Origin of the sequence: Methylobacterium sp. XJLW (assembly GCF_003254375.1) — a bacterium.
In the GTDB taxonomy this organism is placed as follows: domain Bacteria; phylum Pseudomonadota; class Alphaproteobacteria; order Rhizobiales; family Beijerinckiaceae; genus Methylobacterium; species Methylobacterium fujisawaense.
Genome location: NZ_CP016429.1, coordinates 3,711,613 through 3,766,510, shown reverse-complemented (window position 1 = coordinate 3,766,510; position 54,898 = coordinate 3,711,613). Strand labels below are relative to the sequence as shown.

Below are 54,898 nucleotides of genomic sequence, written 5' to 3'. Positions count from 1 at the left end.
AGTCGCTCGCGGACCCCCGCGAAGACATCACTGGCGCCGGGCTCCGCCACCCGGCCGCCCATCCGCTTCAGCCGCTCGCCGAACTCGGCCACATGGTCGTCGCCGATGAGGGGCGTGAACAGCGGCACCTCCGGCAGCGGGAAATCGCCGGCTGGCCGGTTCCTGCGGATGCCGTCCAAGATCGCGTCGCGGGCGCTCATCGACGCGTGTCCTTCATGCGGTTCTGCTTGTACCAGGCGTGGAAGGTCTGGCGCGGTGCGTCGGGCATCTCGCGCTTCTTCCCCCAGGTGTTGAGCGGATTGTAGACGGCGAAACGCGGCAGGACCTTCAGGGCGGAGTCCGCCGCGCCGATCGCGGCCCGGTAGGCGGCCGGGCGCGACAGGACCGCGCCGGCGGCCTTCATCATGCCCTGCTTGAGCGCCGGGATCTGGTGCTCCTCGACCAGCACCTTGCGCCACGCGAAAATCTGCTCGTGGATGTTGATCTTCACCGGGCAGACGTTGGTGCACGAGCCGTTCATCGTCGAGGAGAACGGCAGCGTCGAGTATTTGCGCTTGTTGAAGGTCGGATCGATGATCAGCCCGATCGGCCCCGAATAGGTCGCCCCGTAGGAAAGGCCGCCCGAGCGCCGGTAGACCGGGCAGGTGTTCATGCAGGCGCCGCAGCGGATGCATTTCAGGGAGGTCCAGAACTCCTCCATGCCGAGGCGCTCGGAGCGGCCGTTGTCGACCAGCACCATGTGCATCTCGGTGCCCGCCCGCGGCGCGCGGAAATGCGAGGTGTACTGGGTGATCGGCGAGCCGAGCGCCGAGCGCGACAGCAGGCGGATGAAGACGCCGAGATGCTCGACCTTCGGGATGATCTTCTCGATGCCGATGGAGTGGATCTGCAGCGGCGGCACGTTGCCGGAGAGGTCGGCATTGCCCTCGTTGGTGCAGGTGACGACCGAGCCGGTCTCCGCGATCGCGAAGTTGCAGCCGGTCATGCCGGCATCGGCCTTCAAGATATAGGGGCGGGTCGTCTCCCGCTGGCTCTCGGCGAGATAGTGGGCGTCGTCGTTGTTCGGGTCCGTCCCGAGCGTCTTGGCGAAGACCTCGGCCACGTCCATCCGGGTCTTGTGGACCGCCGGCGCGACGACGTGGCTCGGCTCCTCGTTGTCGAGCTGCTGGATCCGCTCGCCGAGGTCGGTCTCGATCACCTCGATCCCGTTCGCCGCCATGTGGTGGCGGAAGCCGCACTCCTCGGTGAGCATCGACTTCGACTTCACCAGCGTCTTGGCGCCGTGGCTCCGCAGGATCTCCAGGACGATCCGGTTGTGATCGGCCCCGTCCTTGGCCCAGTGGACATGGACGCCGTTGGCTTTCGCGGCTGCCTCGAACTGCTCGAGATAGCGGTCGAGATGGCTCAGCGTGTGCGTCTTGATCTGCGAGGCGAGCTCGCGGAGCTCCTCCCATTCGGGAATGCCGTGGGCCGAGACGTCGCGCTTCTTGCGCAGGTCCCACAGCCGCTCGTCGTGGGCAGCCTGGTGCAGCGGCGCGGCGAGGAAGCGCTCGGCGGCCTCGGACTGATTGATCGGACGGTCACCCCGGATCTTCGCGCCGCGGGGCTGCGGCTCACGGACCTGGGGCGCGCGGATCGGCTTCGAGGCCGCCTCGGCGTGCTGGAGGCGCCGTCCGTCCTGCGCGCGTTCACTCTCGTCGTGGCTGGCGCGCACCTCCGGGTGGATGACGCCGTCGCGCTCGCGGGGATTCAGATCCTCGGCGCTCATGCGGTGGCTCCGTTCAGCACCTGGGCGATGTGGATGTACTTGAGGGGCAGGCCCAGGCGCTCGGCGCAGCCCTTCTGGTGCATGAGACAGGAGGAATCCGCCGAGACGACATATTGGGCGCCGGCGCGGTTCTGGTCGGCCACCTTGTCGTAGCCCATCTTGGCCGAGACGGCGGGCTCGAACACCGAGAAGGTCCCGCCGAAGCCGCAGCACTCGTCCGGCCGGGCGAGATCGACGAGCTCGACACCCTTGACGAGGCGCAGCAGGTCGAGGGGCTTCGAATAGTAGGGCTTCACCAACTCGGATGGCCGCGCGTGATGGATGCCGCGCAAGGCGTTGCAGTTGGTGTGATAGGCGACCTTATGAGGGAAGTTCGTCCAGGGCAGGTCCTCGACCTTCAGCACGTCGTGCAGGAATTCCACCAGCTCGTAGGTGCTGGCGCGGACGTGGCGCACCGCGTCGGTCTGGGGGATCGCGGTGAGATGCTCGCGGACTTGGTGGACGCAGGATCCCGATGGCGCGACGACATAGTCGAAGCCGGAAAAGTTCTTCACGAACAGCGCTTCGGTGGCGGCGGCTTCGGCGTGGCAACCGGTATTGGCCATCGGCTGACCACAGCACGTCTGATCGTAAGGGTATTCCACAGTGCAGCCGAGCCGCTCCAGCAGCTCGAGGGTGGCGATCCCCACCTCGGGCTCGAAGGCGTCGACGTAGCACGGCACGAACAGGCCGATCCGCATGGTGCGACAACTCCCTGGAGATCGGCCGCGCGGCGATCTGGAACGGTTCAAGATTGGTGGTGGGTCTACCGGATGTCGCTGATCTTGGCGAGATCGGACACTGCGTCACCGGTCCCGATGTAACGCAGCGCGCCGTTGATGCGGGGTCCGCAGCCCCTCCGTCTTCCAGGCCGTGGATCCGCGGTCAGGGGACGTCATTCCCTGGGCTGGGCGGTCGGCGTCCTCGATCCGGTCGAGGGGTGACGCTCCTCCGTGCGCAGCCGGAGAGTTTCCCGAGGATGCTGGGCCGCGCGCTTGATTTCCGACGCCTCAGAGTCGAATGACGTCTGGAAGCGTTCCGAAGAGATCATCACCATGGAAGAACTGCTCGCCCGCGTCACCACCCGCACCGGGCTCGACGCCGCGACCGCTCAGACCGCCATCGGGCACATCCTGGCCTTCCTGCAGAAGGAAGGGCCGGCGACCGAGGTCGGTCAACTCCTGGCTGCCCTGCCGGGCTCCGAGTCCCTGATCGCCGAGTCGAATGCCGGCGAGAGCGGCGGCGGCGGTCTGATGGGCATGCTCGGCGGCATGATGGGCGGCGGCGGCGTCATGGCTTTGGGTCAGAAACTGATGGCCGCCGGTGTCCCGATGGGTCAGATGCAGCCCCTCGGCCAGGAGCTGTTCGCTTTCGGTCGCGAGAAGGTGGGCGAGGACGCGATGGGCCCGATCATCGGCTCGATCCCCGGCTTGAACCAATTCGTCTGACGCCCATCGATGTGCGCGGTCGCACTGCATTCGGGTGCCGCCTGGACGAAGGTAAAAAAGAGGTTTCGAGGCGAAAGCTTGACGGAACCTGTCCACGCGATCCCCGTTATTAGGGATGCGGGCTGGATCGACGCCTTTGGCAGTGTCCAGTTCCGCTCTCAAGCAGGCCGGCCATGCCCGTCTTCGAAGCCAAAAACCTGGACAGCGAGTTTGAAGGGCAGACCCTGCTCGCTGCCATCCTGCATCCGACCCGCGCGGCGCAGACCCGCGCTCTGAGGCACGGGCGCCAACGGGCGGAGCGCGCGGCGGCCTTGGCCGATCCGATGACGATCGAGCCGCGTTTCCCGATTGCGCCCGGCGAACTGGCCCCGACCGGCTGTCCCAGCCGCTGAGGCTGTTCGGATTCGGTCAGCCTACCAGGGCTGCGACGTGACGAGACCCTGGCGCGTCACGACCACCCATTCCCGTCCATGTCGCTCGACGCCTTCCACGCGACCGACGCCCGGAAGGATGTCGCCGGGCGAGACCTCGACCAGGCGGCGACGGCGATTCTCCAAAACCGCCGTGCCCTCGTAGACGTCCCGCAGAGCCCAACCTTCGATCACCGGGGGCCTGTCGAAGGCCGCCGGTTTCGGCTTGGTCTCGCCAATCTTGGCCTCGCCAGTCTTAGCCTCGCCTGCCTTGGCCTCGCCTGCCTTGGCGTCCGCCACCTTGACCTCGGGCTTCCCCTCGCTGGCGCGGGCGGGCTCGCCGATGCTTCCCGTCTGGGTCGGCTCTGCCTTCGCGGCGACCGGTGTCGCGGCTGTCCGGCGCTCAAGCTGCGCGGCAAGGCCGGTGAGCCGGGCGGTGTGCTCGCGCTCGACCTGCTCGAGGCGCTCGCCGAGAGCCGCGACCTTGGCATTGAGACTCTTGTCCACCTGCGCCAGACGCTCGCCGAGGGCGCTGCTGCGGTTCGCGGCCTCTTTCCGCGCGGCGTCGGTTGAGGCGCGAAGGTCGGCGAGGACGGTGTGGAGCTGCGCGATGTCGCCGGCCAGCCGAACGGTTTCGGTCCGGCCGGCATCGAGCGTGGTTTCGAGAGCCGCAATCGCATCGGGCCGAACGGCTGCCGGGCGGGAGAGCACCATCACGCTCCCGCCCAGAATTGCGCCGACGGCCAAAGCCGCGCCCGGGAGCGCGAGCCGCTTATGATCGAGGCGCGACAGGAACGGACGAGCGAAGCCCTTGCCCGCGGGAGGCTCCACGGACGCGGTCGCCGCCGAGGCAACTTCCGCCTTTCCGGTCACCACAGCTTTGAGCAGATCCGCCGGCGAGATGCCCTCGGAAACGGCCTGCTTGGCTTGGATCTTCGTCATCGCCCCGAACTCCGCACGCGGCCTCGCGCTGCAAGCGTTCGTTAAGGACGTTTGTTTACGAAACCCTTACCGCGGGCGCGCGGCTCAGGCCGCCAGCCCGCGCTTCTTCAACAGCGGCTCGATGCTGGGCATCCGCCCGCGGAAGGCCGTGTAGGCCTCGCGCGGATCGCGCAGATTGCCGGCACCGTACACGAAGGTCCGCAGCCGCTTGGCCGTCTCCGGATCGAAGATGTCGCCCGCTTCGCGGAACGCGTCGAACGCGTCCGCATCGAGCACCTCCGACCAGAGATAGCTGTAGTACCCGGCCGCGTAGCCGTCCCCCGAGAAGATGTGGGCGAAGTGCGGTGTCCGGTGCCGCATGCTGATCTCGGCGGGCATGCTGATTCGCCGCAACGCTTCGGACTCGAACACGGGGACGTCGAGCCCGGCCTCGCCCTCCGCCGAGAGATGCAGCGTCATGTCGACGATGGCCGAGGCGGTGTACTCCACCGTGGCGAAACCCTGGTTGAAGGTCCGTGCCGCCAGCAGCTTCTGCAGCAGGGCGTCGGGCATGGGCTCGCCGGTCCGATGATGCCGCGCGTGGGCGCGCAGGACCTCCGGCTGCTCCAGCCAATGCTCGTAGAGCTGCGAGGGCAGTTCGACGAAGTCCCGCGACACGGCCGTTCCGGACAGGAGCGGGTAGGTCACGTCCGATAGCAGACCGTGCAGGGCGTGGCCGAATTCGTGAAACAGGGTGCGTGCGTCGTCGAAGGACAGCAGCGTGCTCTCGCCGTCCGGCGCCTTGGCGAAATTCATCACGTTGACGATGATCGGCGTGATCGGGCCGTTCAGGCGCTCCTGCGAGCGGAAGGCGCTCATCCAGGCGCCGGACCGCTTCGAGGCCCGGGCGAAATAATCGCCGAGGAAGAGGCCCACCTCGGACCCGTCGGGATTGCCGACCCGCCAGACCCGGACATCGGGATGATACCGGGGGACGTCGGAGAGTTCCGTGAAGGTCAGGCCGAACAGCCGGGAGGCCGTGTCGAACGCCGCCTCAATCATCCGCTCCAAGGGCAGGTAGGCCTTGATCTCACTCTCGTCGAGGTCGTGCTCGGCGCGACGCACCTTCTCGGCGTAGTGCCGCCAATCGTGCGCCTGGAGCGCGAAGTTGTGGCCTTCGGCCTGGATCGTCGCCTGGAGGCGGTCCCGCTCTTCGGCCGCCCGCGCCCGGGCGGGCGTCCAGACGTCGCGCAAGAGCCCGGTCGCCGCTTCGGGACTCGCCGCCATCGTGTCGTCGAGGGCGAAATGGGCGAAGCTCGCGAACCCGAGAAGCCGCGCCCGCTCCGCGCGCAACCGGATGATCTCGGCGAGGATCGCACGGTTGTCGGTCTCGCCGCCGTTCTCGCCGCGCCGGGTCCAGGCCGCATAGGCGCGCTCGCGCAGGTCGCGCCGGGTCGAGAAGACCAGGAAGGGCTCGATCAGCGAGCGCGACAGAGTGATGACGTGCCCGTCGAGGCCGCGCTCCTTGGCGGCGCTCTCGGCGGCGGCCCGCAGGAACGGCGGCAGGCCGGCCAGATCCTCCTCGCCCCGAAGCGGCAGGATGAAGCTGCTCTCGTCGGCCAGGAGATTCTGGCTGAACCGCGTGCCGAGTTCCGACAGGCGTGCCGCGATCTCCGCCATGCGGGCCTTGTCCTCGGGCGCGAGATCGGCCCCCGACCGCCGGAAGCGGATCCGGTATCGGTCGAGGACCCGGCGCTCCTCCGGCTCCAGGCCCTCGGGCGCGATCGCCGAGATCCGGGCCCAGAGCTCGGGATTCAGGTAGATGGCGCTTCCATGCCGGGCGAGCTTGGGGCCGATCTCGCGCTCAATGGCCTGAAGCTCCGGGTTCGTATGGCTGCCGGTCAGATTGTAGAAGACGCCGGCGACGCGCTCGAGGGCGAGGCCGGCCCGCTCCATGGCCTCCACGGTGTTGCCGAAGGTGGCCGGAGCGTCCTGGCTCGCGATCACGCGGATCTCGGAAGCGTGGGCCTCTAGCGCCGCTGCGAAGGCCGGCCCGTAGTGCTCCGGTCGGATCCGCTCGAACGGCGGAAGGCCGTGCGGGGTGCTCCAATGCGCCTCGCGGAAGGGATTGTCCTGCGGCAGGCTCGGGAGCCCGGCATCAGCTGCGTCCGACATGCGGTCCTCAACGATACGTCCACGCGACGCCGCGTCTGTCCGCGCCGCCGGTGCGCCGACATGGGGTCTGCCGGCGCGATCGGAAAGACAGTGGCCCGTTCGACGGGTCCGTCAACCACATGGGCGCGATCCGAATGGCGTCTCGTCCGTTGTAGAGGCCAACGCCCACGCTTCGAGGCCCCATGCCGGGACGCACTCTGTCGATCCGCCCTCCGTCCGTCATGCGCGCCGGGGTGGCCCTTGCATTGGCGCTCGGCCTGCTCGCCGCCGATCCGGTCGGGGCTGCCGAAACGCCCGCCGCCTCGGTGCCGACGCCCCCGCCCCTGCCGCCCGAACGCCCTGAGACGCTGAAGCCACCCGTTGCGGAGCCGGCACCCCCGACCCCGCCGGCCCGGCCTCCGGAACTCAAGCCTGCCGTCGCGGAGCCGGCGAAGGAGCCGGTCAAGGATCCCGGCCGGGAAAAGGCCTCCGAATCCGCGAAGGAAGGCTCGAAGGAATCCGCGAAGGAGGCGTCCAAACCCGAGATCCCGACGCCGCCACCCGCGCCGCCCGAGCGCCCGCCGGAACTGTCCGGCGGGGCGGCCCTGGCCCTTAAGGTCTCGCCGCCGGACGATACGGCCTGCCGGACGCGCCTGAAGCGACTCGGCGTCGATTTCGAGCCGCTGGCGCCCATCGCGGAAGGGCAATGCACCGCTCCGCTGCCGCTCAAGGTGACGAAATTCGCCGACGGCGTGGCGCTGCCGCAGGGCGCGACCTTGACCTGCCGGGCCGCCGAAGCCCTGGCGCGCTGGGTCACCGAGGTGCAGGTCGAGGCCGAGCGGACGTTGAAGCATCCCCTGACCGCCCTTGAACTGGGCGGCTCCTATGTCTGCCGAGGCCAGAATCACGACATCGATGCCAAGCTGAGCGAACATGCCTTCGCCAATGCCGCCGACATCATGGGCTTCGCCTTCGCCGGACGCGCAAGCATCTCCGTGAAGGCAATGCCGGACGGCTCCGAGGAGGCGCAGTTCCTGGGCGCGGTGCGCACGAAGGCCTGCGGCTTCTTCCGCACGGTCCTGGGGCCGGGTTCGAACGCCGCCCACGCCAACCATCTTCATGTGGACCAGCGGGAGCGCAATGCCGGCCACCGGCTGTGCGAGTAGCCTCGCGTGGAACGTTCCGGCCGGCTCGGCGCTTTTTGGCACGGGAGCGCCTCCGCTCTCCGGAATTGCGACGTCGATGATCCCAAAATCCTGGCGGCCCGTTGGCGCGGCTCTCGTGGCGAGCTGTCTCGTCGTGCAAGGCGCGGCGGCCAAGCCCGAGAAAGACCGGAAGACCGAAGCGGCGCAGCCGCCGGCGCTCACCGCCGACACCGTGAACGCCGCCGCCCTGGCGCCCCCGGAAGCGGGCAAGGATCGGGATGCCAAGCCGAACACGAAGGCGCGCCGGGCCGCTGCGTCCGCGGAGAAGCCCGACCCGCTGGTCGTCAAGGCGCAGGTGCTGCTCGACCGGGCGCATTTCTATCCCGGCGCGATCGACGGCCGGACCGGCGAAAATTATAAACGCGCGCTCTCCGCCTTCGCTGTGGCGCAGGGGCTTCCGGCGACGCAGAGCCTGAATCCTGAGGTTTGGGACAAGCTCCAGGCGACGAGCGATAAGCCCGTCGTCACGGACTATACGATCACCGAATCCGACGCCTCGGGGCCCTATGTCGAGCGGATCCCGCCCAAGATGGAGCAGCAGGCCGATCTCAAGACGTTGGGGTACACCAATGCCCGGGAGATGCTCGCAGAGCGCTTCCACATGGGCCGTGACCTCGTCAGCGCGCTCAATCCCGGCAAGTCCCTGGACAAGGCCGGCACGGTCATCGCCGTGGCGGCCGTGGAGCCGATGGGGACCGACAAGCCGAAGGCCAAGGACCTCCCCGAAAGTCCGAAGGTCGAGCGCATCGAGGTCGGCAAGGCGAGCCGCGACGTCCGGGCCTTCGGCGCCGACGGAAAGCTGCTGGCCTACTACCCCGCCTCGATCGGCAGCTCCGAGAAGCCAGCGCCGAGCGGCGACACCAAGGTGAAGGGCGTCGCGTTCGATCCCGACTACACGTACAATCCGAAATACGCATTCAAGGGCGTGAAAGCGCAGCACAAGTTCACCATCCAATCCGGTCCCAACAACCCGGTCGGTCTGGTCTGGATCGATCTGGCGATCCCGAGCTACGGCATCCACGGAACGCCTGAGCCCGAGAAGGTCGGCAAGACCGAATCCCATGGGTGCATCCGGCTGACCAATTGGAATGCCCGCGACCTTGCCGCGCATGTCACGCGCGGTGCTGAGGTCGTCTTCAAGGAAGACTGATCACCCGGCTTCGATCCGCCCGGCTGCCGGGCGGACAAAAATGTATCAGGCGTTAACATAGCGCGCGGTCGTGCCATCGGAACGGGCCGGGAACGCTTGACACGTTGCGGAATACGGGCGACGCCACAGGTTGTCTCGCGGGCCATCCTTCGGGCCGTGCTCGTTCATACGAGCGCTGCTGTCGCGGTGCGCGGGGCTCGACCGACCGCACGGCATAATCCCCGGAAACGGGGCGTTCGAAGGGAAGACGGCCCGGCGTGATTGCTGACTCCAACGACGACGTTCTCAACGGTGTCCGCGTTCTCGTCGTCGAGGACGAGGCCGCGATCTCCATGCTTCTGGAGGACATGCTCCTCGATTTCGGCTGTGCCGTAGTCGGGCCGGCCGCACGGCTCTCCTCCGCGCTGGAAATGGCGTCGCAGGAAGCGTTCGAGGTCGCCATCCTCGACGTGAATGTGGCGGGCGAGCCGATCTATCCCGTGGCCGAGGCCATCGCCAAGCGCGACCTGCCGCTGGTCTTCTCCACCGGGTACGGCGGCGCGGGCATCCGCGAGCCGTTCCGCGACCGGCCCGTCGTTCAGAAGCCCTTCAGCCAGGCCGATCTCAAGCGCACGCTGATCGGCGCGATCCGGGCCGCCCGCGCCTGACGCACGCCGGGTAACCGGCACGTCCCCAGCACGGCGGCTGTCGGGTGAGGCGAGACGCCGCGGTTCCTGGCCGCGGCTTCAGAGCCCTTCGATCATGAAGACCTGCTCGACATGGGCCGGCCACCCGCGGGCCCCGACGAAAACGGCGTCGGCACGGAACGTCGCACCTGCACACCACGCGTTGCGCCCGATCCACGCCCTGACCGCGCGGGAGAAGCGCCGCCGCTTGGCGGCATCGATCGCTTCCCGCGCGTCGTCACGCTTGGCACGCGCCTTCACCTCCACGAACACGATGGTGTTCCAGCGCTGGACGACGAGGTCGATTTCGCCCCCGGCCATGCTCACGCGCCGGCCGATCGGCCAGTAGCCCTTGAGCATCAGTGCGGCCAGCGCCAGCCATTCGGCGTGGTGGCCGCGCCGATAGGCGGCGCGGCGCCGGCCGGTCCGGTCCGGCACAGCCCCGTTCATCCCTGGCCCCGCGCCAAAGCCAGCGCCCGCGAATAGACCTGACGCCGCGGCTGTCCGGTCTCGTCAGCGACGAGGCTGGCGGCATCCTTGATGGAGTGCCGCTCCAGCGCCGACAGGATCAGCGCGTCGAGGGCGGCATCCGCATCAATCGTTCGCTCCGGCGTCGTCGCCGCGCCGATGATCACCACGATCTCACCCTTGGGCGGCCCTTCCTGGGCGAAGCGCTCGCTCAGGCTGCCCAAAGTATCGCGCCGGATGGTTTCGTAGAGCTTGGTCAATTCCCGGGTCACGGCGGCCGGGCGCTCCGGGCCGAGCACCGCAGCGGCATCCGCCAGCATATCGGGCAGGCGATGCGGCGATTCGAACAGGACCAGCGTGCCGGGAACTTGGACCAGTGCCTCCAGGCGGTTGCGCCGGGCGCCGGCCTTCTGCGGGAGGAAGCCCTCGAAGAAGAAACGATCGGTCGGCAGACCCGCCGCGACCAAGGCCGTCATCACCGCCGACGGGCCCGGAACCGGCGTGATGGCGATCCCCGCCTCGATCGCGGCCTGGACCAACTTGTAGCCGGGATCCGAGACCAGCGGCGTCCCGGCATCCGAGACGAGAGCCAGGGCTTCGCCGGCGCGCAGCCGCGCGATCATCCGTTCCCGCACGGCATCGTTGGAATGCTCGTGATAGGCGAGCAGCGGTGTCGTGATCCCGTAATGCGCCAGCAGGTTCCGGGTGACGCGGGTATCCTCGGCCAGGACCGCATCCGCGGCCGCCAGGGTGGACAGGGCCCGGATGGTGATGTCGCGCAGGTTCCCGATGGGCGTCGCCACGATGTGCAGGCCCGGCGACAGGGGTTCGGTCTCGCTCGCCAGACCGAAGGCCGTGAAGGTGGTGTTGCGCGGCCGATCGGGGGCGAGCTTCGGGGACGGAGCTCGGGTCGGGGCGGCGGGCCCCGGGGCATCGAATCGGCGTGTCATCATCGGTGATCTTGCCACACCGGCCGTCTCCCGTCGCGGTGAAGGCGTCTGACCGGGGGCAACTCTGCCGCTCCGCGTTTACAATTCGGATTCCGATCGTCAGGCTGCGGTGCCTGCCGAGAGGAGTCCGCGCGATGGCGCGCCCGACGAGCATGCGGGACCGTCTCGTGCGCGTCACCGCCCCGACCGCTGCGCTGTGCGCCGTCCTGCTGTCATTGGGCGGCTGCCTCGGCACCGACATCGCCCGGCGCGCGACGGCGCCACAGGCCGAGCTGACGCCGCCGGCGGCCGTTCCCGGGGCACCGCTGCCCGCACCCGCAGCGCCGCCGATGCCGGCGGCGGGTGGCATCGGGCGCATCGGCTCCGGAGCCGTCAAGGTTGCCCTGGTGCTGCCGCTGACCGGCCAGGGGGCAACGGTGGGCGCCGCCATGCGCAACGCGGCTCAACTCGCCTACGACGAGGCACAGCAACCCGACCTGACGCTCCTGGTGGAAGATGACCGAGGCAGCCCGGACGGCGCCCGGGAGGCGACGCAGGAGGCGCTGCGCCAGGGTGCCGAGATCGTGCTCGGTCCGCTCTTCGCCGGCAATGTTCAAACGGCGGCGGCCGCGGCCAGAGCGGCGGGCAAGCCGGTGGTCGGCTTCTCGACCGACGTGACCGTGGCCAGCCGGGGCGTCTACCTCCTGAGCTTCCTGCCGCAGCCGGAGGTGGACCGCGTGGTCGAGGATTCCGTCGCCGGCGGAAAACGCTCCTTCGCGGCTCTGATCCCCGAGACGGCCTACGGCAATGCCGTGGAGGCGGAGTTCCGGGAGGCCGTTGCCCGGAAGGGCGCGCGGGTCGCCGCCGTCGAACGCTACCCGGCCGGCGCGCCGGGTCCGGCGGTGGAACGGCTGACCCGGGTCATCGCAGGGCCGGGTGCCACCGCCGACGCGCTGTTCATCCCCGAAACCGCCGACGCGCTGCCGGGCGTGGCCGCGGCGCTGACCAAGGCGGGCTTCTCGCCCGCCCGGATACGCCCCATCGGCACCGCCCTCTGGAACGAGCCGTCGCTCTTCGCCCTTCCCGCCCTGCAGGGCGGCCGCTTCGCCTCGCCGGACCGCACCGGGTTCTCGAATTTCAGCGGCCGCTACCAAGCCCGGTTCGGCGCCGTTCCGCCGCGCGTCGCATCCCTGGCCTATGATGCGGTAATGCTCGCGGCCGCCCTGTCCCGACGCTACGGCTCGCAGCGCTTCGCGGAGTCGACCCTGACGAACGGCTCCGGCTTCGCCGGCATCGACGGGACCTTCCGCTTCCGGCCGGACGGGCAGAGCGAGCGGTCCCTGGCGGTCTATGAGATCCGCAACAATGCCGCGATACCCGTCAGCCCCGCGCCGCGGGTGCTGGCAAAGCCCGGGATCTGATCAGGCCGCAAGTTCGGCAACCAGGGCATTGAGCACCGGCGCCCCCTTGGCGGTCGCGGCGATGCGGCCGCCGGGAAGCCGCTCCAGCATGCCATCGCCGATCAGCATGCCGATGCGGTTGCCGTTCAGCGGCCGGCCCTTGAGGGCAGCGTAGCGATCCGGATCGATGCCCTCGCGAAGGCGAAGCCCCATCACCAGGAACTCGTCGGCCTGGTCGGCGGCCGTGAGCGTTTCGGTCTCGACGACGGCATGTCCGTCGCGCTCGACCCGGGCCAGCCAGGATTCCGGCGACCGCTCGGTGACGGTCCCGATCCGTCCCCCCGCCGTCACGAGCCGCCCGTGCGCGCCGGGACCGATGCCGGCATACTCGCCGTAGCGCCAATAGAGCAGGTTGTGCCGCGACTCCGCCCCGGGCCGGGCGTGGTTCGAGATTTCATAAGCCGGCAGGCCGGCCTCTGCACAAAGTTCCTGGGTGACGTCGTAGAGGGCGCGTCCGACCTCGTCGTCCGGCGTCACCAGTTTGCCGGCGGCGGCGAGGCCGTAGAACGGCGTCCCCGGCTCGATGGTGAGCTGGTAGAGCGAGAGGTGCTCTGCGGCCCGCGCCAGCGCCGCTTTCAGCTCCGCCCGCCACAGCGCCGGAGTCTGTCCGGGCCGGGCATAGATCAGGTCGAAGGAGGTCCGCTCGAAGGCCGACTGCGCCAGCGTGATCGCCTCCAGGGCCTGTGCGGCGTCGTGGAGGCGCCCGAGGGTCCGGAGCGACGCGTCGTCGAGGGCCTGGATGCCGAGGGAAACCCGGTTGACCCCGGCGGCGCGGTAGCCCCGGAAGCGCCCGGCCTCGACGCTCGACGGATTGGCCTCGAGGGTGACCTCGGCGCCTTGAGCCACCGGCCAGTGTTCCGCGACGGCGTCGAGCAGGCCCGCCACGGTCGCGGGCTGCATCAGCGAGGGTGTCCCGCCGCCGAGGAAGATGCTGGTGACGGTCCGCCCCGGGGTGCGGGCGGCCGTGTGGGCGATCTCGGCCCGGAATGCCGCGAGGAAGCGCGGCTCGTCCACGCCCGCGTGGCGGACGTGGCTGTTGAAGTCGCAATACGGGCACTTCGCCGCGCAGAAGGGCCAGTGCAGGTAGATTCCGAAACCCACGTCGCGGGTCGGATGGTCCGGGCCGGTCGATACCATGATGACCGGGATGTGAGCGCGACCGCGCCGTTTGGCAATCAGGAACCGGAGGCCAGACAGGCCCGGCTCAACGCCACGAAGGCCCGGGCCCGGTGCGAGAGCCCCTGACCCTTCTGCCAGTCGACGCCGTGCTTCTCCTCGGCGCTCATCTCGCCGAAGGTGCGCGCGTGCCCGTCCGGCCGAAAGATCGGGTCGTAACCGAAGCCGGCGGTCCCCCGCGCCGCCACGAGGTCGCCGAACACCCGCCCTTCGAACAGCTCGGTGTGGCCGTCCGGCCAAGCCAGGACCAGGGCCGAGACGAAATGGGCCCGGCGGTCGGCCGCGCCACGGTCGTCGAGCTCCGCGAAGATCCGCGCCATCGCGGCCGCGAAATCCTTGTTCGGACCAGCCCAGCGGGCCGAGAAGATGCCCGGCGCTCCGTCGAGGGCGTCGACGCACAGGCCGGAATCGTCCGCGAAAGCGGGCAGTCCGGTGGCGTCGGCCGCCGCCTTCGCCTTGATGGCGGCATTCTCGGCGAACATCGTGCCGGTCTCCTCGGGCTCGGGCAGCCCGAGTTCGCCGGCCGACACCGCCTCGACCCCGAACGGCGCGAGCAGCTCGCGCATCTCGGTGAGCTTGCCGGCATTGTGCGTGGCGATGACCACCTTCCCGGTCAGGCGGCGGCTCACGCGATGGCCTCCTTCTGCAGGGCGACCAGCCGCTCGGTGCCGGCGCGGGCGAGGCCGAGAAGTTCGAGAAGCTGCTCCTGGGTGAACGGCTCCATCTCGGCGGTGCCCTGCACCTCCACAATGCCGCCGCGCCCGGTCAGCACGAAATTGGCGTCGGTCTCGGCGGCGGAATCCTCGGCGTAATCGAGATCGAGGACCGGCATGCCCTTGTACAGGCCGCACGAGACGGCAGCGACATGGTCGCGCAGGGGATCGACCGAGATGATCGAGCGCGTCCGCATCCAGGCGAAGCAATCGTGCAGCGCCACCCAGGCGCCGGTGATGGCTGCCGTCCGGGTGCCGCCATCGGCCTGGATGACGTCGCAATCGATCGTCACCTGACGCTCGCCCATGGCCGGCAGGTTCGTGACGGCCCGGAGGGACCGGCCGATCAGCCGCTGGATTTCCTGCGTTCGACCCGACGGCTTCCCGGAACCAACCTCGCGGCGGGTGCGTTCGTGCGTCGCACGCGGGAGCATGGCGTACTCCGCCGTGACCCAGCCCTTGCCCGATCCGCGCAGCCACGGGGGCGAACGCTCTTCGAGCGACGCGGTGCAGAGCACCCGGGTATTTCCGAAGCTGACGAGGCACGAGCCTTCTGCGTAGCGCGAAACCGCGCGCTCCAGGCTCACGGGCCGCAACTCGTCGGCGGCACGCTTGGAAGGCCGCATCGCGGGCCCCTTCTGTCGAGAGTGTCGAGGGCCGGGCTCTTAGGCCGCCGCGACATCACGGGCAAGCATCGCCGTACGGATTGATCCGCGCGGGTCGGTTGCGCATGATCGGACTACAGGATGACCGCGTGACACACCCCAGTCCCAACTTTGCCAACGGCCAATCCATGCAGGCCCTCGCCGCCCTCAATGAGCGCGCCCGCGAGATCTTCCGGCAGATCGTCGAGAGCTATCTCACGACCGGCGAGCCGGTGGGCTCCCGGAATCTCGCTCGGATCCTCCCGATGGCGCTGTCGCCGGCCTCGATCCGGAACGTGATGGCGGATCTGGAGCATTCCGGCCTGATCTTCGCGCCGCATACCTCGGCCGGACGCCTCCCGACCGAACTCGGGCTGCGTTTCTTCGTCGACGCGATGCTGGAACTCGGCGACGTCAGCCAGGACGAGCAGGCGCGCATCGAGGCACAGATGCGGGCCGCAGCCTCGGGCCACACGTTCGATTCCGCCTTGGCCGAGGCCTCGACCATGCTGTCGGGCGTCTCGCGGGGGGCCGGCGTGGTGCTGACCACCAAGGCCAACGTCAATCTGAAGCACATCGAGTTCGTGCGGCTCGATCCGGCCCGCGCCCTCGTCATCCTCGTCTCGGATGACGGCTCCGTCGAGAACCGCATCGTCGATCTGCCGCCCGGACTTCCGGCGGGTGCGCTTCAGGAGGCCACGAACTTCCTCAACGCGCGCCTGCAGGGCCGCACCCTGGGGTCGCTGCGCGCCGAGATCGAGGCCGGCCGCAAGGCCATGAAGCGCGAGCTCGACGCGATCACCGAACGCCTCGTCGATGCGGGGCTCGCCACGCCGGTGGGGCCGACGGAAGCGCGCCAATTGATCGTTCGCGGCCAGGCCAACCTGCTCGACGACCTGCGCGCGGTCGAGGATCTCGAGCGGATCCGCCTGCTGTTCAACGACCTGGAGACCCAGAAGGACGTCATCGACCTGCTGGCCCGTGCCGAGGGCGGCGAGGGCGTGCGTATCTTCATCGGCTCCGAGAACAAGCTGTTCTCCCTCTCGGGGTCATCGCTGATCGCGGCGCCGTTCCGCGACGGATCGCAGAAGATCGTCGGCGTGGTCGGGGTCATCGGTCCGACCCGCCTCAACTACGCGCGCATCGTGCCGATGGTGGATTATACGGCGCGGGTGGTGTCGAAGCTTCTGGACGGCGGCCGGTAGGTCCTGTCGGGCCTCAGGCCGCCCGAACCGAATCCAGGAATCGTGCGACCTCGACACCGAGGCGCGCGGAGTGCTGCGACAGATCCGATGCGGAGCCCAGGACCTGTCGCGCGGCCTCGCCCGTTTGCGCGGCGGCTCCGGCCACCCCGGCGATATTCACCGTCACGTCCGCGGTCCCGTCTGACGCCTGGGTCACGTTGCGGACGATCTCCTGCGTGGCCGCCCCCTGCTCCTCGACTGAGGCGGCGACGGCCGCGGCGACCGCGTTGATGTCCCGGATCCGCGTGACGATACCGTCGAGTGCCCGGGTGGCTTCGCCGGTGGAGCCCTGGACGCGCGCGATATGATCGTTGATCTCCTCGGTGGCGCGGGCGGTCTGCGCAGCCAGATCCTTCACTTCGGCCGCCACCACGGCGAAGCCGAGCCCGGCCTCGCCGGCCCGCGCGGCCTCGATGGTGGCGTTGAGGGCCAGCAGGTTGGTCTGCGCGGCGATCGAGGCGATCAGCCCGGCTGCGTCGCTGATCCGGGATACCGCCTCCGACAGCGCCTGCACGCGGTGTCCCGTCTCGTCGGCCTCGTCCACGGCCGTTCGGGCGAGGCGTGACGAGCCTGCGACCTGCCCGGCGATCTCGCGCACGCTCGCGCCGAGTTCTTCGGCCGCAACCGCGACGGTGCGGACGCTGGTCGAGGCTTGGTCGGCGGCCGCAGCGACGCTGCTGGATCGTGCCGCGGCCTGCGTGGCGGTGTTTGTCAGGGCTTGGGCGGTGGCGTGAAGCTCGGACGCCGCCGACGACACCGAACCGACGATCGTGCCCACGGCCTCTTCGAAACCATCGGCGAGCGCCGCCATGGCCCGCTTGCGCTCCGCTGCGGCCGACGCCTCGGCCGAGCGCCGAGTCTCTTCCTGCTCACGTGCCTTCTGCGCCACAACGGCCTTGATACCCTCGACCGCCCGCCCGACCATCCCGATCTCGTCTCGGCGCCTGGCCTCGGCGATCTCGGTATCGAGGTCGCCGAGGCTCATGCGCTGAAGGACTTCCACAAGTCGGTCTAGGGGATGTGCGACAGTCGCGGCCATCATCCGGCTGACGGTGACGGCCAGCAGAAGCAGCGTGATCGCGGTTGCGATGGCCAAGTTCTGCGCGAGATGCGTGATGGGTGCGAACGCGGTGGCGTGGTCGACCGAAAGCGCGATGTACCAGTCGAGCGCCGGCGGCAGGTTTGGGACGCGCGCGAAGACCGTGCGGACGGACCGTCCCGCCTCGCGCGTGTCCACCGCCCGACCGGCGGCGATGCCGGGAACCGGACCGTCGATCAGCTCCGACAGGGGCTTGCCGATGAACGCGGCCCGCGGGTGGATCAGGATCGTGCCCGCGCCCGACACCAGATAGGCATAACCGCCGTCACCCGGCGCGACCTCGGTGATCATCCGGGCAAGAACCGAGACGTCGAAATCGCTTCCGACCACGCCGCCGAGACCGTGCGCCGCATCCTTCACCGGCGCCGCCGCCGTGATGATGAAGGTGCCGCGACTGGCGGAGATGTACGGCTCGGTCAGGATCGGGCCGTCCGTCGCGGCGGCCTCCTTGTACCACGGACGCTGACGCGGATCGTAACCCGGCGGAATCTCGGCCTTGGGCATCTTGGTGTAGAACCCGTCCGGACGCCCGAAGAAGCTGACGTAGAACGAGTCGCGGATGATGGGCGCGTCGAGCACCCGATCCGTGTCCGACTCACGGCCGCCAGCGGTGATCTGCTGAGCCATCATCTGCGTCAGATCGAGCTTGCCGCGCAGCCAGTTGCCGACGCTGCGGGCGGCAGATCCGCTCAGGCTCGACATGCTGGCGTCGACGTCGCCCTGCAGGGTGCTGGACTGGGACAGGTACAGATAGGACGAACAGGCGACGAGGGCCGCCGATACGATCGCGAGAATCAGGAGTGTCGCGCGACCCGATATCCCGACGCGTACCTGGCGTGCCGCTCCAGAAAAGCCACCGATTTCAATCGACATGCACACCCCGATCTTCAGGAGTCGCGCCTGACGAGGCCAAATTCAAACCTAAACCGCGACCTGTGGCGTCTGTGTTCTTTTTATCAGATCGTGGATGGCATGGATCAGGACGTCGATCGGGCGTGACACCATTCCCCGCGCAAAGCCGGTCCGCGCCTTGTCGGGCGCGGACCGGATCGACGGTGATGATCGTGTGCTTTGCTTGCGCCGGTGTGTCGGCGGCCGGAAGAGCCGTTTCGACCGACGCGCGGCCAGGCGTTAGGCCGGGATCACGTCCACGATCTCGTAGGTGTCGGGGTCGATGATCACGATGTCGTCGCGCACGAGGATGAACTCGTAGCCCTCGTATTCCGGCACGATCGAGATGATCGCCGGCGGCAGCCGGTGCAGGGTCACCGACCGCGGGATCGCGGTGCCGACCGCGAGACCGAAGGCCACGTCCCGGAGCGGCGACACGCCCAGGCGGGTGATCGAGCTGCGGAACTCGGTCCGCTGCCGGGTATCGAGGCGGCCGACCGCACCGCGAACGGCGCCGCCCTCGCGGGCGCCGGCACGTCCGCCCCGCTCGCCAGCCGGACCGCGGCCGCCCCGATCGGGGCCGGCTGCGTCGCGATTGCCGCGCTCGCCGCCGGCACCGGGTTCACGGGCACCGCGCTCGCCCCGGTCACCGCGATCACCGCGATCACCGGCATCGGGCTTCGCGGCCGGGCCGGCCCGACCGGACGATCCGTCGCGCTCGGCGGCGCCATCCGGGCGGCCCGGTCCCTCGGCACCACGACCCGCCGGTCCACCCGGCTCGGCGCCGCGCGGACCGCCCTCGGCACCGCCAGGCCCGCGCATCGCGCCGCCGTCCGCGCCGCCGGCACCGCCCCGCATCCCGCCGCCAGCGCCGCCGCCAGCGCCGCCGCCACCGGCCGGACCGGCGCCTGCGCCGGCAGCTCCACCGGGACCGCCGGGTCCGCCGCCGCCGGGGCCGCCCCGCCGCCTGGGCCGCCCTGCGCGAATGCCGTTGCCGCTCCGGCCACGACGATGGCCGCCGCAACCGTGTCTCTCAGAATGCGCTTCATGGCCTCTCCTCCTGCGGCCGTCGGACAATCCCCGACGCCCATGCCGGCCCGCAACGGGCCTCGGGGCGAACCGTTCCGTCCCGCGGCGTCGTGGCCATGCGGCCGGTGACACCCGCGCTCGCTGTCCTCGGCTAAGTCCGCTCACGGTCTTGCGATCAGGCCCGTCACCTGTAACGTCGCGCCGCACCAAGTAGAGACCGGCCCAGGCCGGCATCGAGATTGATCGACGGAGACGCCATGTCCGCCTCGCGCGACGATACGATCGGTATCGCACCGAGCGCCCACGATGACGCCGCAGACCGCAAGCGCCGCATCTGGGCCATCGTCGGATCGTCCTCGGGCAATCTCGTCGAATGGTACGATTTTTACTGTTACGCGTTCTTCGCCCTCTACTTCGCGCCAGCCTTCTTTCCGAAGGGCGATTCCACCAGCCAGCTCCTCCAGACCGCGGGCATCTTCGCGGTCGGCTTCTTCATGCGACCGGTCGGCGGCTGGCTGTTCGGGCGCATCGCCGATCGTGTCGGACGCCGGACCTCGATGGTCGTCTCGGTGCTGCTGATGTGCTTCGGCTCGCTGCTGATCGGCATCCTGCCGACCTACGAGCATGTCGGTACCCTGGCCCCGGTGCTGCTGCTCCTCGCCCGCATGCTCCAAGGCCTGTCCGTCGGCGGCGAATACGGCACCTCTGCAACCTACATGAGCGAAGTCGCGATCAAGGGCCGGCGCGGTTTCTTCGCCTCCTTCCAGTACGTCACGCTGATCGGTGGCCAGCTCCTGGCCTCGCTGGTCCTGGTCCTGCTCCAGGCGGTGATGACCGGCCCGGAACTGACCGCCTGGGGCTGGCGCATCCCGTTCTTCATCGGCGCCGGGCTGGCGGTCGTCGCACTCTATCTGCGACGCTCCTTGGCCGAGACCAAGGACAGCAGTGACAAGGAGACTGCCGGCACCTTCGCCGAGCTGTCGAAGCACTGGCGGGCGTTCCTGGTCGTCGTGGCCTACACGGCGGGCGGCTCCCTGAGCTTCTACACCTTCACGACGTATATGCAGAAGTATCTCGTCAACACCGCCGGCATGCCGAAGACTTCGGCTTCGCAGACGATGACGGTGGTGCTGTTCGTCTACATGATCATCCAGCCGATCTTCGGCGCGCTGTCCGACAAGATCGGCCGCAAGGCGAACATGCTGCTCTACAGCGGCCTCGGCACACTCATGGTGGTGCCGCTGATGACGGCGCTCGGCACCAACAAGGATCCCTATCTGGCCTTCGCGCTGATCACCCTCGGGCTCGCGGTCGTCTCGTTCTACACGGGCATCAGCGGCATCGTGAAAGCGGAGCTGTTCCCGACCAACATCCGCGCCCTCGGGGTCGGCCTCTCCTACGCGGTGGCCAACGCCACCTTCGGCGGCACCGCCGAGTTCGTCGCCCTGTGGTTCAAGGACAACGGGATGGAGAGCACGTTCTTCTGGTACGTCACCGTCCTGATGGCGATCGCTTTCGTGGCCTCGCTGATCATGCCGAACCCCAAGGTCCACGGCTATCTCGACGGCGCCGGCACCGTCGAGGAGGCGCTGGGGAAGAAGCGCGGCCTCGCACACGCCTGATCGGTGGGCCGTCCGGCTGGACCGGGCCCGACTTTCACGCTGATATGCCTCCCGCCGGACGCGCCAAACGTCCGCGGGAGGACGCCATGCTCAGGAAGGCCGCCGCCGGGGCACTGACTCTGCTCTGCCTCGCAACCGCTTCGGCATCCGAGGCCACCGAGGGGGGCTCCGGCGACACGCCGTTCAAGCCGAAACAGCCCGCGGGCTATTTCTTCGTCGGCGGCCGCTCCGCGACGGCGGCAGGCAAGACCACGGCCTCCGGGCAGATGTTCGTGGAGTATCGCGCACCGGCGCGGGTGACGCAGCCCTATCCGATCGTCCTGGTGCACGGCACCGCCCAGACCGGGATCAACTTCCTCGGCACGCCGGACGGACGGCCTGGCTGGGCTGACCGCTTCGCCGCCAAGGGTTTCACGGTCTACATCGTGGATCAGGTCGGGCGTGGCCGCTCGGGCGGCGATCCGGAGACCTACGGACCCTATGCCCGCCTGCCCGTCGAGGATCTGGAGACGGTGTTCACCGGGCAGGAACGCGTCCCGCTCTACCCGCAGGCGAAGCTGCACAGCCAGTGGCCGGGCGGCCCGGGGGTGCGCGGCAACGCCGCCTTCGACCAGTTCTACCTGTCCCAGGTGCCCTATATCGCCAGCGCGCTGAAGAGCGAGGAACTGGTCGATCCGGCCCTGATCGCCCTTCTGGAGAAGATCGGCCCCGCGATCCTGCTGACCCATTCGCAGGCCGGCGTCTTCGGCTGGGCGGTTTCCGATCAGCGCCCCGACCTCGTGAAGGCGCATGTCGCCGTCGAGCCCAACGGGCCGACCTTCTTCGACATCCGCTTCAAGGGCGGCGCCGATTGGTACGAGCGCGTCGGGGAGGCGCGGGCCCGGCCCTATGGCATCACCCGGGTGCCGCTGCATTTCGAGCCCCCCGTCAGCAGCCCGGCCGATTTGACGGTCGTTCAGGACGACCGCGCCGCCGCACCCGACAAGATCCGCTGCTGGCTTCAGGCCGAGCCCGCTCGCACGCTGCCGAACCTCGCCCGCGTGCCCGCCGTGCTCGTCACCGCCGAAGCCTCGTTCCGCGCCACCATGGATGATTGCACGGCTGCATTCCTGGCCCAGGCGGGCTCGAAACTGGACCGGCTGGCGCTCGCCGAGCACGGCATCCACGGCAACGGTCACATGATGATGCTGGAATCGAACAGCGATGCGGTGGCGGATGCGATCGTCGGCTGGATCGAGAGCCGGGTCCACGCGCCGGGCCGTCCTTAACCGGTCGCTTACCCTGTCCCGGCGAGGGTGCCGCCGTCATCCGACGAGGGAATGCATGACCGACATGACCGACACCGTGGGCGTCGCGGGCGACCGCATCCGCTCGATCATCGAGCGCGTGGAACGGCTGGAGGAGGAGATCAAGGACCTGATGGAGGCCAAGAAGGAGGTCTTCGCCGAGGCCAAGGGCGAGGGTCTCGACGTCAAGGTGCTCAAGGAGATCCTGAAGATCCGCAAGCAGGACAAGGATGAGCGCGACGAGCAGGAGACGCTCCTCGACGTCTACCTGCGCGCCATGGATGCGCCCTCGCCGGCCCCGATCGCGGCCGCGGCCTGATCCTCTCGACGGAGTGCGGCGCGGCGCGCGCCGCCCTCCCCTCAGGACTGCGGGGAGCCCGCGAGATAGGCGGCGATGTTGCGCCGGATGCGCTCCAAGGGCTCCTCGCTCGGATCCGGCAGGACGAAGCGCGCCCCCGTGATCGTCTCGTAGGCGCGGATGTAGACCGCGGCCGTCTCCAGGACGACCTCCGCGGGAATCTCCGGAATCGGGTCCTTGTACGGATCGCAGCGGGCGACGACCCAATTGCGCACGAAATCCTTGTCGAAGCTCTCCGGCGCGGAACCCGCGGCGAAGCGCTCCAGATAGCTCTGCGCGAACCAGTATCGGCTACTGTCGGGCGTATGGATCTCGTCGGCGAGGACGATCCGGCCTTCGGGATCGGTGCCGAACTCGTATTTCGTGTCGGCCAGGATGAGACCGCGCTCGGCCGCCAGCGCCGTGCCGCGGGCGAACAGCGCCAGCGCCGCGTCGGACACGGTGCGCCACTGCTCGGACGTGAGCAGCCCGCGTTCCAGAATCTCGGTCTCGGTCAGCGGTTCGTCGTGGCCACCGTCGAACGCCTTGGTGGTCGGCGTGATGATCGCCACCGGCAGGCGCTCGTTCGGCCGCATGCCATCCGGGAAACGGTGGCCGTACATGTCCCGCTCCCCGGCGCGGTAGCGCGTCAGGACCGACGTGGAGGTGGTGCCGGCGAGGTAGCCCCGAACCACCACCTCCACCGGCAGGATCTCCAGACGCCGGCCCACGACCACGTTCGGGTCGGGATAGGCGATGATGTGGTTCGGGCAGATGTCGGCCGTCCGCTCGAACCAGTAGCGCGCGGTCTGGGTCAGGACCTGGCCCTTGAAGGGGATCGCCGCGAGCGCCCGGTCGAAGGCGCTGATCCGGTCCGAGGTGATGAGGATGCGCCGGCCGTCGGGCAGGTCGTAATTGTCCCGGACCTTGCCGCGATAATGGTTCGGCAGCTCGGGCAGGGTCGCGTCGCGCAGGACCTGGTGCGCGTGCGGGGCGAGATCTGCCGTCTTCATCGGGATTTCCGTCAGGCTGTGCGGCGACTGCGCCGCCTGATCTCTGTGCGCGGATGGGGCGGAGAATTCCAGTCCCGGGTTTCACCGAGGCCCGGCGCGCAGCCCCGGCCGCCACCCCGACCCCCGCGGCAGTGGGCGAGCGGCCCTGCCGCTCTGGCCGGGCCCGGCCGTCGGCCCTATCCTTGCCGTGGATGGCAGACGGTGAATTGCCGACTGCGAAATGCCGGCCGGTGCCGCCGGACGGCCGAGGCGCAATGTTCGAGACACCGCACCAAGCAAGCCGACAACCTTTCCTGCGCCGGATCGAGACCGTCGCCCTGTTCACGCTCAGCGATGCGGAGCGGGCCGCCCTCGTCGCGCTGCCGATGCAGGTGGCGCAGTTCGAGCCCAATCAGGACATCGTTCGGGAGGGCGACCGCCCGACCCGAAGCTTCACCCTGCTCAGCGGGATCGCCTGCACTTACAAGTCGACGCTGGCCGGCAAGCGGCAGGTGATGACCTACCACGTCCCGGGCGATGTGCCCGATTTCCAGAGCCTGTATCTGGAGGTCCTCGACATCAACATCGCCACGGTCAGCGCCTGCAGGCTCGGCTTCGTTTCGCATGAGGCGGTCCGCGGGCTGATGCGTGCGCATCCGCGCCTCACCGAGGTCTTCTGGCGCGCCACCCTCATCGACGCCGCTCTGGTCCGCGAGTGGATGCTCAACACCGGTCGCCGCGACGCCTACGCGCGGATGGCCCACCTGTTCTGCGAACTCGTGACCCGCCTCGGCGCGGTCGGGCTTGCACCGGATCGGACCTGCGAGCTGCCCATGACGCAGCCCGAACTCGCAGACGCCCTCGGCATAACGTCCGTTCACGTCAACCGCACGATCCGGGATCTCAAATCGGCCGGGCTGATCACGCTGCGCGACCGCCGCCTGACCGTCCACGACTGGCCGGGACTGCAGGCCGCGGCCGGGTTCGATCCGGCCTATCTGCATCTGCGGGATGCGGAGACTCGCTGAACCGGGCGGGAGAGCGCAGGCTTTCGAGCCGACGAGGGCGCGTTGTCGCCCTGCCCGACGTATCGCCGGCCGTCGAAAGCCAAAGCCAAGCCGTCGCGGGACTGCAATCTGGATCTATCGGTATGAAGATAACGCGGCGCCGTTTTCGCTAACCGTTGCCGGAGCGGGCACTCAGCGGGAAGATGGTGCCCAGGGGCGGAATCGAACCACCGACACTGCGATTTTCAGTCGCATGCTCTACCAACTGAGCTACCTGGGCGTCGTCCGCGCCGGTGTCGGCCTCGGACGCCGCGGGGTATAGTCAGTGCTTCGCGGCCTGTCCAGCCTTGCCGTGACGTCGACACGACGGAAATGCCGGAAAAATTCATCGCTCCGGATCGGGCTCGGGCGGAACCTCGTCGGAATCGAGGTCCTCGGGGATCGCGTAGCGCTCGTTGAGCCACCGTCCGAGATCGACGTCGGCACACCGCTGAGAACAGAACGGCTGGAATTCCGGTGTGGACGGTTGCCGACAGATCGGACAGGGCGGCCGGCGCTCGCTTCTCATGCCAGGGCGCCCCAGCCGGCCCGCACGGGATACCCCTCCCCGTCGAGGAGGCTCAGGGTCTCGTAGAGGGGCAGCCCGACCACGGCGCTGTAGGAGCCGACCAGTTTGACGACGAACGCCCCCGCCAGGCCCTGGATCGCGTAGCCGCCGGCTTTCCCGCGCCATTCGCCCGACGCCACGTAGCCCTGGATATCGCGGCCCGAGAGCCGCTTGAATCGGACGCGGGTCTCCACGATCCGCTCCCTGCGCCCGCGGGGCGAGAGGACGCACACCGCCGTGTAGACGCGATGCTGACGTCCGGAGAGCAGGCGCAGGCAATCCGCGGCCTCGTCGGGGATCTCGGCCTTCGGCAGGACTCGACGCCCGACCGCCACAACCGTATCGGCCGACAGAAGCCAAGTGGGCGTGGTGGTGTCCTGGAGGTGCAGCGCCGCCTCGGCCGTCGCGAGCTTCGTCCGGGCGAGGCGGCGTGCCAGTTCGCGGGGCGGCTCGGCCTTGCGGGGCGTCTCGTCGATCTCGGCCGGCAGGAGAGACGCCGGTTCGATGCCGATCTGCTGCAGCAGCGCGAGGCGGCGCGGCGAAGCGGAGGCGAGCACAAGTCGCGCCGTCGGCCCCTGCGTCGCGCCGATCGCTTCAGGTTTGGCGTCCATGATGTTCCGTTCGCACAATCGACCGGAGCCGTGCGCGCCCTGCGCGGCGGCCCTTCGTCGGCCGGGACAGGCTCGATCCACCCGCCTGATAAGGGATGGGGTCGGGCTTGTGAACTCGGAGGGGCTTCTGCAGATCTCCCAGACCCCGGCCGGCCCGGGTCATGATCCGGGATACCCCCGCCCGCCGGCAAGAGTAGGCCGACCGAGCGCCGCGGCCGGCACTGTGATCGCGGCGCGGCAAGCCAGACTAGAGGTGCGGCCCGGCGATCTGGCAAGCTTAGAGCAAGACGTCGTCCGCGATCGTAACCGACCGTTAACTGCGTGCGGCTGAGAGTGTTGTCCTCCGAAGGGGATCGACATCGATGCTGAACGCTGATCCGCTCCTGCAGCGCCCGACGCTGGTAACCACGGCCCTGCTCGCCCGTGCCCTCGACGGGCTCCGGCCGCAGGTCACGTCGCCGGTCGAGATGTGGCAGCGTCTCACCGAGCACTACGTCGTCGATCTCGACGCCGTCGCGGCCCTCCTGCCCGCCGACGAACCGGAAACGCACTGGCTGTCGTCCCGCGACTGAGGGCGCGCAGATCAAGTCTTCGGCCGTCCACCCAACTGGCACACGACGTGCTTGAAGGGTCCGGCAACCGGGAGGAAGCACTCAGGCAACGACAACGCGGCGGCTCGCACGCCAGAGCACCCCGCGGACCTTTCGATCGCTCGAAGCTGAGGTCCGTCATGTCGGAACTGCTCTCTGTTGCCTTGGTCTGTGCCGGTACGCTTCTGGCTCAGGATTGCTCCCGCGACACCGCCCTGGACGTCATCATCGCTCCGGCGCATACGCCGATGGAGTGCCTGATGCACGCCCAGACGATGGCAGCCCAGGCCGGGTTGCCGGGGGGCAGCGACCGGTATCTCAAGATCGCCTGCGAGCATCGCCGGACCGAAGGCGAACCCCGCACGGTCGTCCGGCGCGCGTCCTGACGCGGCCCGGCGCGTCGGCGGTGTCCGTGCCGTCGCGCCCGGCCGCGATTTGGTCTGGTGCATCAAAGCCACGTCACGATTTTTCTTGTTCGCATCCGCCGTTCGGACAGTTGCCGCCTCCGGGAACGGGACCCATCCTGCACGGCCACGCTGATGCAATTCAAACCCCGGCATCCGCCACCTTTGCCGCCCCGATGGCCCGCGTGCCGGGCAGGGCTCCAGCGAGTGCCTGCCCGATGCTGTACGACGCGTTCGACCTGCAGACCGACATCGCCGCCCAGACCCGGGCATGGGGCCGGCTGCTGAACGACATCTGGTCGCCCTGGTTCGGGTTGGGCGAGCCGGTCACCTGGATGTCCGCCGGCGCCCGGATGATGATGCGCGCCGGTCTGACCTTCGCGCGGCCGCCCTACGGCATCGAGACGGTCAACGTCGGGAACCGGAGCGTCCCGGTCTCAGAGGAGCCGGTCGAGGTCACGCCGTTCGGGACGCTGCTGCACTTCAAGAAGGACATTCACACCGAGCAGCCCAAGGTGCTGATGGTCGCGCCGATGTCGGGCCATTTCGCCACGCTGCTCCGCGCCACCGTGCGCACCATGCTGCCCGACCACGACGTCTACATCACCGACTGGCACAATGCCCGCGACGTGCCGCTGTCGGAAGGCCAGTTCGGTTTCGACGACTACGTGGGCCACCTGATCCACTTCCTGCAGACGATGGGTGAAGGCGCCCACATGGTGGCGGTCTGCCAGCCCGCCGTTCAGGCCCTCGTGGCGGCAGCCGCGATGGCGCAGGCGAAGGATCCCGCCGCCCCGCGCAGCATGACCCTGATGGCCGGCCCGGTGGATTGCCGCATCAACCCGACGGGCGTGAATGCACTCGCGACCTCCAAGCCCATCGACTGGTTCGAGAAGAACCTGATCGCGACGGTCCCGACGCGCCACAAGGGCGCCGGCCGCAAGGTGTATCCGGGCTTCATGCAGGTCTCGGCCTTCATGGCGATGAACGCCAAGCGCCATATCCAGGGTCACGCCGATCTCTTCTGGCACATGGCCAACGGCGAGCGCGAGAAAGCCGAGGCGATCGAGACCTTCTACGACGAGTATTTCGCCGTGCTCGATCTTGCGGCCGAATTCTACCTGGAAACGGTCAAGACCGTGTTCCAGGATCACGCCCTGGCTCGGAATGCGGTGAGCTATCGGGGGGAGCCGATCGACCTGCGGGCGATCCGCCGCACCGCCCTGATGACCGTCGAGGGCGAGCGCGACGACATCTGCGCGGTCGGCCAGACCATGGCGGCCCATGATCTGTGCTCGGACCTCGCCCCCTACATGCGGACCCATCACCTCCAGGCGGGCGTCGGCCATTACGGGGTCTTCGCCGGGCGGCGCTGGGAGTCGCAGATCTACCCGCAGGTGCGCAACTTCATCCAGGCGCACAACTGACCGCGCGACCGGGGACGCGTCGCGCCGATTTGACCCGCCGACCCGCGCGGCCCACCATGCTACCGTCTTCTGATGGGAGCCCGGTTCGCGTGGTTCCTGGGGCCACTCCTGCGGCGTGAGGCGGAACGGTCGGCGTGATCGGCACCGAGAACAAGACCAGCGCGGACGGCCCGACAACGGTCTCCGCACGGCTCGACCGGCTGGTGGCTCGCGCCCGGGCGGCAGCCCTCTGGGAGCAAGCCTGGCCTGTCCTCTGGCGGGGGATCGGGGTCGGACTGATCTTCCTCATGCTGTCCTGGTCGGGGCTGTGGCTCGATCTCACGCCGATCTGGCGCCAGATCGGTCTGGGCATCCTGGGCCTCCTCCTCGTCGCCGCGCTCGTACCGCTGATCCATATCGCCCGGCCCGATCGGCGCGTCGCCCTGGCACGGCTCGATCGCGAGGCGGCGGCCCGCGATCCGGCCCTGCGACACGGACCGGCCTCCGCGGCGCAGGACAGCCTCGCCGTGGGTGCCGCCGATCCGGGAAGCCGGACGCTCTGGGACCTCCATCAACAGCGGGCCGCGCAGGCGGTCTCGGCCCTGCGGGTCGGTTTGCCGAGGCCCGGCATGGTCCGGCACGATCCGTTCGCCCTTCGCGCCGGCCTCGTGGTCGCCGCCATCGCCAGCCTGTTTGTCGCAGGGCCCGAGTGGCGTCAGCGCCTTGGCGCGGCGTTCGACTGGCAGGAGCCTGCGGCGCAAAGCCCCAATTTCCGCGTGGACGGCTGGATCGACCCGCCGCTCTACACGCGGCTTCCGCCCCTCCTGATCGCCATGGACGGAAGCGATCAGCGCCTGCGCGCCCCCGTCAACGCGCAGCTGATCGTGCGGATCGCCGGTCAGGGTAAGGCCGCGTCCGAGACGACGCTGACACCCAATGCCGGCCTGGTCCCCGTCCCGGGCCAGGAGGCGCGGCCCGACCTGCGCGAGGAGCGCTATCGCATCGTTGGCGGCGCCGAACTGACGATCGTGACTCCCGCAGGCCGGCAACGCCTCACCGTGGACGCGATCCCCGACCGGCCGCCGGAGGTGACGGCCGTCGGCGGCCCCGAAGTGAACGGCCGCGGTACCTTCAACCTGACCTACCGCGCGAAGGACGATTACGGGCTCAGTTCGGCGGAGGCCGTGATCGAGCCGCTGAAATCGGCCCGTGCTCTGGTCCCGGTTCCCCACATCAATCTGGCATTGCCCGGGGACGCCAACGGCGAGTCCGACACCAAGACCCTGGTCGACCTCACCGACAGCCCATGGTCCGGAGCGCGGGTCCGCTATCACATCGTCGTCAAGGACGAGGCCGGTCAGGAAGGTCGGACGCCGGATGCCGAGATCGTCCTGCCGGCGCGCCCGTTCCGCGAGCCGCTGGCGCGGGCGCTCGCCGAGGAACGTCGCCGCCTCGTGACGGCACCCGATACGGACCGCCGGTGGGTTCAGGGGGCCCTGGACGCCCTCCTGGTCGCGCCCGACACGTACACGCCGCAGCCTGCCATCTTCCTGGGCCTGCGGACGGCCACCGAGCGGCTGCGCCGCGCCCGGACGGACGCCGATCTCATCGCGGTGGCCGGTCTCCTGTGGGAGATGGCCCTGAAGATCGAGGACGGTGACCTTTCGGATGCCGAGAAGCAGCTCCGCCAAGCCCAGGATCGCTTGAAGGAGGCGATGGAGCGCAACGCGCCCGACGACGAAATCAAGCGCCTGACCCAGGATCTGAAGCAGGCGCTCGACAAGTTCCTGTCGGAGATGGCGCAGAAGCAGGGCCGCGAGCCTCGCGAGCAGAGCGATCGCGGGCAGAACAATGCTCAGTCGAAGACCGTCACGCCCGAGGATCTCGATAAGATGATCCAGGACATGGCGGAGGCGATGAAGCGCGGCGACACCGCCGAGGCACAGCGCCTGATGGAACAGCTGCGCAACATCCTGGAGAACCTGCAGACGGCCGAACGCGGAAGCCGGTCGGATCAGGCGTCCCGCGAGATGCAGAAGCAGATGCGCGATCTCGACGCCATGTCCCGCGAGCAGCAGGGCCTGCGCGACGAGACCTTCAAGGACGGCGAAGAGCCGCGCGGCGGCCAGCGCCAGCAGAATCGCGGGCAGCCGCAGCAAGGCCAGCGCGGACAGCAGGGCCAGAGACAGCCGGGTCAGCAAGGCCAAGGACAACAGGGCCAGGGACAGCAGGGTCAAGGACAGCAGGGCCAGGGGCAGCAGGGCCAAGGGCAGCAGGGCCAGAAGGGCGATGTCGGAGAGCGGCAGCAGGCGCTTCGGCAGCGGCTGGAGGATCTCCAGCAGCGCATGAAGGAGAACGGCATGCGCGGCGAGCAAGGCCTCGCCGATGCCGAGGAAGCCATGCGCGAGGCCGAGAACGCCCTGAAGGACGGCGATTCGAGCGGGGCGGTCGACGCGCAGGGGCGCGCCCTCGACGGCCTGAAGCGCGGCGCCGACGGCATGGCGCAGCAGATGCAGGACATGGCCGAGGGCCAGGGCGAAGGCCAGCAGGACGGCGGTCAGCAGCCGGGGCAGCAGGGCCAGGCCGGGGCACGGGACGACGATCCCCTCGGACGTCCGACGCGCGGCCGCGATATGAGCGACGGACGTGTCCGCGTGCCGACAGCCGATGAATCAGCGGTCCAGCGTGCCCGGCGCATCATGGAAGAGCTGCGGCGCAAGCTCGGCGACCCGACCCGCCCCCGCGAGGAACTCGATTATTTCGAGCGCCTGCTCCGCCGCAACTGAGCGTCCGCACCCTCACGACGCGCCGAGCCGGATGACGGCTCCGGCCCCACCCGGATCCCCACCCGCATGTCGTCGAATACCCTCGTCCTGATCGCCTGCCTTGCCGTCGCCGCCGTCCTGCTCCTGGGCTTGGCCAACATGATGCGCGGCGGCAGCGCCAGTCTCTCGCAGAGGCTGATGCGCCTGCGCGTGCTCCTGCAATTCGTGGCGATCGTGATCATCATGGGCGTCGTCTGGTGGCGCTCGGCCTGAATTCCGCCGGGACGGGTGTGACCGCGCCGCCGCACCGAACACCTTTCCGCCCGGTAACGGATGAATTGGCCGCCGCATATCGCGGGCCTCTGCTACGCTCGGTAGAAGCAAATCGCTGCGCCTAACCGGCCGAGCCCGCATGACTGCCCCTTCCCGCCTCTGTCTGTTCGGCATCCTGACCGGGGCGGCGATCATGCCGGCTTCGGCCGCGGACGCGCCAGCGCCGCCGCCTGCCGCCTACCTGGCCCCCGTCCAGCCGCTCAGCATCGTGTCCGAGATCCGGATCGGCGGCGCGGTGCAGGACCCGGGCAGCGCAGAGGGCAAGCTCCCCGGGTTCAGCAAGGCGAACGTCAACGGCGAGATCCTCTTCGCCAAGCCGATCCTCAGCGCCGATCCGTTCTGGCAGGCTTTCGTGCCGCGGCCGACCGTCGGCGGCAGCTACAACACCGGCGGCCGGACCAGCTACGCCTATCTCGGCGCGACCTGGACCCTCGAAGTCTTTCCTGAGACCTTCAGCCGCCGCGTCTTCCTCGACGGGTTCTTCGGCGGCGTGGCCCATAACGGCTGGACCGGCCCGAAGGCGGAGACGCCCTACGGCTTCAACACGCTCGGGTGCTCACCCATGTTCCGCGAGGCGGCGGCTCTCGGCTTCCGTATCACGGAACATTGGAGCATTATGGCGACGATCGAGCACATGTCGAATGCCGGGCTCTGCGCGAATAATCGCGGCCTGACGAATTACGGCGGCAAGATCGGCTACACGTTCTGAGGCACCAAACCCTTTGGTCAAGCTCAACCGCATCTACACGAGGACCGGCGACAAGGGCACGACCGCCCTGGCGGACGGACAGCGTCGCTCGAAGGCGGATCTGCGGGTCGAGACCTACGGGACCGTCGACGAGACCAATGCCTGCATCGGACTCGCGCGCCTGCACACGCAGGGGCCGCTCGACCAGATGCTCGGGGCGATCCAGAACGACCTGTTCGACCTCGGGGCCGACCTCGCGACGCCGCCGAGCCCGGAGCCCCTCCCCTACGAGCCGCTGCGGATCGTCGCGAGCCAGGTCGAGCGGCTGGAGCGCGACATCGACGGCCTGAATGAGGCGATCCCACCACTGAAATCCTTCGTGCTCCCCGGTGGATCGCCGGCCGCGGCGGCCCTGCACCTCGCCCGAACCGTCTGCCGCCGCGCCGAGCGCCTGGCGGTCAGCCTCGCCGCCCGGGAGGACGAGACGGTGTCGCCGGAGGCGCTGCGCTACCTCAACCGCCTCTCCGATTTCCTGTTCGTGGCGAGCCGGGCCGCCAATTCCGACGGCGCCGACGACGTGCTCTGGGTGCCCGGCGCCAATCGTTGAGCCCGGGCCGAGGGGTTTTCGCCGGGCCGCCACGGCGCCGCGTTGACAAGGCGGAAATGTGGCCGTTACGGTCCGCGCGCCTTGCGTGCCCCCGCCACGCTGCGCCTTGCGCGCCGTGGAAGTGGCCTGCACGACGACAAGAATCCTCCGGGGAAGGATCGTGACCGCCATGAAGGTGCTGGTGCCCGTCAAGCGGGTTGTTGACTACAACGTCAAGATACGCGTGAAGGCCGACGGCTCCGGGGTCGAGCTCGCCAACGTGAAGATGTCGATGAATCCCTTCGACGAGATCGCCGTCGAGGAGGCGATCCGGCTCAAGGAGAAGGGCACGGTCACCGAGATCGTGGCGGTGTCGATCGGCCCGCAGCAGGCGCAGGAGACGCTGCGCACCGCGCTGGCCATGGGCGCCGACCGTGCCATCCTGGTCAAGACGGACGTGACCTGCGAGCCGCTGGCGGTGGCGAAGCTTCTGAAGGCCGTCGTCGAGAAGGAGAGCCCGCAGCTCGTCATCCTCGGCAAGCAGGCGATCGACGACGACTCGAACCAGACCGGGCAGATGCTCGGTGCGCTGCTCGGCTGGCCGCAGGGCACCTTCGCGTACAAGATCGAGCCGGGCGAGGGCAGCCTCGACGTGACCCGCGAGGTCGACGGCGGCCTGCAGACCGTCAGCCTCAGGCTGCCGGCCATCGTGACGACGGATCTGCGCCTCAACGAGCCGCGCTACGCGTCGCTGCCGAACATCATGAAAGCGAAGAAGAAGCCGCTGGAGGAGCTGACGCCCGACGCGCTCGGCGTCGACGTGACGCCGCGGCTCACGGTGCTGAAGACCGCCGAGCCGCCGGGCCGCTCGGCCGGCGTCAAGGTCGGCTCCGCGGCCGAGCTGGTGCAGAAGCTCAAGGTCGAAGCCGGCGTCATCTGATCCGCAGGCGGGGCTCCCGAGCCACGGTCGAGCCCCGCGCCACAACCCTCAAGGGCACCAGCAGACCATGACGACACTTCTTTTCGTCGAGCACGGCAACGGCCAGATCAAGGACGGGACGCTGAAGGCGCTCTCGGCCGCCAAGGAGATCGGCGCCCCGATCCACGCTCTGGTCCTGGGTTCGGGATCGCAGGCCGTGGCCGCGGCGGCGGCCAAGTTCGACGGCGTCGAGAAGGTCCTGAACGCCGAGGACGGCGTCTACGACCACGATCTCGCCGAGCCGGTCGCGGCGCTGATCGCGTCGATTGCCGAGCCCTACGACACGATCATCGCCTCGGCTTCGACGACCGGCAAGAACGTGCTGCCCCGGGTGGCGGCCCTGCTCGACGTCGCGCAGGTCTCCGACATCATCAAGGTGGTTGCGCCCGACACGTTCGATCGGCCGATCTATGCCGGCAACGCGATCCAGACCGTGCAGGCGCCGGCGGGCAAGAAGGTGATCACCGTGCGGACGGCCGCCTTCAAGGCTGCGGCCGAGGGTGGCGCGGCCGCCCCGGTCGAGGCCGTGTCGGCGGGCGCGCCCGAGGCCGGCGGCTCGACCTTCAAGGGCGAGGAGATCGCCAAGTCGGATCGCCCGGAGCTGGCCTCGGCGCGGATCATCGTGTCCGGCGGCCGCTCGCTCGGCTCGTCCGAGAAGTTCCACGAGCTGATCGAGCCGCTGGCCGACTCGCTCGGAGCCGCCGTCGGCGCCTCTCGGGCCGCCGTCGATGCGGGCTACGCGCCGAACGACTGGCAGGTGGGGCAGACCGGCAAGGTCGTAGCGCCGGACCTCTACGTCGCGGTGGGCATCTCGGGGGCGATCCAGCACCTCGCCGGCATGAAGGACTCGAAGGTCATCGTCGCCATCAACAAGGATGAGGACGCACCGATCTTCCAGGTGGCCGATTACGGGCTCGTGGGCGATCTCTTTCAGGTCGTGCCGGAGCTGCAATCCGAGATCGGCAAAGCCAAGGGTCAATAACGGAACGGAATCTGGCAACCCGCGAGTATTGTCGCCGAAGGCGGATTCGCGGGTTCCTTCCGGATCGAAGATTGGTCTAGAACGCTGCGACGGCGAGACTTCGCGCGGTGCCGTCGCGCTCGTGCCCTCGGTCGAACCGGGCGGCCGTGTATCGGCATCCGCATTGGGGGCACAGGTCGGCACATGCATATGGAGATCAAGCGGGTCGGCATCATCGGCGCAGGCCAGATGGGAAGCGGCATCGCGCAGGTCTGCGCCACCGCCGGCCTCGACGTACTGCTGAACGATCGCGATCCCGCCCGGCTCGAGAATGGTCTGACGGTCATCGAGGGCAGCCTGGGCCGCCTCGTTTCGAAAGGCACGCTGTCGGAGGAGGACAGCGCTCAGGTTCGGTCGCGGATCGTATCCGCCCGGGACTTCGCCGCCCTCGAGCCGTGCGACCTCGTGATCGAAGCTGCGACCGAGAACGAGGCCACGAAGCGCGAGATCTTCAGCAGCCTGTGCGGATCGCTGCGTCCGGAGACGTTCGTAGCGACGAACACGTCGTCGATCTCCATAACCCGGCTGGCGGCGGCGACGGACCGGCCGGAGAAGTTCATCGGCATCCACTTCATGAATCCGGTGCCGGTGATGCAGCTCGTCGAGCTGATCCGGGGCATCGCCACCGAGGATACGACCTACGAATCCGCCAAGGCGTTCATCGCCAAGCTCGGCAAGACTTCGACGATGTCGGAGGATTTCCCGGCCTTCATCGTCAACCGCATCCTGCTGCCGATGATCAACGAGGCGATCTACACGCTCTATGAGGGTGTCGGATCGGTCGAATCGATCGACACGGCCATGAGGCTGGGCGCGAACCATCCGATGGGCCCGCTTCAGCTCGCGGACTTCATCGGTCTCGACACCTGCCTGTCGGTCATGCAGGTGCTCTACGAAGGCCTGGCGGATTCGAAATACCGCCCGTGCCCTCTGCTCGTGAAGTATGTCGAGGCCGGCTGGCTCGGCCGTAAGGCCAAGCGCGGGTTCTACGATTACCGCGGGCCGACGCCGATCCCGACCCGCTGAGCCGTCAGGCCGCGGGACGGCTGGAGAAGCCGTCCCGGGTCGATGTTATTTCGGCGCGTTGCCGTTGGCCCCCGGCTGCGCGGGCTGCGGATAGGACGGGTTACCGCCCGGCACGCCCGTGCTGTTGGTCGGCGACGCGGCGCCCGACTGCCCGTTCACCGAACCCGTCACCTCCTTGCGGGACGCGTCCTGGCTCTGGCTGGCGTAATCCTTCGGCGAATTGGCGCCGTTCCACGTGAGGAGACCCACGGTGGCGATCGCCAGCAGAACGAGGCTCCCCACCAAGACCCAGAGCATCGGTTTGCCGCGCTCGCCCTGACGGCTCTCGTTGGGATTCAATCTCTCGACCATCTGCAGGACCTTCCTCGGCGGGACGCCACACGCCGAAACGGGCGCTGTGCGACACGATCTCGTTACCGGCCGCCAACGCGGGGCCGCCGAGGCAGGTTCCTGCCGGATCGCGGTGTCACCGCCCGGTCGTCAGAAGGATCTTGCCGAGATGCGCGCTCGACTCCATGAGTTCGTGCGCCTCCCGCGCCTGCTCTAGCGGGAACGTGGCATGGGTGACGGACCGGATGCGCCCGGCATCGAGCTCGGGCCAGATATCCCGGCGCAGCCCCTCGGCGATCGCTGCCTTGTCGGCCTTCCCGCGCGGCCGGAGCGTCGAGCCGGTAAAGGTCAGGCGGTTGCGCATGATCGGCGTGATGTTCAGGCCATCGACCTTGTAGCCGCCCATCAGGGCGATCATCACGAGCCGGCCGTCCGGAGCCAGCGACTTCAGGTTCCGGGCCAGATAGCTCGCACCGATCATATCGAGGATCACGTCGACGCCACGTCCGTCGGTGAGGCGCTTCACCTCCTCGGCGAAGTCCGCCTCCTTGTAGTTGATCGCGGCATCCGCCCCCAGATCTTCGCAAAACCGGCACTTCTCGGCCGAGCCCGCCGTGGCGAAGACCCGCGCGCCGACATGCTTGGCGATCTGGATCGCCGTGGCACCGATGCCGCTCGATCCGCCATGCACGAGGAAGCTCTCGCCGGGCGCGAGCCGTCCGCGCTGGACGACGTTCGAATAGACCGTGAAGAAGGTCTCCGGCAGGCCGCCGGCATCGACGAGCGAGACCGCCTTCGGACGCGGCAGACAATGGGCCGCCTCGGCCACCGCATACTCCGCATAGCCGCCGCTGATCACCAGGGCGCAGACCTCATCGCCGAGCGACAGACCCGTGACGTCGCTCCCGATCGCGACCACACGACCGGCGACTTCGAGGCCGGGAATCTCGGTGGCGCCGGGCGGCGGCGGATAGACCCCCGCGCGCTGCGCGACATCGGGGCGGTTCACGCCGGCCGCCACCACTTCGATCAGGACCTGTCCGGGTCCCGCATGCGGCACAGGGGCGGTCTCGACGCTGATCACCTCCGGGCCCCCGGAACCCGCGAAGCGGATCTGACGCATGGTCCCGGGCAGGTCGGTGCTGGCCATCAACGATAATCCTTTGCGCGCACGTAATCTCAGCCGCGTTCACGCTGACGCGGTACGGCTCTACTTGCGGCAACGGGCGCGCTTGGCAAGCCGAAGGCGCCGCACGCGTCCATTGCCGATCCGAACGGCAAGCTAGCGGGCGGCCGCCTTGACGGCCGCCGGCAAGACGATCGCGCCCTGCGCTAGGCTCTTCGGCCAGACCGCGACCTGCTTGCCGTCCTGCCACTGCGCCATCAATCCGGTGACGAAGCCGGGACCGTATTTGATCGAGTGCGTGAACGGGTCGTCCTTGCCGTAGAACTGCGTCCGCCCCACGGTGCCGACCCAGTCGGTCTTCTCCAGGGCCTCGACGAGCTTGTCGGCCTCGGTCGAGCCGGCGCGCTTCACCGCATCCGCCGCGTAGTAGACCTGATCGTAGGCCATGTAGCCTGCGTAGGACGGATCGCTGCCGAAGCGCTTCTTGAACGCGTCGCTGAAGGCGAGCGACTTGTCGGTGATCGCCGCGCCCGGCACCGCGATGCTCTGGAAGATCACGCCCTGCGTGGCGCCGTTGGTGTTCGCCCAGAACGTCGAGGAGGTCGCCTGCGAGTTCATCCCCGTCATGGCGAGGGGAACCTGCTGGTTCTGCCACTGCACGGTCGGCTGCACGCCGACATGCGAGATGCCGGTGACGATCAGGTCGGGCTTGGCCGCCTCGATCTTGTTGTAGATCGGCGTGAAGTCCCCCGTGTCCGGCGAGAAGCGGATATGGTCGACGACCTTCACACCGATCTCGGGCAGGCACTTCTCGTAACCGACATCGAGGGGACGGGTCCAAGCCGCGTCCTCGCTCATGATCGCGGCCGTCTTCACCTTCATCAGATCGATCAGCATGTCCTTCGTGGAATCGCAGATCGACTGCGCCAAGGCCGCCGAGGTCAGGTAGCCGTGGAAGGTGTACTTGTTCCGGGCGTAGTCCTTGTGGACCGCGAGGCTGATTTCGTTGGAGGCGGCACCGGGCGTGATCATCGGCGTCTTGAGCCGCGCCGCCCAGGGCATCAGTGCCAGCACCACCTCGGAGATGTAGCTGGCGATGACGAGGTTGACCTTGTCCTCGGAGACCGCCCGCTGGAAGGCCCGGACCGCGTCGGAGGCGGAGGACTTGTCGTCGTAACTGACGATCTGGATCTGGCGCCCGTCGATCCCGCCGTTGGCGTTGATCTCGTCGGCGGCGAGCTGGACGGCCTGCGGGATCGAGGCGCCGACGACCGACTGCGCCTCGGCGATGACCCCGATCCGGATCGGGTCGGCGGCGCGTGCCTGCGTCGACCCCAGCAATCCGGCCACTGCGAGCAGGGCCAGGACACGACTCGAAACGCTGCGTTCCATCGGCATGGGCTTCCTCCTGCGGCCCGTGCGGCTTTTGGCGCCGCATCGGATCCGAGGCAGGATTGTGCTTTATTCAGGCGCGTGAATACAATGTGCAGATACGGAAAGCGGTGACAGATGATCCGTCTGCCGCGCGCACATCTGAAATCGCGATCCGACCGCGACGACGGCTGAGTTTGGATCCTACCGGGTGCCGTACATCCGGTCGCCGGCATCGCCGAGGCCGGGGACGATATAGCCATGGTCGTTCAGATGGCTGTCGATCGCCGCGGTCCAGACCGGCACGTCGGGATGGGCGGCCTGGAACTTGGCGAGGCCCTCCGGAGCCGCCAGCAGGCAGACGAAGCGCAGATCGGAGGCACCACGCGCCTTGAGCCGGTCGAGGGCCGCGATGGCCGAATTGGCCGTCGCCAACATCGGATCGAGGACCAGAACGGTCCTGTCGGCGAGATCGGACGGCGCCTTGAAGTAGTATTCGACCGCCTCCAGCGTCTCGGGATCCCGGTACAGCCCGATATGGGCGACGCGGGCCGACGGAACCAGCGACAGCATACCATCGAGGAAGCCGACCCCGGCCCGCAGGATCGGCGCCAGGACCAGCTTCTTGCCCTGGATCTGGCGTCCCTCCATCGGCTGGAGCGGCGTCTCGATCGTCACCGGTTCCAGCGGCAGGTCGCGCGTCACCTCGTAGGCGAGGAGCATGCCGATTTCGTTCAGGATCTGACGGAAGCCCTTGGTCGAGCGGTTCTTGTCACGAAGATGCGTCAGCTTGTGTTGCACAAGCGGGTGATCGACCACGGTGACCCGACCCGTCGGCATTCGCCCCCCCTCCATGAGTAAGGGAGGATCAATGCCGGAGCCCGCGCCGAGGCGCAACTCGACGCTGCGGCCCGGCGACGGCCCATGTGTCGAGGGCGCTCGGAGGCATTGCGGAGCGCGCGGCGCAAAGACAAGTTCGGCGCGGGCGACCGGTCGCCGCGGCGATCGGAACACTCAGGCGAGCCGCGGAATGCCTATCCAACGAGTGCCGGGTTGAAAGCCGCGGATCATGGGGCTTAAAAATCGCGGCCGCCGGCCCTCATAACAGATCTTTTATCATGGCCATTCATTTTTATATCAATAAGTCAGCGGATTGTAATCCACTCTATAATAGTAAGATAGCTACATTTACAATACATGCGACAATAGTAAAATAATATCTTGTGCCATATTGCGGAGTTTTGTTTTAGATTGCACGCCATCGCCGTGACTTGCTCAGATTAATTAAAGCTCTAAATCGGATCACGAGCATCCTTGCTTCCGATGCGACCCTTCGATCCTCCGATCCGATCGGCCCTGTTTATGCGTCTGACCACGTCAATCACAGCAATGCTTGGAATCCTCTTCGGAGGGCTCGCGCTGATATCGGCGGCTCAGGGTGGCCTGTCCCTGCATCAGCTCAGCGACATCGGTGAAGCGGCGACGACCCTTGCTAAAAACTGGATCCCCTCGCTGGAGAAAGTGGGCGCCATCGAGATGGCGGCATCCGAGGTGCGCATCAAGCAATACCGCCTCATCATGCTGTCGGACACGCCTCAGCATCGGATGAGCAACGCGGCCAACCTCGCGGAGACGCACGCCCAGTTGTGGCGAGCGCGTCGCGCCTACGAGCCCCTGATCAGCACGGCTGAGGAACGGAAGCTCTACGATGCCTTCGCGGCCTCATGGAGCCGATTCGAGCAAGCGGATCACGACGCGCTTCGCCTGCTCGAATCGGGCCAGGAACGGGAGGCCCGCGCCCTCCTGGTGAACCCCGACGTCGTCGGAATGTACGATACCGCCCGTGCGGCCCTCGCGCGTCTGGTGGCCCATGATGAGGAGGCCGCGGCCCGGAACGCCGATACCGCGATAGCCAGGGTCAACACTGCGTCGGTGGCCGCATATGTAGGAATCGCCCTTGCCCTCGTGTCGGCTCTGGGCGCGGCGATCTTCGGCTTGCGTCATGTTTCGCGCCCGATCGCCGCGATGACGGGTGCGATGACCAAATTGGCCGAGGGCGACGCTCGCGCGGACATCCCGTTCAAGCACCGGCGCGACGAGATCGGCGCCATGGCGGCGGCGGTCCAGGTGTTCAAGGACAATCTGCTCCGCACCCATCAGCTCGAGGCCGAAGCGGAGGCGGCGCGACGGCATGCGGAGACCCAGCGCAGGCTCGGGATGCGCCAGCTCGCCGATCGCTTCGCGGAGACCGTCGGCGGAATCATCGCGGAGGTCTCGGCCTCGGCCATCGGGCTGCAGACCACGGCCCGGTCCATGACGGCCACTGCGGCGGTGACCGCCGAGCAATCCACGACGGTCGCTGCCGCGGCCGAGCAGGCGGCGAGCAACGTCAGCACCGTCGCGGCGGCCGCCGAGGAACTCGGCACCTCCGTGCAGGAGATCGGCCGGCAGGTCGATGGCTCGGCCAACTTGGCGCGGGGTGCCGTGGACGAGGCGGATCAGACCGGTGCGCTTGTCCAGAAGTTGAGCGAGGCCGTGTCGCGGATCGGCGACATCGTCGGTTTGATCTCCACCATCGCCGGCCAGACCAACCTTCTGGCGTTGAACGCCACGATCGAGGCGGCCCGAGCGGGTGTCGCCGGACGCGGCTTTGCTGTCGTCGCCACGGAGGTCAAGGCGCTGGCCGAGCAGACCGCCCGCGCCACGGAGGAGATTTCGAGTCAGATCACGCGGGTGCAGGCTTCGACGGGGGAGGCCGTATCGGCCATCGGCGCCATCACGGCGCGGATCCGCGAGATCAACGGGGTCGCGACCTCGATCGCCGCCGCCGTGGAGCAGCAGGGCGCCGCCACCCACGAGATCGTTCGCAACGTCGGCCAAGCCGCGGCCGGCACGAGCGAAGTGACCAGCAACATCGTCAGCGTCGCCGACGCAGCCGAAAAGACCGGCGCGGCGGCAGGTCAGGTTCTGGTCGAAGCGTCGCGGCTCTCGGAGCGATCCGAGCACCTGAACGCCGAAGTGGCACGATTCCTGGAAACCGTCCGCGCGGCCTGAACCGTCGGATAGGCGTCACGCCGGCGCTTGAACCACCGGGACGGCGCGTCCGGGCCCCTGAGCCCGGACGCCCACAGATGCAGGATCAGACGGAGCGATCCCCGCCCTCGGCCCGGCGCTTGGCCATGAAGGCATCGAACTGCTCGCGATCCCGGGCGCGCTTCAGCTCCTCCACGAACTCGGAGAAGGCGCGGCTCTCTTCCTCGAGCGCACGCCGCTGCGCCTCAAGACGGTCGAGCTCGGTGCGACGGTACGCGTCGAAGGCAGCATTGCCGCTGCTGTCGCGTCGGTTGGCGGCTTCGAACGCCCGGGCGAAGCGCGAGGCGGGACGTCCCCCCTCGAACTCGGAAGCCGCGCGCCGCGCCGCGTCGCGCATTTCCGCGAAGGCCGGATAACCTGCAAGCTTCCAGGCCACCAACGCGAGGCCGACCGGCCACCAGTAGATGAAACCGACGACGATTGCGCCAATCTCCAACGACCGGCGCGGGAACGGGCCAGTCCGGCAGAGCTTGCCGGTCGCCCAGGGTGAAGAGGTTTGAGAGGTCACGGCTGTGCTCCGCTGTTCATGTGAACGCGGTTAACATGCGGGTCCCGAAGGTGCCTTTCAAGGTCGTCCGAGACCGCCCTCGCGCTCGGTCTGTCGGGAGGCTCCGTGGACGAGCGCCAGGACCCCGGCCCGCAGCAACTCGTACTTGTCCGGAAAACCCGGTCCGCGCGGCAGATGTCCGGCGGCCGACAGGGTCGCGAGGCCGTGGGCCAAGGCCCACACCTCCAGGGCGATGAAGCGGGGTGCCACGCCCCCGAATCCGTCCGAGAACGTCGCCTGCAGCGCCTCGACCAAGAGATCGAACGGGCTCGGCCGCGACGCCACCGCATCGCTGGCCGCCGTGTCGAGGTCGGCGCCGCCGGTGGGGAAGCCGCGCGTCTCGAAGATCGCCGCATAGTAGGCCGGCTCTTCTTCGGCGAAGGCGAGGTAGGTCTCACCCATCCGCGTGAACCGCTCCAACGGCGTCCCGCGCGACGTCAGGGCCCGCGCCAGACGGGCGGCGAGTTCCGCGAAACCGCGCCCGGCCAGCTCCTCCAGAAGCGCCTCCCGGCCCCGGAAATGGCGGTACAGCGCGGCCGGGGTGACGCCGACGAGGCGCGCGGCTTCCACCAGGGTGAAGCCGCCGATTCCGCGCTCGGCGATGAACCGGCGCGCGGCCTCCAGGAGGGCCTCCTTCAGATTGCCGTGATGGTAGCTGCGCCGGTCGTCCGGCCCGTCCCGCCAGGGTCGCAAGATCTCATCATCCTTCGCGCGCCTGTTGCACCTCACAGGACCCCAGCGCCGCTGTCGAGTCCAAGGCCGCCAGAGACTGTGTCTCCAGGACCGCCCTTCGGTATGACGGCCGAACGCGACGGTTGTTTCGGGCCGCCCCGCACCACGCTTGACCACCTCCCGAGCATGCAACACTATTACATCGGAAAATCCAGAGGGATCGACGATCCCCCCGGACGGCGGCGAATGCCGGGGCTTCCAGTGCAGGACGACGAGCATCGCGCATGGCCTTTGTAAGCCTCAAGGCGTGGCGCGCCCGCTCGGCGGAGCGTGCCGAGATCGCGACGCGCCTGAAGCAGGACCTGCGGTTGGCCCTGCGCCTCGGGGAGGACGATACCCTGGCGGTGAACGAGATCGCCTGCACCGATCCAGGCTGTCCCGACATGGAGACCATCGTGCTGGTGATGCGCGCCGGCGCGCCCACGCGGGCGTTGCGGATCCGGCGCCCCATCGACGCGGTGGATGCCGACGACATCGCGGCGCTGGCCGAGGAAGACCGGTCGTCCGGAGCGCCGTCGACCGGCGTCTCGACAATGTGATCGTGCGCGGGCGCTTTCGATCTTCGGGCCGCCCGGGATTTCGCGACGCGCCCGGGCGCGCGGCGTAGCATTCCTCAAACACCGCAATCCGGTCCATCAGCAGGCCGGGAGGAAAGCACGCCATGAAGAACCGCCGTCACGTCCTCGCGCTGGCCGGCCTCGCCCTCACCTGCCCCATCCTGCTCGGAACGCCGGCCCCGGCCAGGGCGGCCGAGACGCTCCCGTTCTCGGATGCGGCCTTCGAGGCTGCGCAGAAAGCCGGAAAGCCGGTCCTGGTCGCGGTCAGCGCCCCCTGGTGCCCGATCTGCCGCACGCAGAAGCCGATCCTCGCGAAGCTCGCGGCCGAGCCGCGCTTCAAGGACCTCCAGATCTTCGACATCGACTTCGACAGCCAGAAGGATCTGCTGAGGCGCCTCAACGTCCGGATGCAAAGCACGCTGATCGCCTACAAGGGAACGACCGAGGTCGGACGCTCGGTCGGCGAGACTCAGCCGGAATGGATCGAGGGCCTCGTGGAGAAGACCCTCTGATCGGCCGCGTCCTGCGAGGCCGGCCTGTCCGGTCCCGTTCAGGGAAGCTCCGACATAAGCCCGATGCGGGCCCGCGCGACGGGTCCGGCGGAGAACTTCACCGGTGTCGAGCGCCCTCCTGTCAGACGATCCGTGTCCCGATGCGATCGTGGCCGTACCCGTGCGAAACGAGGAGGAGCGGATCGCCGCCTGCCTGAAGGCGATCGACGCCCAGGAGGGTCTGGAACCCGGCCGCCTCGGGCTGGTGCTGTTCCTGAACAACTGCACGGACGGTACGGAGGCCCTCGTGTCGGCCCTGGTGCCGACGCTGTCGATCCCGGTCCGGGTGCTGAGCGAGGACTTTTCCGGCGCCCATGCCGGCTGGGCCCGGCGCAGGGCGATGGATGCCGCCGCCGCCTGGCTGGGTGATGCGGGGAATACGGGGATCATCCTGTCCACCGACGCCGACAGCCGGGTCCCGCCCAATTGGGTCGCCCGCAATCGCGCGGCGATCCGGGCGGGGGCCGACGCGGTGGCCGGCCGGGTCGAGCTCGATGCGGCGGAGGCGGCGCTGCTGCCGCCCTCGCTTCCTGCCCGCGGGCGCCTGGAGGATCTCTACGACGCCCTCATCACCGAGGCCGAGGCGCGGATCGACCCCGACCCGCACGATCCCTGGCCGTGTCATCGGACAGCGATCGGGGCGACCCTGGCGGTGACCCGAAGCGCCTACCTTGCGGTCGGCGGCATGCCCGAGATCCCCCTCGGGGAGGACGGTGCCTTCATCGCGCGCCTGCTCGAACACGGCTTGCGGGTTCGTCACGCCACCGATGTGTGCGTGACCATCTCGGCGCGACTCGCCGGGCGGGCTCCGGGCGGCGTCGCCGACACGATCCGCTCCCGCTGCGAGGAGCCCGACGCGCTCTGCGACGCCCGGATGGAGACCTTCCCGCGCGCCGTGCGGCGCTACGCCTGGCGCCGGCGGTTCCGTCGGATGCACGATCGCGGGCTGCTCGCCCGGAACGAGGCCTGGGCGCGGGCCATCGGAATCGCCCCCGTGGAGGCGCGGCGGATCGCTGCCCTCCCCCTTGGTCAGGCCATCGCCGAGGCTGAGCGGCTCAGCCCGGATCTGGCCTATCGTCCCATCGGTCCGCGGCAGCTGCCCGACCAGATCCGGATCGCGCGGCTCGGCGTCGCCGCACTCCGCCTCGGTTTCGGCCTCCTGGGCTTCGCGCGGCGGATCGCGGGTTCAGCGGCCTCCGGCCGGCCGGTCGCGGATCCGCGGGGCAGCCGGATCTGATATCCTCAGAAACGGCCTTCCAAGACGTCCCGTGGGGCCATGCCGAACCGGCGGCGGAAGGCGCGGCTGAAGGCGGCCGCATCGGTGAAGCCGCAATTGGCCATCACGGATCCGATTCGGGTTCCGCTCGTGCGCGACCGCAGCCGCCGGTAGGCGCGGTCGAGACGCGCGTCGCGGATCTTTGCCGCCACGCCCTCGTCGCCCGTGAAGGCCGCGTAGAGCCGGCTGCGCGAGACCCGCAGGGCGGCCGGAAGCGATTCGGGCCCGAAGGCGGGATCGTGCAGCCGGCGCTCGATATGGGCGAGGGCCAGAGACCGGACGGCATCGCCGGAGAGATCGTTGTCCCCCTGGTCGCCCTGACCGTCGGCGAGCGCGCGCAGAAGATGCAACACGCCCTCCAGCGCAATGCCGGCCTCCGCCTCCGTCATGCCGCCGACCGTCTCCGAGAACGACCGGAGATAGGTCGCGAACAGGCCGCTGAGCGGCGTGGCCCGGAGCTTGCGCCCGACAAAGGCCGGCACGTTGCCCACTTGCGCCAGGAAGGCGGCACGGGGCACCTGTAGGCGGATCTCCTCGTAGGCGTCGCGGCTGCCGATCGCGAACGGTTGATCCATGGCATGGACCGTGATGTCGCCGGCGCTCAGCAGGGCGCCGCTGTTACCCTGCTCGACGAAGCCGCCCCCCTGAACGAGAAACGCGATCGCGATGTCGTCGCGCCCGTCCTGGCGCACATGGTGCGCCGTGCGCTCGACCCCGATCGGACCGCTGAGGGTGTGCAGGACCACGCCGTGCGTGGAGACCGCGAGCCTGCGGCCCGCCGTGAACGGCACATCGGGCGCGAGCATCGTCGCGTCCACCCGGGCCAAAGCTGTGCTGCGCCAGTAATCGAAGGCGCGCTTCTGCTCGACCGTGTCGGTCGTCTGGATGACGATGGGAACCGTCTCGCGGACACTCAAAGCGGGTCTGCCCCGGGCGCCAACAACAGCCTGCGCGCCTTCGCGCGTTGGAACCTCAACGAAGCAAATTGCAGATCTGAGGTCGCGGCGCAACCTTAAATAGATGACGCCGATAAGCCGAATGGTCTCGCCGCGGAGCGACGCCGGGAGCGATCAACGCTCGGACGCTGCCACCCGCGCGTCCGGCCGGGCGCCCGACGCATCGGCGAAACGCACCAGGATCGCGCGGCCGTCGGACGGTGGTGCCGACAGGCTCGCACGGAATCGGGCGGTCTCGGTTGCGGCGAGGACCGCCCGTGGCGGCGCAACCGAGAAGGTGCGGATCGTCCGGCCACCGGCGTCGCGAATTTCAACGTTCAGCGGCGCGACCGCAGCGTCCTTACGGGCAACGCCGACGAGGTCGCCTTCCACCACCAATTCCGCAGGATGGCCGTCCTCGGCAGGGTTGGTGAAGGCCACCACGTCGCGGATCTCGATGCCTCGGATGTTCACGGGCAGGCCGACGCGTGCGAACAAGGAGGCGGTCTGCGGCGCGGCTTTGACCACGCTCGTCCGGGCAAGGCAGGCGAGCGGCAGTGAAGCGAGGAGCACCAGACCGAAGGCCAGGGACGGCGACAGGCCTGGAATCGCGCGACGGCCCTTCCCGGCGGATTTCGAACGCCGGGCCTTTCGCGGGACGGTGGGAGCTGGGACGTCGGCCGCCGTTCGAACCGAGGCCGTCGCCTCCTCCCACGCGGCGTCGGCGAGCGGATCGGCCTCGGCACGCGCGGCGAGTTCCGCCTCATGGCCGGCGAGAACATCGGCCGGCGTGATGAACCACGTCTCGCGACAGGCGGCACAGCGGACCGAGCGGCCCTCCATGCCGACCTTGCTGGCATCGATGCGATATTCGCTCGCGCAGCTCGGGCAGGCGATCAGCATACGCCGCATACTCGCATCGATCGGCCGCAGCCGGGGCGGAAATTAAAAGTGCTTGAGGAAGTGTCGCTGAACAGGGTTAAGCGGCGGTGAAACTCAGGAGGCCTTGAAAACGCCCGCCCGTCCGGCGATTCCCGAGGGATGGACAGACGAGACACGGCACGGCCTTGAACCTACAGGCGAGCATGAAAAGCCTGCTGCCCGGCGCTGAGCGGCCGGTGGTGCAGTTCGAGAATGTCGGCATGCGCTACGGGCTTGGGCCGGAAGTGCTGTCCGACGTGAGCTTCCGCATCGCGCCGCGCTCCTTCCAGTTTCTCACCGGTCCCTCCGGAGCCGGGAAGACGACGCTGCTACGCCTCATCCTGCTTTCGGTGCGGCCGACCCGCGGCCTCGTCTCGATCTTCGGCGAGGAGGTCAGCGGGATCTCAGCCAAGGCGTTGACCGGTCTCCGGCGGCGCATGGGCGTGGTGTTCCAGGATTTCCGGCTCCTCGACCACCTCACCACCTACGAGAACGTGGCCCTGCCCCTGCGCGTCCAGGGCCGGGCCGAGGCCAGTTATCGGGCCGAGGTGGTGGAGCTGCTGCGCTGGGTCGGCCTCGGCGAGCGCATGCACGCCCTTCCCCCGCTGCTCTCGGGCGGCGAGAAGCAGCGCGCCGCGATCGCCCGGGCGCTGATCGCGCGGCCCGACCTGCTGCTCGCCGACGAGCCCACCGGCAACGTCGATCCGGGCCTCGGGCGACGGCTGCTTCGACTCTTCCTCGAACTGAACAAGCTCGGGACCTCGGTCATCATCGCCACCCACGATTTCGGCATCATGGACGCCGTCGACGCCCGCCGGATGGTCCTGGGTGAAGGCCGGCTGCGGATCGAGGAATGAGCACGCAAGCGATCCCGCGGACGAAGCCCGGCGGATCGGCCGTGCCGCCCGACCCGTCGATGCCGGCCAACCTGCGTCGCAACGCGCCGCTGGTCCCCACAGACACGGCGGCCGGCCGCTCGTTGGCGGCCGTCATCGCGATCCTGACCTTCCTGGCGGGGCTCTGCGCTGGGGCCGCCGAGATGGTCGCGACGAATGCCGCCCAATGGCAGGGCGATGTGGCCCGGGAGGTCACCATCCAGGTCCGGCCGGGTCCCGGCCGCGACGTCGATGCCGACGTGTCCCGCGCCGACGGCATCGCCAAGGCCGAACCGGGGATCGCGGAGACGCGGGTCTTCAGCAAGGCCGAGGCCGAGCGCCTCCTCGAGCCGTGGCTCGGGACCGGGCTCGACCTCTCGGACCTCCCGGTCCCGCGGCTCATCGCCCTCAAGCTCGCGAGCGGCCAGGTTGCGGATCTGAAGCGCCTGCGAACTCGGCTCGTCGAGGCTCTGCCGGGTGTGGCCAGCCTGGATGACCACGCCCTCTGGCTGCAGCGGCTCTCGACCGCCGCCAACGCCTTCGTGGGGATCGGGATCGGACTCGTGCTGCTCGTTCTGATCGCCACCGGGCTCGCCGTGACCTTCGCGACCCGCGGCGCCATGGCGAGCAACCGCGAGGTCGTGGAGGTTCTCCACTTCGTCGGTGCCGACGACGACTACATCGCCCGGGCATTTCAGCGGCGCTTCTTCGGCCTGGGCCTGCGGGGTGGCGCGATCGGGGCCGGACTGGCTCTCGTCGCCTTCGTCATCGCCGGCCTCCTGGCCAGGGCCGCCCGGTCTGGACCGGCCGGCCAGGAGGTCGAGGCTCTGTTCGGCGCATTCCATATCGGCGTGCGCGGCTATGCCAGCGTGCTCCTGATCGGCGTGATCGCGTCTCTGGTCACCGGCATCGTCTCGCGCGTGACCGTCCGGCGGTTCTTGGCGTGAGGGCGTGCGACGTCGCGTTCAGGTGGAAATAGGGAGTCTCGATAGCACGTTTACCATCTGGAAACTTTATCATCGCGGTGTTGATACGGCTGAGGGCGCCGGCCTCCGGGTTGCCGCAATCGGCTCCGATCTTCCGGAGGATGATCACGCGTATGCTGCGCGCATCGGATCCGCTCATGACCGACCCCGTCGGCTGGGCTTGGCACGTGTGGGATCACCCGCCCCGCGCCGTCGTGCGCCCGCGCCGCCGGCGGCGGATCGCGCTGTGGACCTGCAGCCTCGGCGCGGGTTTGGGCGCGCTGGCATTGTTTGCCGGATTCCTGATCTTCGTCGGCGCGCTGGCGCGACACGAGCGTGCGCCGTCTGATCGGGCCGACGGAATCGTGGCGCTGACCGGCGGTGCGCAGCGGATCGGCGATGCGATCGACCTGCTGGCCGGAGGCTACGGCCGGCGGCTTCTCATCACCGGCGTCAACGAGCGGACCAGCCGCGACGAGATCGCCCGCCTGAACCCGACCCAGCGCGCGCTGATCGCCTGCTGTGTCGATCTCGACTACCGGGCGCGCAACACGATCGGGAACGCGATCGAAACCCGTCGCTGGATGCGGGCGCACCGCTTCAGCACCGTCGCGGTCGTCACCTCGAATTATCACATGCCGCGGACGCTGATCGAACTCGATCATGCTCTGCAGGACAGCGACCGCGTCCTGCCGCATCCCGTCGTGACGGAGGCATTCGACGCCGATCGCTGGTGGCACGACCCGCCTGCCGCGCGCCTTCTGGCCTCCGAATATATGAAATTCCTCGTCAGCTGGGTCCGTACGCGCTTCGAGGCGGACCCCGAGCGCTCGCGCGCCGCGATCCTTATCGGGCGGGGCAAGCCGGTGAAGATGGTGGCCGAGCCGCTGATGATGCGCGGCGTGGACTGACCTCGCCCCCGGGTGCGCCGTCCCGTCGGAGCCGACAGTTCGGCCCCATGTCATCGTGGATCACCGCGCGTGACCGTCCGGATCAGGGGCGCTCGGCAGCGGTCTACGGACCCTTGCAGCGTGCCTTGATGGCCGCCGAGAATTCCCGGTCCGATCCCTGAACCTGGGCGAGGCGCTCGCTGCGCTCGGTGCCCGACAGGCAGCGCCCGTACACGCTCGCCACGCGGCGCATCGTCTCCACGTGACGGCGCCAGATGCGGCAGTTCTTGGCGTCGTCACCGTCGGCCTGCTCGAGCTGGTCGAGGGCTTGGCGCTGCATGGACTGCGCCACCAGGACATCGCGGGCGCAGGTCGTCTCCCCCTGCGCCGCGGCGGCGGTCGAGGCGATGGCCGCGAAGGCCAGAGCGGCGGTGGTCCGAAAGATCGGCATCATCAGGCCGCCTGCGGTGCCGTCGAGCGCGTCAGAAGGGCGTAGAGGGCACCGGCATCCCGAGCGGCGCGGATATGCGTGAGCATGCCCGGCTCGCGGAGAATGCGGGCAACCTGCGCGAGCGCCTTCAGGTGATCGGCCCCCGCCCCTTCGGGCGCGAGGAGCAGGAAGGCGATATCCACCGGCTGGCCGTCGAGGGCGTCGAAGTCCACCGGGCGGTCGAATCGGGCGAACAGCCCGAAGAGCCGATCGAGTCCGGGCAGCTTGCCGTGGGGAATCGCCACCCCATCGCCGATGCCGGTCGATCCGAGCCGCTCGCGCTGGAGAAGGGTGTCGAAGACGGGCCGCTCGCCGAGCGCCGGCAGGCGCCGCGCCGCCTGCGCGGCGAGATCCTGCAGCACCTGCTTCTTGGCGCGGGCGCGCAGGGCCGGCACGACCGACTCGGGGTCGAGAAATTCCAGAACTGGCATCGAACGACCGTTGCCCCGTCACCCGTTCGCGAGGAAGCGGGCCTCGTCGCAGGGGCGTCGTCGACCGTTCCGGCCGCGCCCCTGCTGGATCAATAGGTGGGGAAACCAGCCGGTTCCGGCTCCGCTTCTCCCGACCTATCGCGTCACTCGGCGGCGCTCGGTGGGTCCACCCAGCCGATCGCTCCGTCGCTGCGCCGATATACGACGTTGACGCGTCCGGTGCCAGCGTGGACGAACACGACCACCGGGGATCCCGTCATGTCCAGGGCCGTCACGGCCTCGCCGATGGTGCGGCGCTGGAGGGTCTTGGTGCTTTCGGCGACGATCGGCGGATGGGCGTCACCCTCGACGGCGTCCTCGTCGTCCTCCTCCGGCGGGGCGGCGAACACCGCATAGGCGGCCTCGATCGCCGCGTCGTCCCCCGGTCCGGTGGCGTGCTGCTTGAGCTTGTGCTTGTAGCGGCGCAGCCGCGTCTCCAGGCGCTCGGCGGTCTGCTCGAAACTCGCCCGGGCATCGTGGGCGAAGCCGTTCGCCTCGATCGTGAGGCCGGACACGAGGTGCAGCACGCAATCCGTCCGGAAGGCGGTGCCGTCACGCCGGAGCGTGACATGGCCGTTGCAGGAATCGTGCATGTGCGAGTCGAGATATTTGGCCTGGATCGCGGACATCCGCTCCTCGACGCGGCCGCGCAGGCTCTCTCCGAGATCCACGCCGTGGCCAGTGACTCGCAACGATCCCATGCTGCCTCCCCCGTTTCGATGCAGACGGCCGACTTAGAGAGCCGGCTCGGGTTAAGTCAACGGAGCCACTTGCGGTTCAGGCGGTTGCTTAACCCTGGGTTCAGCCGGCCTGTCCGTATACAGGGAGGCTCCCGAGACGTGAGACGACTGCCTGCATGACGATCGACGCCGTGCCTTCCGCCGCACCGACACGCCGCGCCCTGCTGGTCGGCACGCTGGGTGCTGCCGCGGGACTGCTTCCGGCAGTGGCCCGTTCGGCCGAGCCGGACAAAGCGCCCGCGCTGCCCGGCAAGGGCGAGGCCTTCGAGGCGAACACCCTGACCGATCTGGCCCGCGCCCGTGCCGCAGCACCCTATGCGGGGCCGAAGACCGGCGACGTCCCGGCGGTCCTGAAGGCTCTGTCCCGGGAGGCGTACGACGCGATCCACCCGGCGGAGGGCCGCGCGCTCTGGGCCGACCGAAACGTGGGCTACGTTCTGGAGCCGCTCCTGCGCGGATCGATCTTCGAGACGCCGGTGTCGCTGTTCGTCGTCGAGAACGGGCTGGTTCAGCCCGTCGCGTACGACAAGACGGCGTTCGTCGCCCCCGGCCTCGATCTGCCGGATCTCGAACCCGACGCCGCCTTCTCGGGCTTCCGCCTCCGGGCCCGGTTCGAGGGTGCGGAGGACGTGTCGAGCTTCGCGCTGTTCCAGGGCGCCTCGTTTTTCCGGCTCGTCGCGGAGGGCCAGGATTTCGGCATCAACGCCCGCGCGCTGGCCCTGCGGCCGGCCGATTCCCGCGGGGAGGAGTTCCCGCTCTTCCGGGCCCTGTTCGTGGAGACGCCCGCGCCCGGTCAGCCGGTCGTCGTTCATGCCCTCGCCGATTCCGAGTCGGCGACGGCGGCGTTCAAGATCACGCTCACGCCCGGCCGTGACGTCTCCACGGCGGCGATCGAGGGAACGGTCTTCGCCCGCGCCGACCTCGACCATATCGGGCTCGGCGGCATGCAGGGGAGCTACCTGTTCGGACCCCTCGACCGGAACCGCGTCGACGATCTGCGCGCCGCGGCCTTCTCGGTGGAGGGCTTGGCGATCCACAACGGCTACGGCGAGCCGATCTGGCGGCCCGTTCACAATCCGGAGGCCCTCCAGGTCTCTGCCTTCGTAGATCGGGGTCCGAAGGGGTTCGGCCTCATGCAGCGCGCCCGCGCGTACGATGACTTCGAGGATGACCGGCGTCATTGGGAACAGCGCCCATCCCTGTGGCTGGAGCCGCTGGATGACTGGAACGAGGGTGCCGTCACCCTGCTTGAGATCCCGAGCGATTCCGAGCTGAACGAGAACGTCTTCGCCTATTGGCGACCCAAGGCGAAGCTGGCGAAGGGCGTGGAGATGCGCTTCCAGTGCCGTCAGCATTGGTCCAAGGGCTGGCCGGATCCACTGCCTCCGGAGATCGCACGGGTGCGCGACAGCCGCTGCGGCCATGGCAGCACCGGCAGCCGCCGCCTCTTCGCCGTCGACTTCGAGGGCGACACGCTGTTTCAGCCCGGCGATATCGACGTCGATCTCAGCGCGTCGGCCGGGACGATCACACGCCAGGACCGGTTTCGGTATCCCGAGCGCAAGACGTTGCGGATCCTGTTCGAACTCGATCCCGGCAGCGCCCGCGCGAGCGAGCTGCGCCTCGCCCTCCGGCGCGGCCAAGCCCGGGTCAGCGAGTCGTGGTTGTTCCGCTGGACACCGTGATCCCCGATCCGCCTCAACATCAAGGACCGGCCTGCACCGTGCAATTGGACGAGACGATGACCGTGCCGCCCGCGATCGACGCCGCGCGCGTGGCCGAGGCGAGCCCCGATGACGGAGGCGGCATGCCGCGCGAAGCGCCGCTGGCCATGCCCGTCCAAGATCTGTCGCATTGGGACATGGGCCAGGGCCATCGGCCCGCACGGCCCGGCCGTGATCCCTGGCCGGCGCGGATTCTGGTCTTCGGCGGCGCGCTGGCGCTGACCGCCTTCGGCGGCTGGCAGATGGTCGAGACCGTGTCGGTCTCGGGCAATCCGACTGCGCTCCAGCTCGTGCTGGTCGTCCTGTTCTGCCTGACGTTCTCGTGGATCGCGCTCGCCTTCACCAGCGCCGTGCTCGGCTTCGGGATGCTGCTGCGGCGGCCGCGTCCGATGTCGGCTCCGACGGCCCTGACCACGCGGACCGCGGTCCTGATGCCCGTCTACAACGAGGCGACAGCCCGCACCTTCGCGGGTGTCGAGGCCATGCGCGAGGCGGTCGAGGCCACCGGACTGGGAGACCATTTCGACTGGTACGTCCTGTCGGATTCGACCCAGCCCGATGCCTGGATCGCCGAGGAGCGCGCCTTCCTCGAATTGCGCGGCCGCCTGGGTCACGATGCCCGGCTCTACTACCGCCACCGGGCGAAGAATCACCATCGCAAGGCCGGCAATATCGGCGACTTCGTCACGCGGTGGGGTGGCCACTACGAGCACATGCTCGTGCTGGATGCCGACAGCCTGATGAGCGGATCGGCGATCGTGGCGCTGGCCTCCGCCATGGAGGCGGATCCGGATGCCGGTATCATCCAGACCCTGCCGCTGATCATCAATCGCAACACCCTGTTCGCCCGGCTTCAGCAATTCGCGGCCCGGATCTACGGCCCCGTGATCGCAGCCGGGCTTTCCGCGTGGTCGGGGCGGGACGGCAACTATTGGGGGCATAACGCGATCATCCGCACCCGCGCCTTCGCAGAATCCTGCGGCCTGCCGGATCTGCCCGGGAAGCCCCCCTTCGGCGGCCATATCCTGTCGCACGACTTCGTGGAGGCGGCCCTGATCCGCCGATCGGGCTGGGCGGTGTACATGCTCCACCGCCTGCCGGGCTCGTACGAGGAGAGCCCGCCGTCGCTGATCGACGTCGCGGTGCGCGACCGGCGCTGGGCGCAGGGCAACCTCCAGCATGCGCGAGTGATCGGCGCCGCGGGGCTGCATCCCGCGACCCGCCAGCACTTCGCCACCGGCATCGCCGGCTATCTCGCCTCGCCACTCTGGCTGATGCAGCTGGTGGTCGGCATCCTGCTTGTGCTGCAGACCGCCACGGAACGGCCGGACTATTTCGGGGGAGCGGGCTTCTCGCCGGTTTTCCCGCGATTCGATCCGGTCCGCGCGCTCCAGCTGTTCGGCCTGACCATGGCGGTTCTGCTTGCGCCCAAGGTCCTGGGCCTGATCCTGGCCCTCTTGGATGCTCCGGTGCGGCGCGCCTGCGGGGGCGCCGGGCGGCTCATCCTGTCGAGCCTGGTCGAGATCCTGCTCTCCGCGCTGGTGGCGCCGGTGGCGATGGTCATCCAGTCCGGCTCGGTGATCGGTATTCTGCTGGGACGGGACACGGGCTGGAATCCGCAGCGCCGCGACG

At 68.9% G+C, this 54,898-nt stretch carries 56 protein-coding genes and 1 tRNA gene (2 of these 57 running past the window's edge); 30 read left to right on the top strand and 27 right to left on the bottom strand.

The features are described 5' to 3' along the window. The 3 genes in view from A3862_RS17485 to A3862_RS17475 are tightly spaced (each overlapping or abutting the next) and all read right to left on the bottom strand, a layout consistent with a single transcriptional unit that may run on beyond the window. Positions 1–200: the 5' portion of a LutC/YkgG family protein gene (locus tag A3862_RS17485; RefSeq protein ID WP_043758130.1), read on the bottom strand. It extends 394 nt beyond the left edge of the window; only the first 200 of its 594 coding nucleotides appear in the window; the start codon lies at positions 198–200; its stop codon lies off the left edge, out of view. Beyond that, the gene (locus A3862_RS17480; protein WP_043758131.1) at positions 197–1,768 is read right to left on the bottom strand and encodes a lactate utilization protein B; all 1,572 of its coding nucleotides are present in this window, start codon (positions 1,766–1,768) and stop codon (positions 197–199) included. The genes A3862_RS17485 and A3862_RS17480 overlap by 4 nt, the downstream gene beginning before the upstream one ends. After that, positions 1,765–2,508, bottom strand: a complete 744-nt coding sequence (locus A3862_RS17475; protein WP_043758133.1) for a (Fe-S)-binding protein — start codon at positions 2,506–2,508, stop codon at positions 1,765–1,767. The genes A3862_RS17480 and A3862_RS17475 overlap by 4 nt, the downstream gene beginning before the upstream one ends. Before the next feature lie 354 nt (positions 2,509–2,862). Here A3862_RS17475 and A3862_RS17470 point away from each other — a divergent pair, with 354 nt between their 5' ends. Both A3862_RS17470 and A3862_RS17465 read left to right on the top strand, forming a co-directional pair. Next, entirely contained in the window at positions 2,863–3,255 is a 393-nt protein-coding gene (locus A3862_RS17470) for a DUF2267 domain-containing protein (protein ID WP_043345824.1), read from the top strand. Positions 3,256–3,428: 173 nt separating this feature from the next. Next, the gene (locus A3862_RS17465; protein ID WP_043345819.1) at positions 3,429–3,647 is read left to right on the top strand and encodes a hypothetical protein; all 219 of its coding nucleotides are present in this window, start codon (positions 3,429–3,431) and stop codon (positions 3,645–3,647) included. 21 nt (positions 3,648–3,668) lie between these two features. On the opposite strand, the gene A3862_RS17460 is transcribed toward A3862_RS17465, so the two are convergent. Together A3862_RS17460 and A3862_RS17455 are read right to left on the bottom strand one after the other, a co-directional pair. Further along, complete coding sequence (locus tag A3862_RS17460; protein ID WP_043758136.1) at positions 3,669–4,607, bottom strand: hypothetical protein; 939 nt, start codon at positions 4,605–4,607, stop codon at positions 3,669–3,671. 84 nt (positions 4,608–4,691) lie between these two features. Beyond that, entirely contained in the window at positions 4,692–6,761 is a 2,070-nt protein-coding gene (locus A3862_RS17455; RefSeq protein WP_043758139.1) for a M3 family metallopeptidase, read from the bottom strand. Between the two features lie 182 nt (positions 6,762–6,943). Here A3862_RS17455 and A3862_RS17450 point away from each other — a divergent pair, with 182 nt between their 5' ends. From A3862_RS17450 to A3862_RS17440, 3 genes are all read left to right on the top strand, one after another. After that, positions 6,944–7,906: an extensin family protein gene (locus tag A3862_RS17450; RefSeq protein ID WP_043380083.1), complete on the top strand. Its 963-nt coding sequence runs from the start codon at positions 6,944–6,946 to the stop codon at positions 7,904–7,906. 76 nt (positions 7,907–7,982) lie between these two features. Then, a complete protein-coding gene (locus A3862_RS17445; protein WP_043380085.1) occupies positions 7,983–9,095 on the top strand; it encodes a L,D-transpeptidase family protein in 1,113 nt (370 codons plus the stop codon). A 257-nt stretch (positions 9,096–9,352) separates the two neighbouring features. Beyond that, positions 9,353–9,742, top strand: a complete 390-nt coding sequence (locus tag A3862_RS17440) for a response regulator (protein ID WP_043345829.1) — start codon at positions 9,353–9,355, stop codon at positions 9,740–9,742. A 78-nt stretch (positions 9,743–9,820) separates the two neighbouring features. On the opposite strand, the gene A3862_RS17435 is transcribed toward A3862_RS17440, so the two are convergent. Both A3862_RS17435 and rsmI read right to left on the bottom strand, forming a co-directional pair. Then, complete coding sequence (locus A3862_RS17435) at positions 9,821–10,210, bottom strand: YraN family protein (protein ID WP_043758143.1); 390 nt, start codon at positions 10,208–10,210, stop codon at positions 9,821–9,823. Beyond that, entirely contained in the window at positions 10,207–11,178 is a 972-nt protein-coding gene (rsmI, locus tag A3862_RS17430) for a 16S rRNA (cytidine(1402)-2'-O)-methyltransferase (RefSeq protein WP_043345837.1), read from the bottom strand. The genes A3862_RS17435 and rsmI overlap by 4 nt, the downstream gene beginning before the upstream one ends. Before the next feature lie 134 nt (positions 11,179–11,312). Between rsmI and A3862_RS17425 the strand changes: the two genes are divergently transcribed. Then, positions 11,313–12,578, top strand: a complete 1,266-nt coding sequence (locus A3862_RS17425; RefSeq protein WP_100793970.1) for a penicillin-binding protein activator — start codon at positions 11,313–11,315, stop codon at positions 12,576–12,578. On the opposite strand, the gene hemW is transcribed toward A3862_RS17425, so the two are convergent. Genes hemW through rph form a run of 3 tightly spaced genes read right to left on the bottom strand, consistent with a single transcriptional unit; the run spans position 12,579 to position 15,132 of the window. Beyond that, entirely contained in the window at positions 12,579–13,754 is a 1,176-nt protein-coding gene (hemW, locus tag A3862_RS17420) for a radical SAM family heme chaperone HemW (RefSeq protein WP_043758146.1), read from the bottom strand. 38 nt (positions 13,755–13,792) lie between these two features. Then, entirely contained in the window at positions 13,793–14,422 is a 630-nt protein-coding gene (rdgB, locus tag A3862_RS17415; RefSeq protein WP_043758149.1) for an RdgB/HAM1 family non-canonical purine NTP pyrophosphatase, read from the bottom strand. After that, a complete protein-coding gene (gene rph / locus A3862_RS17410; RefSeq protein WP_043380092.1) occupies positions 14,419–15,132 on the bottom strand; it encodes a ribonuclease PH in 714 nt (237 codons plus the stop codon). Before rph ends, rdgB begins: the two co-directional genes overlap by 4 nt. Before the next feature lie 167 nt (positions 15,133–15,299). Here rph and hrcA point away from each other — a divergent pair, with 167 nt between their 5' ends. After that, positions 15,300–16,355: a heat-inducible transcriptional repressor HrcA gene (hrcA, locus tag A3862_RS17405; protein WP_085987606.1), complete on the top strand. Its 1,056-nt coding sequence runs from the start codon at positions 15,300–15,302 to the stop codon at positions 16,353–16,355. A 13-nt stretch (positions 16,356–16,368) separates the two neighbouring features. On the opposite strand, the gene A3862_RS17400 is transcribed toward hrcA, so the two are convergent. Both A3862_RS17400 and A3862_RS17395 read right to left on the bottom strand, forming a co-directional pair. Further along, complete coding sequence (locus A3862_RS17400) at positions 16,369–18,366, bottom strand: methyl-accepting chemotaxis protein (RefSeq protein ID WP_052083626.1); 1,998 nt, start codon at positions 18,364–18,366, stop codon at positions 16,369–16,371. Between the two features lie 258 nt (positions 18,367–18,624). Beyond that, on the bottom strand, positions 18,625–19,206 hold the full coding sequence (locus A3862_RS17395) for a DUF1236 domain-containing protein (RefSeq protein ID WP_236961360.1): 582 nt from the start codon (positions 19,204–19,206) through the stop codon (positions 18,625–18,627). Between the two features lie 464 nt (positions 19,207–19,670). On the opposite strand from A3862_RS17395, the gene A3862_RS17390 reads away from it, so the two are divergent. From A3862_RS17390 to A3862_RS17380, 3 genes are all read left to right on the top strand, one after another. Then, entirely contained in the window at positions 19,671–21,035 is a 1,365-nt protein-coding gene (locus tag A3862_RS17390) for an MFS family transporter (protein WP_043758154.1), read from the top strand. Between the two features lie 86 nt (positions 21,036–21,121). After that, positions 21,122–22,303, top strand: coding sequence for an alpha/beta hydrolase (locus A3862_RS17385; RefSeq protein WP_043758156.1), 1,182 nt, complete (start codon positions 21,122–21,124; stop codon positions 22,301–22,303). Between the two features lie 55 nt (positions 22,304–22,358). Beyond that, on the top strand, positions 22,359–22,640 hold the full coding sequence (locus A3862_RS17380) for a DUF2312 domain-containing protein (RefSeq protein WP_020091862.1): 282 nt from the start codon (positions 22,359–22,361) through the stop codon (positions 22,638–22,640). Between the two features lie 41 nt (positions 22,641–22,681). Here the strand turns inward: A3862_RS17380 and A3862_RS17375 are convergent, their stop codons facing one another. Continuing rightward, positions 22,682–23,671 (bottom strand): phosphoribosylaminoimidazolesuccinocarboxamide synthase, encoded by a 990-nt coding sequence (locus A3862_RS17375; RefSeq protein ID WP_043758159.1) that lies wholly within the window; start codon positions 23,669–23,671, stop codon positions 22,682–22,684. Between the two features lie 254 nt (positions 23,672–23,925). On the opposite strand from A3862_RS17375, the gene A3862_RS17370 reads away from it, so the two are divergent. Beyond that, positions 23,926–24,678 (top strand): Crp/Fnr family transcriptional regulator, encoded by a 753-nt coding sequence (locus tag A3862_RS17370; RefSeq protein WP_043347678.1) that lies wholly within the window; start codon positions 23,926–23,928, stop codon positions 24,676–24,678. A gap of 183 nt (positions 24,679–24,861) precedes the next feature. On the opposite strand, the gene A3862_RS17365 is transcribed toward A3862_RS17370, so the two are convergent. From A3862_RS17365 to A3862_RS17355, 3 genes are all read right to left on the bottom strand, one after another. Beyond that, a tRNA-Phe gene (locus A3862_RS17365) sits at positions 24,862–24,937 on the bottom strand. Between the two features lie 105 nt (positions 24,938–25,042). Continuing rightward, positions 25,043–25,225, bottom strand: coding sequence for a DNA gyrase inhibitor YacG (locus tag A3862_RS17360; protein ID WP_075380462.1), 183 nt, complete (start codon positions 25,223–25,225; stop codon positions 25,043–25,045). Beyond that, positions 25,222–25,875, bottom strand: coding sequence for a Maf-like protein (locus tag A3862_RS17355; protein ID WP_043758161.1), 654 nt, complete (start codon positions 25,873–25,875; stop codon positions 25,222–25,224). The genes A3862_RS17360 and A3862_RS17355 overlap by 4 nt, the downstream gene beginning before the upstream one ends. Before the next feature lie 362 nt (positions 25,876–26,237). On the opposite strand from A3862_RS17355, the gene A3862_RS17350 reads away from it, so the two are divergent. The 10 genes from A3862_RS17350 to A3862_RS17305 all read left to right on the top strand — a co-directional run bounded on the left by A3862_RS17350 (position 26,238) and on the right by A3862_RS17305 (position 35,673). Next, entirely contained in the window at positions 26,238–26,447 is a 210-nt protein-coding gene (locus A3862_RS17350) for a hypothetical protein (RefSeq protein WP_043758164.1), read from the top strand. Positions 26,448–26,605: 158 nt separating this feature from the next. Further along, positions 26,606–26,851 carry a hypothetical protein gene (locus A3862_RS17345; protein ID WP_043347682.1) on the top strand — a complete coding sequence of 82 codons (246 nt, stop codon included), beginning with the start codon at positions 26,606–26,608 and terminating at the stop codon, positions 26,849–26,851. A 236-nt stretch (positions 26,852–27,087) separates the two neighbouring features. Beyond that, positions 27,088–28,296, top strand: coding sequence for a polyhydroxyalkanoate depolymerase (locus A3862_RS17340; RefSeq protein ID WP_111473849.1), 1,209 nt, complete (start codon positions 27,088–27,090; stop codon positions 28,294–28,296). Between the two features lie 134 nt (positions 28,297–28,430). Beyond that, positions 28,431–31,061, top strand: coding sequence for a TIGR02302 family protein (locus tag A3862_RS17335; protein WP_111473848.1), 2,631 nt, complete (start codon positions 28,431–28,433; stop codon positions 31,059–31,061). Positions 31,062–31,127: 66 nt separating this feature from the next. Further along, positions 31,128–31,313: a twin transmembrane helix small protein gene (locus A3862_RS17330; protein WP_053609901.1), complete on the top strand. Its 186-nt coding sequence runs from the start codon at positions 31,128–31,130 to the stop codon at positions 31,311–31,313. A gap of 139 nt (positions 31,314–31,452) precedes the next feature. Then, positions 31,453–32,082, top strand: coding sequence for an acyloxyacyl hydrolase (locus tag A3862_RS17325; RefSeq protein ID WP_111473847.1), 630 nt, complete (start codon positions 31,453–31,455; stop codon positions 32,080–32,082). Positions 32,083–32,095: 13 nt separating this feature from the next. After that, the gene (locus A3862_RS17320; RefSeq protein WP_043380117.1) at positions 32,096–32,668 is read left to right on the top strand and encodes a cob(I)yrinic acid a,c-diamide adenosyltransferase; all 573 of its coding nucleotides are present in this window, start codon (positions 32,096–32,098) and stop codon (positions 32,666–32,668) included. Between the two features lie 169 nt (positions 32,669–32,837). Further along, positions 32,838–33,587: an electron transfer flavoprotein subunit beta/FixA family protein gene (locus tag A3862_RS17315; RefSeq protein ID WP_043351331.1), complete on the top strand. Its 750-nt coding sequence runs from the start codon at positions 32,838–32,840 to the stop codon at positions 33,585–33,587. A 67-nt stretch (positions 33,588–33,654) separates the two neighbouring features. After that, positions 33,655–34,608 carry an electron transfer flavoprotein subunit alpha/FixB family protein gene (locus tag A3862_RS17310; protein WP_111473846.1) on the top strand — a complete coding sequence of 318 codons (954 nt, stop codon included), beginning with the start codon at positions 33,655–33,657 and terminating at the stop codon, positions 34,606–34,608. Positions 34,609–34,791: 183 nt separating this feature from the next. Continuing rightward, positions 34,792–35,673 carry a 3-hydroxybutyryl-CoA dehydrogenase gene (locus A3862_RS17305; protein ID WP_043351327.1) on the top strand — a complete coding sequence of 294 codons (882 nt, stop codon included), beginning with the start codon at positions 34,792–34,794 and terminating at the stop codon, positions 35,671–35,673. Positions 35,674–35,718: 45 nt separating this feature from the next. Here the strand turns inward: A3862_RS17305 and A3862_RS17300 are convergent, their stop codons facing one another. From A3862_RS17300 to upp, 4 genes are all read right to left on the bottom strand, one after another. Next, on the bottom strand, positions 35,719–36,024 hold the full coding sequence (locus A3862_RS17300) for a hypothetical protein (protein ID WP_043351325.1): 306 nt from the start codon (positions 36,022–36,024) through the stop codon (positions 35,719–35,721). A 115-nt stretch (positions 36,025–36,139) separates the two neighbouring features. Next, positions 36,140–37,153 (bottom strand): NAD(P)H-quinone oxidoreductase, encoded by a 1,014-nt coding sequence (locus A3862_RS17295; protein WP_043758176.1) that lies wholly within the window; start codon positions 37,151–37,153, stop codon positions 36,140–36,142. Positions 37,154–37,285: 132 nt separating this feature from the next. Further along, positions 37,286–38,527: an ABC transporter substrate-binding protein gene (locus A3862_RS17290; protein ID WP_043758178.1), complete on the bottom strand. Its 1,242-nt coding sequence runs from the start codon at positions 38,525–38,527 to the stop codon at positions 37,286–37,288. A 177-nt stretch (positions 38,528–38,704) separates the two neighbouring features. Beyond that, the gene (gene upp / locus A3862_RS17285) at positions 38,705–39,340 is read right to left on the bottom strand and encodes a uracil phosphoribosyltransferase (protein WP_043351319.1); all 636 of its coding nucleotides are present in this window, start codon (positions 39,338–39,340) and stop codon (positions 38,705–38,707) included. Positions 39,341–39,862: 522 nt separating this feature from the next. On the opposite strand from upp, the gene A3862_RS17280 reads away from it, so the two are divergent. Continuing rightward, positions 39,863–41,554 (top strand): methyl-accepting chemotaxis protein, encoded by a 1,692-nt coding sequence (locus A3862_RS17280; RefSeq protein WP_043761231.1) that lies wholly within the window; start codon positions 39,863–39,865, stop codon positions 41,552–41,554. 85 nt (positions 41,555–41,639) lie between these two features. On the opposite strand, the gene A3862_RS17275 is transcribed toward A3862_RS17280, so the two are convergent. Both A3862_RS17275 and A3862_RS17270 read right to left on the bottom strand, forming a co-directional pair. Then, positions 41,640–42,101 carry a DUF2852 domain-containing protein gene (locus A3862_RS17275; protein ID WP_043351315.1) on the bottom strand — a complete coding sequence of 154 codons (462 nt, stop codon included), beginning with the start codon at positions 42,099–42,101 and terminating at the stop codon, positions 41,640–41,642. A 57-nt stretch (positions 42,102–42,158) separates the two neighbouring features. Continuing rightward, entirely contained in the window at positions 42,159–42,833 is a 675-nt protein-coding gene (locus tag A3862_RS17270; protein WP_043380129.1) for a TetR/AcrR family transcriptional regulator, read from the bottom strand. Positions 42,834–43,096: 263 nt separating this feature from the next. On the opposite strand from A3862_RS17270, the gene A3862_RS17265 reads away from it, so the two are divergent. The 3 genes from A3862_RS17265 to A3862_RS17255 all read left to right on the top strand — a co-directional run bounded on the left by A3862_RS17265 (position 43,097) and on the right by A3862_RS17255 (position 45,217). Continuing rightward, entirely contained in the window at positions 43,097–43,411 is a 315-nt protein-coding gene (locus A3862_RS17265) for a hypothetical protein (RefSeq protein ID WP_043758182.1), read from the top strand. Positions 43,412–43,533: 122 nt separating this feature from the next. Further along, positions 43,534–43,941, top strand: a complete 408-nt coding sequence (locus A3862_RS17260) for a thioredoxin family protein (RefSeq protein ID WP_043758186.1) — start codon at positions 43,534–43,536, stop codon at positions 43,939–43,941. A 103-nt stretch (positions 43,942–44,044) separates the two neighbouring features. Next, complete coding sequence (locus A3862_RS17255) at positions 44,045–45,217, top strand: glycosyltransferase (RefSeq protein WP_100793971.1); 1,173 nt, start codon at positions 44,045–44,047, stop codon at positions 45,215–45,217. A 5-nt stretch (positions 45,218–45,222) separates the two neighbouring features. On the opposite strand, the gene A3862_RS17250 is transcribed toward A3862_RS17255, so the two are convergent. Then, entirely contained in the window at positions 45,223–46,173 is a 951-nt protein-coding gene (locus A3862_RS17250; protein WP_043758189.1) for a helix-turn-helix domain-containing protein, read from the bottom strand. Positions 46,174–46,326: 153 nt separating this feature from the next. Further along, positions 46,327–47,094, bottom strand: a complete 768-nt coding sequence (locus tag A3862_RS17245) for a zinc-ribbon domain-containing protein (protein WP_043758191.1) — start codon at positions 47,092–47,094, stop codon at positions 46,327–46,329. Between the two features lie 182 nt (positions 47,095–47,276). Here A3862_RS17245 and ftsE point away from each other — a divergent pair, with 182 nt between their 5' ends. The 3 genes from ftsE to A3862_RS17230 all read left to right on the top strand — a co-directional run bounded on the left by ftsE (position 47,277) and on the right by A3862_RS17230 (position 49,863). Further along, positions 47,277–47,969 (top strand): cell division ATP-binding protein FtsE, encoded by a 693-nt coding sequence (ftsE, locus tag A3862_RS17240; protein ID WP_043380143.1) that lies wholly within the window; start codon positions 47,277–47,279, stop codon positions 47,967–47,969. After that, on the top strand, positions 47,966–48,934 hold the full coding sequence (locus tag A3862_RS17235) for a cell division protein FtsX (protein WP_043351301.1): 969 nt from the start codon (positions 47,966–47,968) through the stop codon (positions 48,932–48,934). The genes ftsE and A3862_RS17235 overlap by 4 nt, the downstream gene beginning before the upstream one ends. Before the next feature lie 152 nt (positions 48,935–49,086). Continuing rightward, complete coding sequence (locus A3862_RS17230) at positions 49,087–49,863, top strand: YdcF family protein (RefSeq protein WP_043758193.1); 777 nt, start codon at positions 49,087–49,089, stop codon at positions 49,861–49,863. Positions 49,864–49,966: 103 nt separating this feature from the next. Here the strand turns inward: A3862_RS17230 and A3862_RS17225 are convergent, their stop codons facing one another. From A3862_RS17225 to A3862_RS17215, 3 genes are all read right to left on the bottom strand, one after another. After that, on the bottom strand, positions 49,967–50,293 hold the full coding sequence (locus A3862_RS17225) for a hypothetical protein (protein ID WP_043351297.1): 327 nt from the start codon (positions 50,291–50,293) through the stop codon (positions 49,967–49,969). 2 nt (positions 50,294–50,295) lie between these two features. Beyond that, a complete protein-coding gene (gene ptsN / locus A3862_RS17220) occupies positions 50,296–50,763 on the bottom strand; it encodes a PTS IIA-like nitrogen regulatory protein PtsN (RefSeq protein ID WP_043351295.1) in 468 nt (155 codons plus the stop codon). A gap of 143 nt (positions 50,764–50,906) precedes the next feature. Beyond that, positions 50,907–51,503, bottom strand: coding sequence for a ribosome hibernation promotion factor (locus tag A3862_RS17215; protein WP_043380150.1), 597 nt, complete (start codon positions 51,501–51,503; stop codon positions 50,907–50,909). Between the two features lie 155 nt (positions 51,504–51,658). Between A3862_RS17215 and A3862_RS17210 the strand changes: the two genes are divergently transcribed. Then, complete coding sequence (locus A3862_RS17210; protein ID WP_043352603.1) at positions 51,659–53,227, top strand: glucan biosynthesis protein D; 1,569 nt, start codon at positions 51,659–51,661, stop codon at positions 53,225–53,227. A gap of 56 nt (positions 53,228–53,283) precedes the next feature. Then, positions 53,284–54,898, top strand: partial view of a glucans biosynthesis glucosyltransferase MdoH gene (gene mdoH / locus A3862_RS17205; RefSeq protein WP_100794094.1) — the 5' portion only. It continues 545 nt past the right edge of the window; 1,615 of the gene's 2,160 nt are visible here — the first part of the coding sequence; it begins with the start codon at positions 53,284–53,286; the stop codon falls past the right edge of the window.

What these genes read in the sequence shown, in the direction of transcription:
- A3862_RS17480 (WP_043758131.1), bottom strand. Translation starts at nt 1,768, where the DNA reads ATGAGCGCCGAGGATCTGAATCCCCGCGAGCGCGACGGCGTCATCCAC.
- A3862_RS17475 (WP_043758133.1), bottom strand. Translation starts at nt 2,508, where the DNA reads ATGCGGATCGGCCTGTTCGTGCCGTGCTACGTCGACGCCTTCGAGCCC.
- A3862_RS17470 (WP_043345824.1), top strand. Translation starts at nt 2,863, where the DNA reads ATGGAAGAACTGCTCGCCCGCGTCACCACCCGCACCGGGCTCGACGCC.
- A3862_RS17465 (WP_043345819.1), top strand. Translation starts at nt 3,429, where the DNA reads ATGCCCGTCTTCGAAGCCAAAAACCTGGACAGCGAGTTTGAAGGGCAG.
- A3862_RS17460 (WP_043758136.1), bottom strand. Translation starts at nt 4,607, where the DNA reads ATGACGAAGATCCAAGCCAAGCAGGCCGTTTCCGAGGGCATCTCGCCG.
- A3862_RS17455 (WP_043758139.1), bottom strand. Translation starts at nt 6,761, where the DNA reads ATGTCGGACGCAGCTGATGCCGGGCTCCCGAGCCTGCCGCAGGACAAT.
- A3862_RS17450 (WP_043380083.1), top strand. Translation starts at nt 6,944, where the DNA reads ATGCCGGGACGCACTCTGTCGATCCGCCCTCCGTCCGTCATGCGCGCC.
- A3862_RS17445 (WP_043380085.1), top strand. Translation starts at nt 7,983, where the DNA reads ATGATCCCAAAATCCTGGCGGCCCGTTGGCGCGGCTCTCGTGGCGAGC.
- A3862_RS17435 (WP_043758143.1), bottom strand. Translation starts at nt 10,210, where the DNA reads ATGAACGGGGCTGTGCCGGACCGGACCGGCCGGCGCCGCGCCGCCTAT.
- rsmI (WP_043345837.1), bottom strand. Translation starts at nt 11,178, where the DNA reads ATGACACGCCGATTCGATGCCCCGGGGCCCGCCGCCCCGACCCGAGCT.
- A3862_RS17425 (WP_100793970.1), top strand. Translation starts at nt 11,313, where the DNA reads ATGGCGCGCCCGACGAGCATGCGGGACCGTCTCGTGCGCGTCACCGCC.
- hemW (WP_043758146.1), bottom strand. Translation starts at nt 13,754, where the DNA reads ATGGTATCGACCGGCCCGGACCATCCGACCCGCGACGTGGGTTTCGGA.
- rph (WP_043380092.1), bottom strand. Translation starts at nt 15,132, where the DNA reads ATGCGGCCTTCCAAGCGTGCCGCCGACGAGTTGCGGCCCGTGAGCCTG.
- hrcA (WP_085987606.1), top strand. Translation starts at nt 15,300, where the DNA reads ATGCAGGCCCTCGCCGCCCTCAATGAGCGCGCCCGCGAGATCTTCCGG.
- A3862_RS17400 (WP_052083626.1), bottom strand. Translation starts at nt 18,366, where the DNA reads ATGTCGATTGAAATCGGTGGCTTTTCTGGAGCGGCACGCCAGGTACGC.
- A3862_RS17395 (WP_236961360.1), bottom strand. Translation starts at nt 19,206, where the DNA reads ATGCGCGGGCCTGGCGGTGCCGAGGGCGGTCCGCGCGGCGCCGAGCCG.
- A3862_RS17390 (WP_043758154.1), top strand. Translation starts at nt 19,671, where the DNA reads ATGTCCGCCTCGCGCGACGATACGATCGGTATCGCACCGAGCGCCCAC.
- A3862_RS17385 (WP_043758156.1), top strand. Translation starts at nt 21,122, where the DNA reads ATGCTCAGGAAGGCCGCCGCCGGGGCACTGACTCTGCTCTGCCTCGCA.
- A3862_RS17380 (WP_020091862.1), top strand. Translation starts at nt 22,359, where the DNA reads ATGACCGACATGACCGACACCGTGGGCGTCGCGGGCGACCGCATCCGC.
- A3862_RS17375 (WP_043758159.1), bottom strand. Translation starts at nt 23,671, where the DNA reads ATGAAGACGGCAGATCTCGCCCCGCACGCGCACCAGGTCCTGCGCGAC.
- A3862_RS17370 (WP_043347678.1), top strand. Translation starts at nt 23,926, where the DNA reads ATGTTCGAGACACCGCACCAAGCAAGCCGACAACCTTTCCTGCGCCGG.
- A3862_RS17360 (WP_075380462.1), bottom strand. Translation starts at nt 25,225, where the DNA reads ATGAGAAGCGAGCGCCGGCCGCCCTGTCCGATCTGTCGGCAACCGTCC.
- A3862_RS17355 (WP_043758161.1), bottom strand. Translation starts at nt 25,875, where the DNA reads ATGGACGCCAAACCTGAAGCGATCGGCGCGACGCAGGGGCCGACGGCG.
- A3862_RS17350 (WP_043758164.1), top strand. Translation starts at nt 26,238, where the DNA reads ATGCTGAACGCTGATCCGCTCCTGCAGCGCCCGACGCTGGTAACCACG.
- A3862_RS17345 (WP_043347682.1), top strand. Translation starts at nt 26,606, where the DNA reads ATGTCGGAACTGCTCTCTGTTGCCTTGGTCTGTGCCGGTACGCTTCTG.
- A3862_RS17340 (WP_111473849.1), top strand. Translation starts at nt 27,088, where the DNA reads ATGCTGTACGACGCGTTCGACCTGCAGACCGACATCGCCGCCCAGACC.
- A3862_RS17330 (WP_053609901.1), top strand. Translation starts at nt 31,128, where the DNA reads ATGTCGTCGAATACCCTCGTCCTGATCGCCTGCCTTGCCGTCGCCGCC.
- A3862_RS17325 (WP_111473847.1), top strand. Translation starts at nt 31,453, where the DNA reads ATGACTGCCCCTTCCCGCCTCTGTCTGTTCGGCATCCTGACCGGGGCG.
- A3862_RS17315 (WP_043351331.1), top strand. Translation starts at nt 32,838, where the DNA reads ATGAAGGTGCTGGTGCCCGTCAAGCGGGTTGTTGACTACAACGTCAAG.
- A3862_RS17310 (WP_111473846.1), top strand. Translation starts at nt 33,655, where the DNA reads ATGACGACACTTCTTTTCGTCGAGCACGGCAACGGCCAGATCAAGGAC.
- A3862_RS17305 (WP_043351327.1), top strand. Translation starts at nt 34,792, where the DNA reads ATGCATATGGAGATCAAGCGGGTCGGCATCATCGGCGCAGGCCAGATG.
- A3862_RS17300 (WP_043351325.1), bottom strand. Translation starts at nt 36,024, where the DNA reads ATGGTCGAGAGATTGAATCCCAACGAGAGCCGTCAGGGCGAGCGCGGC.
- A3862_RS17295 (WP_043758176.1), bottom strand. Translation starts at nt 37,153, where the DNA reads ATGGCCAGCACCGACCTGCCCGGGACCATGCGTCAGATCCGCTTCGCG.
- A3862_RS17290 (WP_043758178.1), bottom strand. Translation starts at nt 38,527, where the DNA reads ATGCCGATGGAACGCAGCGTTTCGAGTCGTGTCCTGGCCCTGCTCGCA.
- upp (WP_043351319.1), bottom strand. Translation starts at nt 39,340, where the DNA reads ATGCCGACGGGTCGGGTCACCGTGGTCGATCACCCGCTTGTGCAACAC.
- A3862_RS17280 (WP_043761231.1), top strand. Translation starts at nt 39,863, where the DNA reads ATGCGTCTGACCACGTCAATCACAGCAATGCTTGGAATCCTCTTCGGA.
- A3862_RS17265 (WP_043758182.1), top strand. Translation starts at nt 43,097, where the DNA reads ATGGCCTTTGTAAGCCTCAAGGCGTGGCGCGCCCGCTCGGCGGAGCGT.
- A3862_RS17260 (WP_043758186.1), top strand. Translation starts at nt 43,534, where the DNA reads ATGAAGAACCGCCGTCACGTCCTCGCGCTGGCCGGCCTCGCCCTCACC.
- A3862_RS17245 (WP_043758191.1), bottom strand. Translation starts at nt 47,094, where the DNA reads ATGCTGATCGCCTGCCCGAGCTGCGCGAGCGAATATCGCATCGATGCC.
- ftsE (WP_043380143.1), top strand. Translation starts at nt 47,277, where the DNA reads ATGAAAAGCCTGCTGCCCGGCGCTGAGCGGCCGGTGGTGCAGTTCGAG.
- A3862_RS17235 (WP_043351301.1), top strand. Translation starts at nt 47,966, where the DNA reads ATGAGCACGCAAGCGATCCCGCGGACGAAGCCCGGCGGATCGGCCGTG.
- A3862_RS17230 (WP_043758193.1), top strand. Translation starts at nt 49,087, where the DNA reads ATGCTGCGCGCATCGGATCCGCTCATGACCGACCCCGTCGGCTGGGCT.
- A3862_RS17225 (WP_043351297.1), bottom strand. Translation starts at nt 50,293, where the DNA reads ATGCCGATCTTTCGGACCACCGCCGCTCTGGCCTTCGCGGCCATCGCC.
- ptsN (WP_043351295.1), bottom strand. Translation starts at nt 50,763, where the DNA reads ATGCCAGTTCTGGAATTTCTCGACCCCGAGTCGGTCGTGCCGGCCCTG.
- A3862_RS17215 (WP_043380150.1), bottom strand. Translation starts at nt 51,503, where the DNA reads ATGGGATCGTTGCGAGTCACTGGCCACGGCGTGGATCTCGGAGAGAGC.
- A3862_RS17210 (WP_043352603.1), top strand. Translation starts at nt 51,659, where the DNA reads ATGACGATCGACGCCGTGCCTTCCGCCGCACCGACACGCCGCGCCCTG.